The 57,671-nt window shown below is 36.6% G+C and carries 47 protein-coding genes (2 of these 47 cut by a window edge); 32 read left to right on the forward strand and 15 right to left on the reverse strand.

What is annotated here, in order from left to right; genetic code table 11:
• On the reverse strand, positions 1 to 231 hold the start of the coding sequence (locus AC4IF5_RS03605; protein WP_490731752.1) for an RCC1 domain-containing protein. Its footprint begins 1,302 nt before the window's first position; only the first 231 of its 1,533 coding nucleotides appear in the window; its start codon is at positions 229 to 231; its stop codon lies beyond the left edge, outside the window.
• 651 nt (positions 232 to 882) lie between these two features.
• On the opposite strand from AC4IF5_RS03605, the gene AC4IF5_RS03610 reads away from it, so the two are divergent.
• The 4 genes from AC4IF5_RS03610 to AC4IF5_RS03625 all read left to right on the forward strand — a co-directional run bounded on the left by AC4IF5_RS03610 (position 883) and on the right by AC4IF5_RS03625 (position 5,008).
• Positions 883 to 1,815, forward strand: coding sequence for a helix-turn-helix domain-containing protein (locus AC4IF5_RS03610; RefSeq protein ID WP_490731754.1), 933 nt, complete (start codon positions 883 to 885; stop codon positions 1,813 to 1,815).
• Positions 1,816 to 2,225: 410 nt separating this feature from the next.
• Entirely contained in the window at positions 2,226 to 3,041 is an 816-nt protein-coding gene (locus tag AC4IF5_RS03615) for a sterol desaturase family protein (protein ID WP_490731755.1), read from the forward strand.
• Between the two features lie 405 nt (positions 3,042 to 3,446).
• The gene (locus tag AC4IF5_RS03620) at positions 3,447 to 3,902 is read left to right on the forward strand and encodes a hypothetical protein (RefSeq protein ID WP_490731756.1); all 456 of its coding nucleotides are present in this window, start codon (positions 3,447 to 3,449) and stop codon (positions 3,900 to 3,902) included.
• A gap of 686 nt (positions 3,903 to 4,588) precedes the next feature.
• A complete protein-coding gene (locus tag AC4IF5_RS03625) occupies positions 4,589 to 5,008 on the forward strand; it encodes a transposase (RefSeq protein WP_490731758.1) in 420 nt (139 codons plus the stop codon).
• A 19-nt stretch (positions 5,009 to 5,027) separates the two neighbouring features.
• Here the strand turns inward: AC4IF5_RS03625 and AC4IF5_RS03630 are convergent, their stop codons facing one another.
• The 4 genes from AC4IF5_RS03630 to AC4IF5_RS03645 all read right to left on the reverse strand — a co-directional run bounded on the left by AC4IF5_RS03630 (position 5,028) and on the right by AC4IF5_RS03645 (position 7,424).
• A complete protein-coding gene (locus AC4IF5_RS03630) occupies positions 5,028 to 5,489 on the reverse strand; it encodes an Lrp/AsnC family transcriptional regulator (protein ID WP_490731760.1) in 462 nt (153 codons plus the stop codon).
• Positions 5,490 to 5,690: 201 nt separating this feature from the next.
• The gene (locus tag AC4IF5_RS03635) at positions 5,691 to 6,185 is read right to left on the reverse strand and encodes a CinA family protein (RefSeq protein ID WP_490731762.1); all 495 of its coding nucleotides are present in this window, start codon (positions 6,183 to 6,185) and stop codon (positions 5,691 to 5,693) included.
• Positions 6,186 to 6,254: 69 nt separating this feature from the next.
• Positions 6,255 to 6,524 carry a heme oxygenase gene (locus AC4IF5_RS03640; RefSeq protein WP_490731764.1) on the reverse strand — a complete coding sequence of 90 codons (270 nt, stop codon included), beginning with the start codon at positions 6,522 to 6,524 and terminating at the stop codon, positions 6,255 to 6,257.
• Positions 6,525 to 6,863: 339 nt separating this feature from the next.
• The gene (locus tag AC4IF5_RS03645) at positions 6,864 to 7,424 is read right to left on the reverse strand and encodes a helix-turn-helix domain-containing protein (protein ID WP_490731765.1); all 561 of its coding nucleotides are present in this window, start codon (positions 7,422 to 7,424) and stop codon (positions 6,864 to 6,866) included.
• A gap of 164 nt (positions 7,425 to 7,588) precedes the next feature.
• Here AC4IF5_RS03645 and AC4IF5_RS03650 point away from each other — a divergent pair, with 164 nt between their 5' ends.
• Genes AC4IF5_RS03650 through AC4IF5_RS03660 form a run of 3 tightly spaced genes read left to right on the forward strand, consistent with a single transcriptional unit; the run spans position 7,589 to position 11,062 of the window.
• On the forward strand, positions 7,589 to 7,720 hold the full coding sequence (locus tag AC4IF5_RS03650) for a hypothetical protein (protein WP_490731767.1): 132 nt from the start codon (positions 7,589 to 7,591) through the stop codon (positions 7,718 to 7,720).
• A gap of 1 nt (position 7,721) precedes the next feature.
• A complete protein-coding gene (locus tag AC4IF5_RS03655; protein ID WP_490731769.1) occupies positions 7,722 to 8,750 on the forward strand; it encodes a glycoside hydrolase family 130 protein in 1,029 nt (342 codons plus the stop codon).
• Positions 8,751 to 8,794: 44 nt separating this feature from the next.
• Positions 8,795 to 11,062 (forward strand): glycosyltransferase, encoded by a 2,268-nt coding sequence (locus AC4IF5_RS03660; protein ID WP_490731772.1) that lies wholly within the window; start codon positions 8,795 to 8,797, stop codon positions 11,060 to 11,062.
• Between the two features lie 84 nt (positions 11,063 to 11,146).
• On the opposite strand, the gene AC4IF5_RS03665 is transcribed toward AC4IF5_RS03660, so the two are convergent.
• The gene (locus AC4IF5_RS03665; RefSeq protein ID WP_490731773.1) at positions 11,147 to 12,244 is read right to left on the reverse strand and encodes a calcium:cation antiporter; all 1,098 of its coding nucleotides are present in this window, start codon (positions 12,242 to 12,244) and stop codon (positions 11,147 to 11,149) included.
• Positions 12,245 to 12,751: 507 nt separating this feature from the next.
• On the opposite strand from AC4IF5_RS03665, the gene AC4IF5_RS03670 reads away from it, so the two are divergent.
• The 5 genes from AC4IF5_RS03670 to AC4IF5_RS03690 all read left to right on the forward strand — a co-directional run bounded on the left by AC4IF5_RS03670 (position 12,752) and on the right by AC4IF5_RS03690 (position 14,779).
• Positions 12,752 to 12,970, forward strand: a complete 219-nt coding sequence (locus AC4IF5_RS03670) for a hypothetical protein (protein ID WP_490731775.1) — start codon at positions 12,752 to 12,754, stop codon at positions 12,968 to 12,970.
• Positions 12,971 to 13,107: 137 nt separating this feature from the next.
• The gene (locus AC4IF5_RS03675) at positions 13,108 to 13,446 is read left to right on the forward strand and encodes a cupin domain-containing protein (protein WP_490731777.1); all 339 of its coding nucleotides are present in this window, start codon (positions 13,108 to 13,110) and stop codon (positions 13,444 to 13,446) included.
• The gene (locus AC4IF5_RS03680) at positions 13,439 to 13,669 is read left to right on the forward strand and encodes a hypothetical protein (protein ID WP_490731778.1); all 231 of its coding nucleotides are present in this window, start codon (positions 13,439 to 13,441) and stop codon (positions 13,667 to 13,669) included. Before AC4IF5_RS03675 ends, AC4IF5_RS03680 begins: the two co-directional genes overlap by 8 nt.
• Entirely contained in the window at positions 13,656 to 14,504 is an 849-nt protein-coding gene (locus AC4IF5_RS03685; protein ID WP_490731780.1) for a hypothetical protein, read from the forward strand. The genes AC4IF5_RS03680 and AC4IF5_RS03685 overlap by 14 nt, the downstream gene beginning before the upstream one ends.
• A gap of 11 nt (positions 14,505 to 14,515) precedes the next feature.
• Positions 14,516 to 14,779: a heme oxygenase gene (locus tag AC4IF5_RS03690; protein ID WP_490731782.1), complete on the forward strand. Its 264-nt coding sequence runs from the start codon at positions 14,516 to 14,518 to the stop codon at positions 14,777 to 14,779.
• A 117-nt stretch (positions 14,780 to 14,896) separates the two neighbouring features.
• On the opposite strand, the gene AC4IF5_RS03695 is transcribed toward AC4IF5_RS03690, so the two are convergent.
• The 3 genes from AC4IF5_RS03695 to AC4IF5_RS03705 form a co-directional block, all read right to left on the reverse strand.
• Complete coding sequence (locus tag AC4IF5_RS03695; RefSeq protein WP_490731784.1) at positions 14,897 to 15,355, reverse strand: MaoC family dehydratase; 459 nt, start codon at positions 15,353 to 15,355, stop codon at positions 14,897 to 14,899.
• A gap of 368 nt (positions 15,356 to 15,723) precedes the next feature.
• Entirely contained in the window at positions 15,724 to 15,918 is a 195-nt protein-coding gene (locus AC4IF5_RS03700) for a cold-shock protein (protein WP_490731786.1), read from the reverse strand.
• 50 nt (positions 15,919 to 15,968) lie between these two features.
• A complete protein-coding gene (locus tag AC4IF5_RS03705) occupies positions 15,969 to 17,087 on the reverse strand; it encodes a DEAD/DEAH box helicase (RefSeq protein ID WP_490731788.1) in 1,119 nt (372 codons plus the stop codon).
• Between the two features lie 444 nt (positions 17,088 to 17,531).
• On the opposite strand from AC4IF5_RS03705, the gene AC4IF5_RS03710 reads away from it, so the two are divergent.
• Positions 17,532 to 18,476 carry a beta-1,6-N-acetylglucosaminyltransferase gene (locus AC4IF5_RS03710; protein WP_490731790.1) on the forward strand — a complete coding sequence of 315 codons (945 nt, stop codon included), beginning with the start codon at positions 17,532 to 17,534 and terminating at the stop codon, positions 18,474 to 18,476.
• Positions 18,477 to 18,491: 15 nt separating this feature from the next.
• On the opposite strand, the gene AC4IF5_RS03715 is transcribed toward AC4IF5_RS03710, so the two are convergent.
• Positions 18,492 to 19,553 carry a 3-oxoacyl-ACP synthase III family protein gene (locus AC4IF5_RS03715; RefSeq protein ID WP_490731792.1) on the reverse strand — a complete coding sequence of 354 codons (1,062 nt, stop codon included), beginning with the start codon at positions 19,551 to 19,553 and terminating at the stop codon, positions 18,492 to 18,494.
• Positions 19,554 to 20,032: 479 nt separating this feature from the next.
• Here AC4IF5_RS03715 and AC4IF5_RS03720 point away from each other — a divergent pair, with 479 nt between their 5' ends.
• Entirely contained in the window at positions 20,033 to 20,617 is a 585-nt protein-coding gene (locus tag AC4IF5_RS03720; RefSeq protein WP_490731794.1) for a YciE/YciF ferroxidase family protein, read from the forward strand.
• A gap of 102 nt (positions 20,618 to 20,719) precedes the next feature.
• On the opposite strand, the gene AC4IF5_RS03725 is transcribed toward AC4IF5_RS03720, so the two are convergent.
• On the reverse strand, positions 20,720 to 21,319 hold the full coding sequence (locus tag AC4IF5_RS03725; protein ID WP_490731796.1) for a Crp/Fnr family transcriptional regulator: 600 nt from the start codon (positions 21,317 to 21,319) through the stop codon (positions 20,720 to 20,722).
• A 212-nt stretch (positions 21,320 to 21,531) separates the two neighbouring features.
• Entirely contained in the window at positions 21,532 to 22,230 is a 699-nt protein-coding gene (locus tag AC4IF5_RS03730; protein ID WP_490731798.1) for a DUF1826 domain-containing protein, read from the reverse strand.
• Between the two features lie 293 nt (positions 22,231 to 22,523).
• On the opposite strand from AC4IF5_RS03730, the gene AC4IF5_RS03735 reads away from it, so the two are divergent.
• From AC4IF5_RS03735 to AC4IF5_RS03810, 16 genes are all read left to right on the forward strand, one after another.
• Positions 22,524 to 25,397: a glycosyl hydrolase gene (locus AC4IF5_RS03735; RefSeq protein ID WP_490731800.1), complete on the forward strand. Its 2,874-nt coding sequence runs from the start codon at positions 22,524 to 22,526 to the stop codon at positions 25,395 to 25,397.
• A gap of 174 nt (positions 25,398 to 25,571) precedes the next feature.
• Positions 25,572 to 26,585 (forward strand): glutaminase A, encoded by a 1,014-nt coding sequence (glsA, locus tag AC4IF5_RS03740; RefSeq protein WP_490731802.1) that lies wholly within the window; start codon positions 25,572 to 25,574, stop codon positions 26,583 to 26,585.
• A 76-nt stretch (positions 26,586 to 26,661) separates the two neighbouring features.
• The gene (locus AC4IF5_RS03745; protein ID WP_490731804.1) at positions 26,662 to 27,249 is read left to right on the forward strand and encodes a Crp/Fnr family transcriptional regulator; all 588 of its coding nucleotides are present in this window, start codon (positions 26,662 to 26,664) and stop codon (positions 27,247 to 27,249) included.
• A gap of 94 nt (positions 27,250 to 27,343) precedes the next feature.
• The gene (locus AC4IF5_RS03750) at positions 27,344 to 27,799 is read left to right on the forward strand and encodes a DoxX family protein (RefSeq protein ID WP_490731806.1); all 456 of its coding nucleotides are present in this window, start codon (positions 27,344 to 27,346) and stop codon (positions 27,797 to 27,799) included.
• An 847-nt stretch (positions 27,800 to 28,646) separates the two neighbouring features.
• A complete protein-coding gene (locus tag AC4IF5_RS03755; protein ID WP_490731808.1) occupies positions 28,647 to 35,690 on the forward strand; it encodes an SDR family NAD(P)-dependent oxidoreductase in 7,044 nt (2,347 codons plus the stop codon).
• Between the two features lie 19 nt (positions 35,691 to 35,709).
• A complete protein-coding gene (locus AC4IF5_RS03760; RefSeq protein WP_490731810.1) occupies positions 35,710 to 39,975 on the forward strand; it encodes a type I polyketide synthase in 4,266 nt (1,421 codons plus the stop codon).
• Positions 39,963 to 40,262 carry an acyl carrier protein gene (locus AC4IF5_RS03765; RefSeq protein ID WP_002977699.1) on the forward strand — a complete coding sequence of 100 codons (300 nt, stop codon included), beginning with the start codon at positions 39,963 to 39,965 and terminating at the stop codon, positions 40,260 to 40,262. Before AC4IF5_RS03760 ends, AC4IF5_RS03765 begins: the two co-directional genes overlap by 13 nt.
• A complete protein-coding gene (locus tag AC4IF5_RS03770) occupies positions 40,253 to 41,035 on the forward strand; it encodes an alpha/beta fold hydrolase (RefSeq protein WP_490731813.1) in 783 nt (260 codons plus the stop codon). Before AC4IF5_RS03765 ends, AC4IF5_RS03770 begins: the two co-directional genes overlap by 10 nt.
• Entirely contained in the window at positions 41,028 to 43,430 is a 2,403-nt protein-coding gene (locus AC4IF5_RS03775) for a glycosyltransferase (RefSeq protein ID WP_490731815.1), read from the forward strand. The genes AC4IF5_RS03770 and AC4IF5_RS03775 overlap by 8 nt, the downstream gene beginning before the upstream one ends.
• A gap of 7 nt (positions 43,431 to 43,437) precedes the next feature.
• Positions 43,438 to 44,709, forward strand: a complete 1,272-nt coding sequence (locus tag AC4IF5_RS03780) for a condensation domain-containing protein (protein ID WP_490731817.1) — start codon at positions 43,438 to 43,440, stop codon at positions 44,707 to 44,709.
• Positions 44,706 to 45,956, forward strand: coding sequence for a condensation domain-containing protein (locus tag AC4IF5_RS03785; RefSeq protein WP_490731819.1), 1,251 nt, complete (start codon positions 44,706 to 44,708; stop codon positions 45,954 to 45,956). The genes AC4IF5_RS03780 and AC4IF5_RS03785 overlap by 4 nt, the downstream gene beginning before the upstream one ends.
• The gene (locus AC4IF5_RS03790) at positions 45,953 to 46,489 is read left to right on the forward strand and encodes a hypothetical protein (RefSeq protein WP_490731821.1); all 537 of its coding nucleotides are present in this window, start codon (positions 45,953 to 45,955) and stop codon (positions 46,487 to 46,489) included. Before AC4IF5_RS03785 ends, AC4IF5_RS03790 begins: the two co-directional genes overlap by 4 nt.
• 309 nt (positions 46,490 to 46,798) lie before the next feature.
• On the forward strand, positions 46,799 to 48,163 hold the full coding sequence (gene dndC, locus AC4IF5_RS03795; protein ID WP_490731823.1) for a DNA phosphorothioation system sulfurtransferase DndC: 1,365 nt from the start codon (positions 46,799 to 46,801) through the stop codon (positions 48,161 to 48,163).
• Positions 48,164 to 48,166: 3 nt separating this feature from the next.
• Positions 48,167 to 50,257, forward strand: coding sequence for an AAA family ATPase (locus tag AC4IF5_RS03800; RefSeq protein ID WP_490731825.1), 2,091 nt, complete (start codon positions 48,167 to 48,169; stop codon positions 50,255 to 50,257).
• Positions 50,241 to 50,636: a DndE family protein gene (locus tag AC4IF5_RS03805; RefSeq protein ID WP_490731827.1), complete on the forward strand. Its 396-nt coding sequence runs from the start codon at positions 50,241 to 50,243 to the stop codon at positions 50,634 to 50,636. The genes AC4IF5_RS03800 and AC4IF5_RS03805 overlap by 17 nt, the downstream gene beginning before the upstream one ends.
• A gap of 73 nt (positions 50,637 to 50,709) precedes the next feature.
• A complete protein-coding gene (locus AC4IF5_RS03810) occupies positions 50,710 to 51,492 on the forward strand; it encodes a restriction endonuclease (RefSeq protein WP_490731829.1) in 783 nt (260 codons plus the stop codon).
• Positions 51,493 to 51,751: 259 nt separating this feature from the next.
• Here the strand turns inward: AC4IF5_RS03810 and AC4IF5_RS03815 are convergent, their stop codons facing one another.
• The 3 genes from AC4IF5_RS03815 to AC4IF5_RS03825 are packed head-to-tail and all read right to left on the reverse strand — an operon-like array spanning position 51,752 to position 54,780.
• Positions 51,752 to 53,770, reverse strand: a complete 2,019-nt coding sequence (locus AC4IF5_RS03815; RefSeq protein ID WP_490731831.1) for a ParB N-terminal domain-containing protein — start codon at positions 53,768 to 53,770, stop codon at positions 51,752 to 51,754.
• 2 nt (positions 53,771 to 53,772) lie between these two features.
• Entirely contained in the window at positions 53,773 to 54,438 is a 666-nt protein-coding gene (locus AC4IF5_RS03820; protein ID WP_490731833.1) for a hypothetical protein, read from the reverse strand.
• Positions 54,439 to 54,456: 18 nt separating this feature from the next.
• Positions 54,457 to 54,780 (reverse strand): helix-turn-helix domain-containing protein, encoded by a 324-nt coding sequence (locus AC4IF5_RS03825; RefSeq protein ID WP_490731835.1) that lies wholly within the window; start codon positions 54,778 to 54,780, stop codon positions 54,457 to 54,459.
• A 353-nt stretch (positions 54,781 to 55,133) separates the two neighbouring features.
• On the opposite strand from AC4IF5_RS03825, the gene AC4IF5_RS03830 reads away from it, so the two are divergent.
• Positions 55,134 to 56,276 carry a 1-acyl-sn-glycerol-3-phosphate acyltransferase gene (locus AC4IF5_RS03830; protein WP_490731837.1) on the forward strand — a complete coding sequence of 381 codons (1,143 nt, stop codon included), beginning with the start codon at positions 55,134 to 55,136 and terminating at the stop codon, positions 56,274 to 56,276.
• Positions 56,277 to 56,803: 527 nt separating this feature from the next.
• A protein-coding gene (gene egtD / locus AC4IF5_RS03835; RefSeq protein WP_490731839.1) for an L-histidine N(alpha)-methyltransferase crosses the window boundary here: on the forward strand, positions 56,804 to 57,671 show its 5' portion. 116 nt of this gene lie beyond the right edge of the window; the window shows 868 of its 984 coding nt (coding positions 1–868); its start codon is at positions 56,804 to 56,806; the stop codon falls past the right edge of the window.

Here is a 57,671-nt window from a genome sequence, read left to right on the forward strand (position 1 = left end):
ACATTGCTGTAAGGAATCATATACAACTGTGGCTTCTATAGGAGCACTTCCGTCAGGCGTAGTGGTAGCATCCGCGGCGTCAACTACAGGCACTACCAGACCTAGTTTTTTGTCTGTGTTTTTCAAATGCAACAGTCCTTCGGGATTTCCTGTATTTATTCCCACCTGGCTGAATAGCTGATAAGGAACAATAATCATAAGTACAAAGATGAATGATATAATTTTTTTCATTATTTGTTTTGTTTTTGTTTTGTTGTTTTTTTGTGAATTTTAATTTAAGCTCTTGTATTGATTGATTAAAGGGAGGTGGTCGTGATAGCTCTCCTTTTTCTTCTGCAAACCATTTTTGTACTGTCTGCCCAGTACCATTATCTGTAATTTTCATCATTTCGTTTTTTCACACTACTTCTTTGTATAAAAAATTATAGTTTTTTTCAGAAGCGCAAACGGTTTATTATTCAATTTCCCTAGTAGGTATGGGAACACAAAAAGAATTAACAATAATTCATTTTTCACAATATTTTAACATATTATTCACACGATAAAATCATTTTTAATTAAAGAATTAAAGTAAATAATTCATTTTAAAGAAATGTTTATATATTTGCATCATCAAATAAAAATAAGTTAATGCTTTACCAGGGTTAATTAAACTATTTATTTTTCAGTTGCAAATGTATATGGAATAGTAAATCAATAAAATAATCCATAAATGAAATTCACAAAATAATTTAAATACATTATTCCATTGAAATTCAACATATTAAATAAACCAATTGCTTTAAAATAACTTATTTGAGAAATAAAATGACTACACAAAACTTAACAACTAATAATATAGAAAGGCTGAAACGGAAATTAGTAGACAGATATATATTACTTATGGTTTTTTTATTAGTTGTTTATACCTTAATCTTTAACTTCTTTATATATGACAGAATATTGGTCATTTATTTATTGGGGGGAATAATTTTCCTGTCTTACACTTATCTGATTGTCCGAAAGAAATATTCTGTCAATTTTATTGTACACGCCTATTTAACGTTAGCTCCACTCTATAGCATATATACCATACTTTATTTTTGGGAAAGTTCCGTAGTAAGTTTATGCTGGCTGATCCCAATACCTTTAGGAGCGAATATTTTCTTTTCAAAAAAAGAAGTTTTATTTTATACAGGATATTTGCTGCTTCTGATTTTTGCCGTTTATCTTATTGCCAATACCTTTTCATTTAATGCTCAGAAACACACCCAATCACAAATTATATTTTGCGATGTAGTATTAATTACCTCGAACATTCTGATCGTGTGCTTATTGGTATACTATAAAGACTTGATCAGAAAGAAAGAAATATTATTACATCTGGAAGAAAATAATATGGATATCACCAAACAAAAAGAACAGAGAAATGATGCTAATGTAGTCTCCGGTAATACTCTTGACCTGGAATTTTTTGAAAGCCTTTTCAGCCGGATTGATGAAAGTATGGAGCAGAATTTATTTTTCAAGGATAGTAAATTCAATCTTTCTTCTTTAAGTGCGGCACTACATGTGAATCACTACTATATTTCCAAGGCAATTCATCACAAGGGATATCCTAATTTCAATACATATATTAATACTTACAGAGTAAACTATGTGAAAAAACTATTAGATGAGGCAGATCTTCAGAAAACAACATTAATGTATATCTATACCAATGCCGGCTTTTCGAATCAGTCCACATTCAATCGTGTTTTTAAGCAGATAGAAGGCATTACCCCCTCTGAATATATCCAGAAAAAACGGGATACAGCTTCTTTAGATGAGCTGTAATAAAAATAACCATCAATACGCCGTCCTTATCCTTACTTTTCGAAGTAAGGATTTTTTGTTCCTGAACAAAATTCTATGAATAGTTCCATACCGGATATCCGGAAATTTTATGGATGTTTGGTTTGTCGATTTCCATACAAGTCAACATGCGAGCCAATATTTAAATGTTTTTTTTAAAATGATTTATTTAACACGCTCTATATGAATGAATAAGAATATTACAACCTGTTTTAATCATTTCATTTAAGAACAAATTCTTTGATTTAACAAACCGCATAAATTTGCAGATAAGAAACACACACTCATAATGGGCTTTATAACAGTCTGATAAGATTAGATAAATTTTTTAAGACCGGAGAACTTTTTTCCTGATCATATGGCTCATGCCTGTTCACTTAAAAACTTTTAAAATGATGAACGCAATAGAAGAATTATTACACATGTATATATATGGTGTTTTAGAGTACTTAATTATTTCAGCTACTTTTTATTTGATATGCTATATATTGTATAAAAAAGCTTTAAACGAAGCTAAGATTCAAAAGCGGGAAGTAAAGAATAAGGAAATAAAGAGAGAAATAGCAAATTCCCTCCTGTCTACCTTTGTAATGTCTGCTCTTATTTTTCTTATCATCCATACGGACCTGGTAAAATATACAAAATGGTATGTTGATATCAATCAGTACCCGCTTTGGTGGTTGCCTGCCGGATTTCTTTTAGGGGTGCTGCTGCATGATACCTACTTTTACTGGCTGCATAGACTTCTTCATATTAAAAGCATTTTTAAATATGCGCATGTTGTGCATCACCGTTCAACCAACCCTACTCCTTTCACTTCGTATTCTTTTCATTTTTTTGAAGCTTTAGGCGAAGGATTTATCATACCCATTTTGTTGTTTCTTATCCCCTTTCATCCCATCAGCCTTTTTTTCTTTATTGTCTTATCATTAACTATTAATGTTTATGGGCATTTAGGCTATGAAATTGCACCCAAGTGGTTTAGAAATACGCCTCTATTTCAAATCATGGCTTCATCTACCTATCATAATTTACATCATAGCAGATTTAAAGGTAATTATGGACTTTATTTCAGGTTTTGGGATAAAATATTAGGAACTGAAAACAGGAATTATGAGTCTATTTATGATGAAATACAAAAAAAGAGATTTAGTAAAAATAAAGAAAATCATAATAATGGAATTCTTGATAAGTATACACATTCATAAGCCAATAATATATTTTTTACAGACAATGTTTTGCCTATAGCAACTCATTCTTTATGATTTTTTGATAAAATCTACTTTAACTTTACATTCATTCTATTTTACTCCGGTGCAGATTTATACGATTATTCGGGTATGGCATCGGAGGTTTTTTTTGGACATGGATTTTCAAATTTATTCCAATCTCTTTTTAATACCTCTGAAAGATTCCGGTCTGGCCCTGAAGCAGGATCCGGACTTATAGCGAACAAAGATAAAAAAGTTAAATCTTTTCAAATTGAGCAGGACGAATGAGGAGAATATAGTATGAAACCGTGCTACGAGTAATAATTTCCCCTTTCCTATTTATTTTAACCCAATTGCAGAATGAAAAGATTTTACAAATATGTATAATGAAAAAAAAACTTTATGAAAATTAATAACAGAAATTTTATAAAAAAATGGAGCCTGGGAATAATTATGTTTGTATTCGCTTGCTTTTTGTTCACTTCTTTTTATATAATTCTGAATATCCCCTATCGTAAGACAATAATTTTGATACTTGGTTTGATCGCTTTTGTTGGTTTGCTTATGATGAAGGAAATGAAGTTCAGTGAAATTGAAAATTCCGGAGAAGTACTGTCTATAAATACACAGCATTTTTTTAAAATTTTGAAATTTTACCCTCCAATTGAAATACCCGTAATGTGTATAAAGAAAATTGATATATTTAAGTTTGGATTAAAATACATTATAGTGATCAGCCTTATTACCGATAAGAATAAAACAAAAGTTATAAACTATTCACTGGTAGGAATACATCGAAGTCAATTCGAAAAGCTAAAATCAACTTTCAAAGAAAATAAAATGTTTGAAATATTCTGATATACTGTTTATCCATTACCAATGCTTTAAATTGGTAATTCTTCTATACCTTTTATAATCCGATTTTTATACCTTTTTTATATGTATTTATCCTGTATAGGCCATCTCTTTTTTGAATGTTTCCATCACTCTACAACTTATTTTTTAATATCAACAAACCTTTCTGATTACTGATAAAGGGCTAACCGCATATTAATATAAATGATTTTCAAAAAAACAGCTCTTATAAGCTATTGTTTTACAAGCATTAAGCCAATTTAAAACATTTTATTGATTCTCATTCATAGATAATTTTATTGATTTATTAAATCGCATACTTTTGTCCCATCTTTAAAATACTAAAGCCAGTTAACCAATAAAACAGGAATTATCTTAACAAAGCCAAGACTTAAATTAAATAATTGATGATATTATTTCAAATGAATTCACAGGCTGTTAAGATACATACGATTCTATAAACACAAGTTTCGTTGATGTAAAGAAAATAAGAGTTAAGTTATTTTTCTTTATTAAATCCTTCGATGCAGCATTCCCTCTTAAATATTTTTTTAAAGTCTGCATCGAGGTCTTTTTTTACCGGCTCAAAATTTATCTGAAAGAAATGAAGAGCTAAAGATTAAAAAAAATTTATTTGCGATGTCTTTATAGAACAAAAATAAGGTGTATAATTTAGTAATAGCCTGAATATGGATTTTAAGAATATAAATATAGGTAGACTTATACAAAAAAGGGTAGATGATCTTGGAATCAGCAGCACACGCGTATGCGCATTCATGAAATGTAATGAAAAGGATATTGATACTATTTATGGCAGTAATACTATTGATGCTGAATCACTCCTCAGATGGAGTAAATTATTAGAATATGATTTTTTCAGAATATATAGCCAGCATTTGATTCTTTACGCTCCCTCATCTCTGAAAACAGAGGTAACTAAAAATAGCAGTCTCCCACAGTTTCGTAAAAATATTTATACTAAGGAATTAATCGATTTTATCTTGGAACTCATTAATACCGGACAAAAAACAAAAAATCAGGTGATACACGAGTATCGCATTCCAAAAACAACTTTATACAAATGGATCAGCAAGAATAATGTAACCTAGATTCGCTGCATTTTTCATGTTACAGGGTCAGCCCATGATTATTTTTTACTTCAGCCATTACGAAAGTACTGTGTGTGCTGCCAATAGAGTCCACTGAGCCTAATTTATTAAACACGAAATCCTGATAGTGCTTCATATCCCGGACCTGAACCTTCAGCAGAAAATCAAAATCACCTGAAATATTGTAGCATTCCGCAACTTCTTCAATCTCCATAATTTCTTTTACGAAATCATAGCCTACAGACCTGTCATGGATCTTTAATCTGATCTGGCAAAAGACTGTAAATCCACGGTTCAGCTTTTCAGCATCAAGCACAGCGGAATATCTTTTAATATATCCTTCCTGCTCAAGGTTTTTTACCCTTTCAAAAACGGGTGAAGGTGAAAGATTAACTTCTTTTGCCAGTTCCTTTACCGTTAATTTTGCATTTTTTTGAAGCAGCCTGAGCAACTGTATATCTTTATCGTCGAGATGTTCCACAGAATATTAATTTTTTAATTTTTAAAATCTATCAAATTTACAGAATTATATTCTTTCAAATACAATTATAAAAGTTTAAATATCCGAAATAATCAGCCTAAATCATCAGTATATTCTGTCTGATTAATTGTACACAAAATTATTTTTTGTCAACGGTAATGGCATTGATAAAGCATATGGTTTTCTCTTATCCGTATCCTGTCAGATGAGTATTTGATTAAGCACACTTTTAAAGCATCCTAAAATAAACTCCGTATAGTATAACTGCGCATCTAAAGCCTGGGTTTTCTGATGAAGCTCGATGCGTTTGGAAAGCACAATCTCTCCTTTATAGCTAAATGAGCAAAATGAAAAAACTTTAAATCCTGAGTTCCTTACAGAGGTAGCATACCCGGTAGAGGCAATTCCCCAATCCGTTTCGAATGATGCGGCCACCTTTACAGCCATCGTATCTGCCATATGTTGCGTTTCAAAACCATTTTCCATAACTTCAATCCGGTTAATATCTAAAAATTTAATTTTTTCCGGAACTGTAAAGGTGGTTATACCTCCTTTGTAAAATAAGCCTGCATTAGGCATTTGAGAAAAAGCCAGCTGTATCAATCCTGAAGTTACGCTTTCTGATATAGAGACCGTTTCGTTCACTGTAATGAGTGAAGTGCTGATATATTCAAGTAAATTTTGCTGGAATTGCATGATATCTGTTTTTTGAGGTTATCTGAAAAACGTTATAAAATCCTTCTTCTACGTTATTGAAATCAGCTTTCAGATAACGTCATAATCGCCCAATGCCGTTGCAAAATAATGTTCAATCGTGTCTTTGGCATTTTTGCACATCTGTAAGAGGTCTTCCCTGGCCGTATCTTCAAAAATGAAATCATCCTGAACCTCAATAATAAACTCGGTCACCTTTTCGGTGTTCATTAGATCGTAGGTCATCAGATCATTCAGATTATCCAGCCTGCATTCTTCATTAAAAAATGGAATCTTACGGGAAATGGAATCTTTAAACTGAAAAAGATGTATTGTTTTCATAAATTGGGTATTTTGTGTTCAGTAAATCCGCTTTTGCTTTAAAAAGCCCTATCGCGTCATATTATGTAAAAATTATCTTTCTTTAAAAAAAAGAAATGCAAATCAAATGATCAGCTCAGATACAGAATGGCTAAAAAAGGACAGAGACCATTGGTTTCTATCCCTCTAATTGAGTATTCTTAAAGGTTAATTACCTTTTCATGGTTGGTGCCTGTATGATGTATCTGTATTTTTTTATTATCTGATCTGCATCTTTACACGTATTTCAATACAAAGATGATTGTTTCCGTAGACAATAAGGTATATATATTGATAATAATCTTACATATATCACACCTTTTATAAATCTTCTAGATTTCCAAGGCGTTTTTGCTTCAGCTGCTTATAGAATGAAGGCGAAAGTCCGGTGATTTTTTTAAACTGGTTAGAGAGATGGGCAACACTGCTGTAGTTCAGTTTATAAGAGATCTCCGTAAGATTAAGCTCATCATACAGTAATAATTCTTTTACCTTCTCCACTTTATTGATAATGATAAAATGCTGCAGGGTCATCCCTTTAACTTCAGAAAAGGTATTGGCCAGATAAGTATAGTCATAGCCCAGTTTCTCACTTACGTAATCTGAAAAATTCTCCTTAGGCAGAGCATCTGAATAATGGATCATTTCTATGACTACATTCTTTATTTTTTCGATCAGGATGCTTTTTTTATCATCTAATATTTCAAGTCCCGTTTTAAGTAAATTTTCTTTCAGGGTTTGTCTTTGTCCGGTACTGATATCATCCAATAATTCTACGGTACCCAGGTCTACAACAGCATTTTTAATGCCCAGCCTTTCCAGTTCCTGGTGGACAACCATTTTGCAACGCAAACTTACCATATATTTTATATACAACTTCATCCCCCTTACTTTATATCCCTGTTAATTATTTCATTAACAGTTATTTATTCAAAGTTACTCTATTAAATGGAAATATCTATGATTTATACAACAAATTAAAAGACTATTACAAAACTTTCCTTTTTTAATGACCGAGATTTACAGTTAATAAAAAATATTTTACAATGTCAAAAGAAAAAGACGGAAAAAAGAAGTCGGATAAAACTCCACCTGCAAAATCTGCAAAAGAGAAACGGGAAGATAAAATAAACAAACGAAGAGACAGGGAAAGTGAGGCCCGAAATACCAGTAACTAAAATGGTATCCATAAAAAAAGAAGGAATTATACTCAGGAAAACTGCTTTAGACTTTGAAAGTGAAGGTGTTTTAAATCCTGCTGTCATTCTTGATAACGGAAAGATACATTTGTTTTACAGAGCTCTGGCAAAGAATAATTTCTCCAGTATCGGACATTGTATATTATCAGATTACCGGACTATAGAAATCCGGTCTGAAAGTCCGGTTCTCATTCCGGAGTTTGAATACGAAAAGCATGGGGTGGAAGACCCGAGGATCGTGAAAATCGACCACTTATTCTACCTTACCTACACCAGCTATGACGGCATCAATGCATTGGGTACATTAGCGATATCAGAAGATCTGAAATCATGGAAAAAACTAGGTATTATTGTCCCGAGAATTCCTTATAAAAAATTTAAGCTTTTAGCAGAATCTCAGGGTACAATAGCAGAAAAATACAGACGGTTCAATAAGCTGCCGGCCCCCCACCCAAAAGATAAAGATGTCTTTCTATGGGATAAAAATGTGATTTTTTTCCCCAGAAAAATCAAAGGAAAGTTCTATTTCCTCCATCGTATAAGACCTGATATTCAAATTGCCTGTATAGAAAATATTGAGGACCTGAATCCTGATTTTTGGAAAGATTATTTTCTGCATTTTAAAGATCACATTCTGCTATCCCCCAAATATGACCATGAATTGAGCTATATCGGAGGCGGATGCCCTCCTGTAGAAACTGAGCATGGATGGCTCATGATATATCATGGCGTTCATGATACCGTTGAGGGATATGTATACAGCGCATGTGCAGCCTTACTGGAACTTGATCATCCGGAAAATGAAATCTCAAGATTGCCTTATCCCCTTTTCAAGCCTGAGGAAAAATGGGAGCTGAAGGGAGAGGTTGACAATGTGTGCTTCCCGACAGGAACTGTCGTAGAGAACGACACACTCCATATTTATTACGGAGCTGCAGACAAAAGAATTGCTGTTGCCTCTTTAAGCATCCCGGAATTATTGAAAGAATTACTGCATTACACATCATAGCTGATCATTCAGTTAGAAGTGCCAGGCTTCAAAATAAAATCAACATGAATAAAAATATAAATTCAGACGTGGAGGAAAAGCCCAAAAGACGATCTGCCCAGAATAAAAAAAACACAACTTATTATAGACCTGAAATTGTCTTTATCAGTACTTTTCCTCCTAAAGTGTGCGGTATTGCAACGTATTGCCAGGACCTGATAAGATCCCTTCAGCTAAAGTTCAGAGAATCATTTAAGATCATCATTTGCCCGATGGAAACTGAAGACGAACATTATCAATATACAGAAAAGATTGAATATAGCTTAAATACATCTGACGCAATTTCTTATCTGGAACTGGCTGACAAGATCAATAAAAATGATAATATCCAACTTGTTATGCTCCAGCACGAGTTCGGTTTTTTCAACGAAGCCAAAAACGGATTGTCACTTTTTCTCAGAAATTTAAAGAAAGATATAATTGTTACTTTCCATACAGTTCTGCCCCAACCGGATCCGGAATTAAAAGAAAAGGTAAAAGAAATCAGCAGCTTCTCTCAATCTATTATTGTGATGACCGGTATTTCTGCGGATATCCTGTCCAATGATTATGATATTCCATCTGAGAAAATTAAAGTGATACCCCATGGTACCCATTTATTGCCATTTATCGACAAAATTTCACTGAAAACAAAATACGGATTGAAAGATAAAAAGGTACTTTCAACATTCGGTTTATTAGGTTCCGGGAAAAATATTGAAACAACCTTAGAAGCATTGCCTGAAATTATTGCCCAGAATCCGGACGTGATGTTTCTGATCATTGGAAAAACACATCCCGGCATCATAAAGCATGAAGGTGAAAAATACCGGGATCATTTGGAGAAAACCATTGAAAGGCTTCATTTGGAGGAACATACCTGTTTCATCAACCAGTATTTGCCTTTAGATGAGTTATTGGATTATCTGCAGCTTACGAATATCTATCTTTTTACTTCAAAAGACAGGAATCAGGCTGTAAGCGGTACCTTTTCCTATGCCATCAGCTGTGGGTGTCCTATTGTTTCTACTCCTATCCCGCATGCCCTAGAAGTACTGAAAGAAGATATGGGAATTATTATTGATTTTGAAGCGCCGGAACAGCTTGCAGCAGCAGTGAACAGGCTACTGAAAAATGAAAGTGTCCAGGAGCAGTTACGGTCGAAAAACTTAGAAAAAATGGCACCGACAGCGTGGGAAAATTCTTCTATTTTACACGCTTTGTTATTTCAGCAATACACCAAAAATAAAACAGAATTGAAATATACCTTACCTACAGTCAATCTTAGTCATATCAAAAACATGACGACAGATTTTGGAATGATCCAGTTTTCTAAAATCAACAGACCTGATATAGATTCAGGGTATACTCTGGATGATAATGCCCGTGCTATGATTGTGGCCTGCAGACATTATGAGCTAAGCAGAGATGAATCGGACCTTGAGCTGATCTCAACGTACCTGAATGTAATTAAATTTTGCCAGCAATCAGACGGAAGCTTTCTTAATTATGTGGATCAGCAAAAGAAATTTGCCCAGCAGAATTATGAAACCAACCTTGAGGATTCCAACGGGAGGGCCATCTGGGCGTTAGGCTATTTGCTTTCAATAAAAGAGATCTTACCTCAACCATTTTATGATGAAGCAGACTCAATCATTGGGAAAAGCCTTTCATCTATAGAGAAAATTCACTCTACCAGGGCGATGGCTTTTATCATAAAGGGATTACATTATCAGGACTCTGAAAGCAATATTCCTTTATTAAAGAAACTGGCCAACCGGCTGGTAAAAATGTATCAGCATGAAAAGCATAATGACTGGCATTGGTTTGAAAGTTACCTGACCTATGGCAACAGCTTACTGCCGGAAGCTTTATTATGTGCATGGATCACCACTAAGGACGATGTATATAAACAAATCGCTGATGAATCTTTCCGGTTTCTGCTTTCTAAAATATTTGCGGAAGGAAGTATCAAGGTAATATCCAACAAAGGATGGCTGCAAAAAGAAATCATTAAAGATCCTGAAACGATTGGCGGAGAGCAGCCCATTGATGTTGCCTACACGATCCTGGCATTATCCGCATTCTACAAAGTTTTTAAGGATGAAAAATACCTGGAGATGATGAAAGATTCCTTTAATTGGTTTTTGGGAAAGAATCATTTACATCAGATAATATACAACCCGGCAACAGGCGGCTGCTATGACGGGCTTGAGGAAAAAGATGTTAATCTCAATCAGGGGGCGGAATCCACCGTCAGCTATCTGATGGCAAGACTTTGCTTTCCTGAATAACAATTTTTACTGTTTTTCATCCCTCAATAACATCCAGCTTCCCTACCCAATTTAAAAAAACATCGTATCCCAAACTCAGGTTATTTATGGTACTATCGTAATAAAAAGATAAATTAAAAATATGGCGATAAGTACAATCCCCTGCATGATATTGGTTCTGCCGGTTGCCAGCGAAACGGTAATGATAAAAAGCGATAGTCCAAGAAGTATGGTTGATTTGATATCTATTCCTAATGTCATTCTTATGCCGGTCATTACAGATATGATGGCAATAGCGGGAATGCTCAGCCCAATACTTGCCAGAGCAGAACCGAAAGCCAGGTTTAATGAGGTCTGGATCTGATCACTTTTTGCAGCCCTGAATGCTGCCAATCCTTCCGGAAGGAGGACGATCCCGGCAATAATGATACCTACCAGGGACCTTGGAGCCCCTACTGAAACCACCACATGCTCCACATCCTTTGAAAGAAGCTTTGCCAATAAAACGACCACTCCCAGACATAAGATCAACAGGACACAGCTGATATACAGTTCTTTTTTTGAAGATTTTTCATGATCATCCTGTGCAGACTGGTTTCCGGGCAGCTTGTTTTGCGGAGAAATAAAAAAGTTCCGGTGCCTGATCGTCTGAATCATTGTAAAGCCCAGGTAAAGCCCCAAAGAAATCAATGCGATAAAAAGCAGCTGAAAGGAAGTATATTCACCGCCGAGATTACTTACCGTATAATTGGGCAGGATCAGCACAAAAATAACGACAGAGGTAAGCGTGATCAATGCAGTGCTCACTCCCTGCAGTGTAAAGCTTTGTTCCCGGTACCTTAAAGAGCCTATCACAATACAGCTTCCGATGATTCCGTTAAGGATAATCATCACTGCTGCAAAAACCGTATCTCTGGCAAGGGTAATCGTTTCCAGACCTTTGGCTCCCATCATGATGGAAATGATCAGCCCAACTTCTATTACCGTGATGGCAAATGCAAGGAGTAACGTTCCGAAAGGCTCACCCAGGCGATGGGCAATAACCTCGGAATGGTAAACTGCTGCAAGAACGCTTCCCATCAGGAATAAAGCAAGGAGCACAGAATAATAGCCTGAAGCAAAAACAGGGTATCCAAAGTAAGAGAGCCATGCCAGAATAGGAACCAGAAATGTCCACATCCATAAATATTTTTTTGTATTCATAAAAACAGTAATAATTTTTTGTACGGTTGAATTATCCTTTAGAGAAAGTCAACAGGTTTATATTTCCTTTTTTTAAACAACTCCGGTTACCGGTTTTAAGCTGTTCAGAGATACTATATTGGAAATATCAGATCATGAAAAGAAGTAATACGCCAGAACCCGGAGCCTCCAATTGGCAGTTCAAAGCAGTAATGTAGCAAGATACGATTTATCAATCACTTATTTAGAATTATATCCTATTATTTAACATGAATTCAGATTAGAAAATTAATAAAAACGGGATAAAACGGGAAAAGAGAATGATCAACATTTTTCCTCTTCTGCTGTTTCATTAAACCACAGAACTTTTCCCTCTCTTTATCTACAGCCTGATATCAGAAACAAAATAACCCTGAAGATCTGCAAAAGTGTGATATGTGCAACATTAAAATACTAATCTGTAATACAATAGATAATAAAATAACCAACTTTGTATAGTAGCAATTAAGTTACACCAAAATCCACATTATGGACACAAACCACAACAAAGATGACAAATCTTTCAAGATTCCGGGAAACTGGAATGTACAGTCAAAGCAGCTGAAAGAAAAATTCTCAACATTAACGGATTACGACCTGAAGCTTGAAGAAGGTAAGGAAAAGGAAATGCTTGAAAGAATTGGCAACAGACTAAGAAAAAACCGTGAAGAGGTTCTCAGTATTATAAAAGAAATTAATCTTTCATAAACTTTGCAGATATACAGCTACAATCTCTGAAAAATATATTGATCAAAGGTTTAGCTGAAAAAAAGGGATAGAAAATCAGACAGTTCTGTCCCTTTTGTTTACAATACCCCACTCTTTTTACCCTTAAACAGACTGTGATGAACCATAAAGAACTTGAGAAATCAAAAGTATATGTTATCAGCCGGATTGTGGAATATATTTCAAATTCTGTTGTCAGCAGAACAATACTGGGAAAGTTGACGGGTAACATCAATGCCTTATCGTTTGATGATGAAGAAGGACTGCCGGAAAAAATCTCTCCTTTTGATACTGTTGTACAGATTATCGAGGGTAAAGCAGAAATCATTATAGACGGAGCCTCCTATTTTGTGGAAGAAGGCGAATGTATCATCATTCCGGCTCATAAGCCCAACTCCATAAAAGGAAATAAACGCTTTAAAATGATATTAACAATAATAAAAAGCGGCTATGAATAAAGCAGACACAATATCAATTCTGACAAAAAAGATATTTAAAAAAACAGTTGAAATTCAGAAGGAATTTCCCGAACTGTATGAGCTTTTAGATGAAACTCCACTATTTTTTTCTTTTGCAGAGAAAAATATCACGATCAGAGACTTAAGACAATATCTTATTTCACTGATCATGCAGCAAAAATCCTTTGAAAAAAGGGCAATCAAAAAATATGATATACAATAAAATTCCAATGAAAAAGCTGAATAAACATCCAAAGAAAAGATGGGAACTCAGAAATAAAAAAAACAGTTCAGGCAGAACCTATTATTCTCAGTTTGTTGCTTTGTTCTATATCAGGAATACCACTATCACCTTGGAAAGAGATGCAAAAGAAATTCTTCGGATGCTAAAAGAATTACAGCATCTTAATAACAGATCAAGATTGGTATTCAGTACCCATTGCAGCTTAAGCAAGCATAATCTGTGGCAGTCTGTTTTAGTGGATCTGAGTGACAACATAAACAATATCAGACTTCAGTTTGAATATATACTGGCCCATATTATTAAAAAAAATAAAATCAATTCATCTGTATTCTGGCAACAGAACCAAAACTATATTAACGACTTGGAAAAGAACCATGAAAAACTGATCCGGCTGGCTGATCAACTTTTACCGGAAGAAGAAAAGCTATCCTGGAAAACCTCCATATGTAACTTTTATGATGAAATTTTTTCTTTACTCATTCCGCTTACGAACATATGCAGGCTTGAATCAGATTTTATAGAAAAGTACACCCCGAAAATCTTTAACAGGATCACGATGGATATTATCAAAAATATACCGAAAGATTATACTTTAAAGGAGGCAAGGGTATACGAGCAGGAGTATCTGAAAATATTAACAGACTACAGTCATGAATTCAGTAAAAAAAATAACCTTTGGGACAGCTTATTAAATATACTTTCAGGAGGTATATATCAATTGCCGTCAGAACGTGTCATGCTTAAAAAATGGATCAACGGAAAAATGAAAGATAAATTTCCCAATGATCCCCAATCCAACCCCACACCTTATTAAACATTTGTACCGTGAAAACAATACATCTTTTTCAGTTTAAAAATTCCATCTTCCGCAAAATCCCGTTTTTTAAAGAAGAGCATAGGTTGAAAACTGATTTGGCAGAGTTCGATTCAATAGATATTGAAATAGTAACCGAATATATCGTTAAAACCCATGACGACTTTATCTTTGAAAACACCTCCAAAGATCATCTCTTATCAATGTGTAAAAAAGCTCAAAAAACAATCGAACATTACTTTGTATTGGGATTAAACGATTATGATGTCATCTGAAAGGAATTTTACAAAATCCATTTTTATACAGGATCATCACCAGACCATTTCAGCAAAAGGGATCTGGTATTTTCCAGTAACAATCACATATTAAAGAAGAGATGAATAAGGTATTTTTTAAAAGAAATGATAAAGAAAAACCACATCGCCCGTATAGGCAGGCTTTAATTGATCTCTAATTAATAGCCTGGCTTCCACCGTCACTTTTATAGTCCCTTTGAGATTGACTACAGATTTTACCGTAGCCTGTAATTGCACATCGCTATTTACAGGAACCGCCTGCCCAAACTTAAAGTTTTCTATTCCGTAATTGATTTCCATTTTTACATTTCTCACCTCTGCAATTTGTTTCCAGAGGTAAGGAATCAGTGATAATGTTAAATAACCATGAGCTATGGTTGATTTAAAGGGCCCTTCTCTTTCTGCTTTTTCCTTATCAGTATGAATCCACTGATAATCTAAGGTTGCTTCTGCAAACCTGTCAATCTGAGCCTGATGTATGGTATGCCAGGCAGAAGCTCCGATCATCTTGCCTTCAAGAGCTTTATACTCATTAAAATTATTGATAATAATCATATTATTTTCTTATGCCCTATAAGGGCTGTATATTTGGTGTGTAGTTATCTTGCTGTACAATGGCTAACCGACTAACCGCTTGCCTCATTATATTTATTATTCAAATATCAGTCCGATTTATACATACACCAGATCAAGACCATAAATTTTCCCTTCCCCTAAAATAAAACCATAAAACCTCTTACGTCAAGTAAGAGGTTAATGAACATAATGGAAAATAAAAAGTAATTTAACTTACATCAATGTCCTTTCAAACAATATATCCAGATACTTACAGTGTATGGATTATTTTGAATCTGTAAAAAATATAAAAATATGAGTATTGCAGGGAATATGATTTTCACATATATCTGCATACAAAGTTTAAATTAAGCCAACTTTACGTTGATCGCATTTAAACCTTTTTCTCCTTTTTGTACATCAAAAACGACTTTATCATTTTCACGGATCGCTCTTGTGCTCAATCCTGAAGAATGTACAAATATGTCCTTACTCCCATCTGAAGGAGAAATAAATCCGAAGCCTTTTGCTTCATTGAAAAATTTTACTGTGCCTTGTTGCATTGTAATTATTATTAAAAATTGTATATTATTTTCTGTAAACTCTACAGACTTTATTTATAAAATGGACTGACCGGCATGGTAAACCCTATCAGTTTTTGAATATTCTTGAGATCCAAACGCTCGTCTGTATCGCAAAATGAAATTGCAGTACCTTCTGCTCCCGCTCTTCCGGTTCTTCCGATCCGGTGAACATAGGTTTCAGGGACATTAGGAAGCTCATAGTTCACAACATAAGGAAGATCATCTATATCAATTCCTCTCGCTGCAATATCTGTAGCTACCAGGACGTTAATTCTGCTGCTTTTAAAATCATCCAGTGCATTTTGCCGTGCCGCCTGTGATTTGTTTCCATGAATAGCTGCTGCAAAAATTCCTACGTTCTCTAACTGCTGAACAAGTTTATTGGCCACATGCTTAGTACGGGTAAAAACCAACGACCTTACGGTATTTTTTTCCTGTAATATATCGATCAGCAGGTCTGTTTTGTCCTTTTTCTCTACAAAATATACGGATTGCTTAACCGTTTGTGCAGTTGAAGACACAGGAGTCACAGTAACTTCTACAGGATTATTCAGAATCGTTTCGGCAAATTTTCTTATGTTTACCGGCATGGTTGCTGAAAAAAACAGTGTTTGTCTTTTCTGGGGAATTAATTTTAAAACCTTTTTTACATCATTTACAAACCCCATATCAAGCATCCTGTCTGCTTCATCCAAAACCAGTATTTCAATCTTAGAGAGATCAATATGTCTTTGATTCACCAGATCCAGAAGTCTTCCGGGGGTTGCTACAAGAATATCCACTCTCTTTCTCAAAGCCGCAAGCTGACCGCCTGCTGAAACTCCTCCAAAAATAGAAAGTTGGGATAACGGCAGATATTTACTGTAAACTCTAAAGTTTTCTTCTATCTGTATCGCCAGTTCACGGGTTGGAGTGAGAATTAAAGTACGTATTTCTTTATGTTCAGGGGTATGTCTTTTCAGTAACTGCAGTATAGGCATAGCAAATGCAGCCGTTTTTCCGGTCCCGGTTTGCGCACATCCTATGATGTCTCTTCCTTCCAGGATATGTGGGATTGCAGTATACTGTATTTCAGTAGGTTTGGAATATCCGGCTTCTGTGACAGCACGAATAATTGGATTGATTAAATTTAAATTTTTAAAACTCATTATAAATTCCGGTCTTCCGGTAGTTTGTAAGCAAATCTGTTTATCAGAATTTGAGTTGGTGTATTAAGGATAAACAAATAAAGAGTACTTTTCCGGTTTATCATTTTGCTTGCTGTATCTGTAACAATAACATTAAAATATTGTTGATTGACCTGCAATAACGTATCGCTCCTATGATGATAGGACTTTTATAATCTGTGATTTTCACTAATGAAATCAGGATTATAAATTGGTAGCTGAAAAAGCAAAACTGAAAAAGAAAATTGTGATGTTAAACTATGACAGAATAGCAAAGGCAGAGACCTGTTTTATAAATGTGTTGCAAACCTACAATAAAAAAAACAAACAAAGCATTATTTAATTAATTGATTATCAAAAAATTATTCGTAGCTTACGCACGTTAACTGAATTGTTTGCTATGCGGATGATTTTAAGCTCCCAAGTATGCAAACAGCCTTCCCCATAACAGCTCCTCAGACTCAGACTCTGGAATCATATGCTACACCACATGTAAAGATTGCTTATTTTATTATGGTACACCATAAGCCTGATGTATTTAAAGCAATGTTTGAGAAAATTTATACAAAAGATCAGTTCTATCTTATTCATATTGACAGAAAGGCCAAGCCAACAGTCACAGAAGAGATACAGCTATATATAGTACAATTTCCCAATGTATTTATTTTAGATAGCCTGAATATTGTTTCAGGAGGCTTCAGTATGATTCAGGCTGAGCTTAACGCAATGGAATTTCTCTTAAATGCAAGCCGGGAATGGGATTATTTCATTAACCTCAGCGGTGAAGATTATCCACTCAAATCCCAGCAAATCATACGTAAATTCCTTACGGTAAATAACGGCCGGAACTATCTGTTTTATTACGACCAGAAGTTTTACAGACCGGACACGCTGAAAAGAATACAAAATCATTTTACCGAACTGGCCTACATGATTTCCTCCCTGGTTTATAAGAGAGAATTTATGAAAGGAGTAATACCTTATATTGGCGGAAAATGGTTTATTTTTACAAGAGAAACCTGTGCGTTCCTGACCAATAATAAAAAAGTAATGGATTTTGAGGATTATTATCTTCATACTTTTTTACCTGCCGAATCATTTTTTCAGACCGTGCTCATGAATACATCATTTAATGATATTATCGTCAATGATGATAAAAGAGCGGTATTTGAAAAATCAATTTTCCAGAATAAACAGGATACGCTGAATTATATACAGTCTCTGAAATCCAGCAATCAGCTTTTTATCAGAAAAATAAGTAAAACGGACGAAAATATCAGGAGCTACATTGAAAACAGCTATCTGCTTCCTTTAACAGAGATTGATGAAGTTGAAAGAGAATTAAAAAGGAATGACCGGCAAGACAATTGATTTTTTTGATGTAGTTTAAAATTTGTAAACAAATGCATTGATATTCATCCCTGCCCCTACAGAAGCAAAAAGAACGATATCATCTTTTTCCAGGACATGCTGTTCCAATTCTCCCTTTACAATCATGGTAAGCAGGGACGGAATGGTGGCAACACTGCTATTACCAAGCTTATGTATTACCATTGGCATAATATCATCAGGTACCGGTAAATTATACAGCTGAAAAAACCTGCTCACAATGGCCTCATCCATTTTTTCATTCGCCTGATGAATAATAATTTTGCTTAATTCATCAATGCTGTATCCACTATGATCCAAACACTTTTTCATAGCATCAGGAACATTTGAAAGGGCAAACTCATATATTTTCCTTCCATCCATTTTTATATACTTGGTATCCGGACAGCCGGCGGTATCATACGACTTTCCAAAGTACAGGAAATCTTTTTCCTTATAAGTATGAGATGAGGACAAATGTGATTTTATACCGGAATCATCTGCCTCATTGGCCTCAAGAATTACAGCACCGGCACCATCCGCATAAATCATACTATCCCTGTCGTGAATATCCACCACACGGGAAAGTGTTTCTGCTCCTATTACCAAACACCGCTTGGCAATACCTGATTTTATGAAAGCATTTGCGTGTATGACCCCCTCAATCCAGCCGGGACATCCAAACAGCAAGTCATAAGCTGTACAAAAGTTATTCCTGATTTTTAATGAATGCTTAACTCTTGCCGCAAGACTGGGAACCATGTCAGACTGAACGGTACCAAACCTTACATCACCAAAATTGTGTGCAAAAATTATGTAATCCAGAGTTTCCGGATCTATTCCTGAATCTTCTATTGCAGCCTGAGCAGCAATTAACCCGAGGTCAGAGGTTACCTGGTTACGACTGGCATATCTCCTTTCCTCTATGCCTGTTATTTTCTTTAATTTCTCAGTTAGAGAAAAGTTGTCATCTTTCAATACATCTCCTTTTTCATCCAGGAAAATATGCTTGTCAAAAAATAAATTGGTTATAGTTTCTGCTGGGATACAGTTACCAACACCTATGATCTTGCTTATCATGTGAAATACTTGCTTTTACTATTTTTTCCGTTTAAGAATCAATATATCAATTTGGATTAACCATTAATAAAACCTCCTGTTGTTTAACAAGAGGTTTATGAACATATAACCAGCTCTAACTTTAAATGCTCGTTGAATAGATAATTAAGACATTGGAATATTAATACTATTATTATTTTGAAAACAGAATCTATGGTTAAATTGATATATATAAAAGATATGTTTATTTCTTTATAAATTTCATTTTCGCCGTTAAAGGTAGTCGATTAAAAATGAATACTACCATAAAAAAATTTTATTTTCAATTGCTGCTCCTGATCAGTCAACTCATTTTCCAGAAAACGAAAACCAATCTAATGCAATCGTATACCTTATTGATGAGCGAAATTAGAGGCTCCGGTTTCAGGCTGCCAATCAATGATGCGGATAAATGGTCTTAGAATTGCAGTTATTAAAATAATCACACTAAATCTAATATTATGGCAACGAAAACCTTAACAAGGAAAACAACAGCAAAAAAATCACCTTCCAAATCGGCCCCGGCAAAAAAAACAGCGAAAACCCCGGCAAAGAAAAATGCAGCAAAAGGGCTGAAAGACCTGTTTGAAGATGGACTGAAAGACATCTACTGGGCAGAAAAAGCACTGGTAAAGGCATTACCTAAAATGCAAAAAAATGCAACAGACAAAAAGCTTAAACTGGCCATTGAAAACCATCTTATGGAAACGGAAGTCCATGTAAAAAGACTTGAGGAGTGCTTTAAATCCCTGAAGAAAAAAGCACAGGCCAAAAAATGTGATGCAATGCAGGGGCTTCTTGACGAAGGGAAAAGCATAATGGAAGAGACAGAACCCGGATCTGTAAGAGATACAGGCATCATAGCAGCTGCACAAAAGGTGGAACACTATGAGATCGCAACCTATGGAACACTTGCTGCATATGCAAAGGTCCTTAAAGAGAATGTTTGCCTCAAAAACCTTCTGGCGACACTGGGGGAGGAAAAAAAATGCGATAAGACGCTTACAAAGGTTGCTGATATAGGATTGAATACAAAAGCATTATAATCGCTAAAATAGATACTGAATATCCTCCGCAGATGACGGAGGATATTGTATATAATCAGTTATGTGCTGTATGTAAATCATGTTAAAGTTTTCAGTACAGCACTAATAATATATTTTCCTGTTCGTAATTCTGACGATATTCAGTTTTTCCATTTTTTTTATTGATCTTATAACAGTTTCCACACACAAACCTGTCAAATTCGCGATTTGCTGCCGGGTAAAAGGGACATGATACGAGAGCTTTTCTTTCTCACCGCTAAAACCTTTAAAATAATCCAGCAAGCTTCCAATCTTTGCCAGGGGATCTGCCGATGAATTGTTAAATAACATAATATACTTATAATATAACCGATCTGAAAGACAGCGGAACAAACTCAGTGTAACATCCTGATTCCTGAGAATAAGATCAAAAAAAATACTTCTAGGCAGCTTTAGGATTTTACAGGTTGTTTTAACCACCGCATTCATTGGATAACTGTTATCGCTAAAGAGCAGGGATTCCCCAATGCTCTGGCCTGCGGAAAGAATATTGAGGGTAAACTCTTTACCATCTTCATGATAATTATTCAGCTCCACAGTTCCGCTTATGATCTGAAAATAGTAATGAGGATAGCCCCCTCTCTGAAACAGGATAGTTTTAGGCTCATAATCTTCGCATATCGCGCCATTTTCCAGTAGCAAATCTTCATCGATTATCATCATATTATTATGTTTAATGGTTAACAATGAATCTCTGTCGTAAAAGTAAAATCGGAACTTGTCAAAGTACAAATTCCAGACCAAATACGCCTGCTACAAAGGATTTACATACCACATTAAGAAGCGATTACAATATGATGAAAGAAAGAGAAACCCGTATATAAATCCCGTAACTTTTAAAGCTGTACATTCAGGCATATTTAAGCCATAATCATTCAACAAATCAGCAGCAGCCTATATTCACCGTCGCTTTCAACAGGAGCTCTGTGGACACAGGGCAAAACTTTCTGTCCGGGATGATCTACTGCCAGGCGCCAGAGATGCCCCAACCCTAAGTTGATGGGCTCCGCATTGGGCTTGGGCTGATAATGCAGATCAAAGAAACAGTCTTTCAGAAAGGTTTCAAACTCCGCTTCCGGCCCGTCATATAATTCTTTAAGCTTTTCCCGGATTTCCGGAATCAGGATTTTTTGTTCAGCCTGGCTATTGGGCAGAATATCACTTGCTGCACCATGATAGGTACATAAAAAAGTATCAGTACTAACAGGTGAACGATCAACATGATATGAATATACGTCTGTTGAAATAAAACTGAACTCCTCATCCCGTTCGTAACTTTTGAGTAAATTGAGAGAAGGTGATGCCCCGAATTCAGTTAATAACCGTATATCACTTAAGATAATTTCCCTTGCCATATTACCTTTTTCTGACAGCGACAGCGCCAAAAGATCTTCAGTAAAAACTTCTGTAATATTCTCTTTTAGCTGAAGTTGAGAAACAATTTCTTTGAAATCACCAGCTAAATTTCTGGACCAGCAAATTGCATTCATAGCTCCTTGAAAGTCGGTACTTACAAGTTCAGAAAAAGCAGAAACCACTCCAATTTGGTGGTTGTCCGAAAATGTATCGTCCATATATTTGAAAATTGTTATTCCTACGATTCTATGCAAAAATAAGGAACATACAGGAGACCACCCTATAATCTGACCAGATAATGATTAATATATAAAAGAACAGATATACCTATAAATTTTAGCTTTCTGATCCATAAAAATATACAGGGCAAGATTGAAACCCCTGAAAAAAATAATAGATTTTCTTCAAATTTTCCGGATTCAACAGCTTTCGGGTCCAGTTATTTTTTCTGCTGATGCTGTATTATTATAACAAATCCATTACATTTGTTTTATCACCATACCAGCCATTCATGAAAAGAAGAGACTTTTTAAAACAATGTTCAGCTGCCACGTCCGGTTTAGTTTTAATGAATGTGTTTCCGTCCTGGATTCAGGCAGCAATAAAAGAAGAAAATTCACGGACATCTCAGTCCCTTTTTAAAATTTTTACCAATCCGGAAAATCAATATCGTCCATTTGTCCGCTGGTGGTGGAATGGAGATAAGATAGAAAAAGCAGAACTCGCCCGTGAGCTCAGGATTTTAAAAAAAGCAGGAATAGGAGGAGTAGAGATCAACCCGATATCATTTCCTTTGCGTACCGATGATATGGGAAAGCTAAGTGTAGACTGGTTAAGTGATGAGTGGATTGAATTGCTGAAATTCACCCTTGAAGAAGCTAAATCATTGGATATAACATGCGATTTGCTTGTCGGGACCGGATTTCCCATGGGTGGTGATTTTCTGGAAAAGGAAGAATGTTCCCAGATTGTGGTTATAGCCGTGAAAAAAATAAAAGGTCCGTTAAAAACAGAATTCTCTCTTTTTGATCTCTACAAAGAAGCTGATCCTGCGATCACCAATCCCTATAGCGGAAGAACAATGGAAATGCTGGAAGTGAAACTCGTACCGGACCCGCTCAATCATATGGATGAAGTCATTAATCTTTCTGACCAGATTGAAAGCGGAATCATCAAGGTTTCCATCCCTAAAGGTGATTATGCTGTTTACGGACTGGTAAAAATAGACCGTTTTATGAACGTCATCCAGGGCGCTCCGGGCGGAATGGGACCTGTTCTGAATCATTACAATACTGCTGCGGTGAAGAAATATTTCAACAGAATGAGCGACACTATTCAGCAAAAGACAGGACCGCTGTCACCCAATATCAGATCTTTCTTCATCGACAGCCTGGAAACTGAAGGAGCCAACTGGAACCGGGATATGATGAGTGAATTTGAAAAAAGAAGAGGCTACAACCTGTATCCCTATCTGCCCTTTGTTTTATTTAAAATAGGGAGTATGGGAAATACAACCGGGATCAATATCCAGTATCCGGTAAAAATGGATAAGGAATTCAAAAAAATGACAGACCGCATGCGCTATGATTTTGAGCTCACCAAAGCCGAAATATTTGAGGAAAGGTTTGTACATACCTTCACACAATGGTGCAGGGATAATAAAATAAAATCAAGAGCACAGGCCTATGGACGGGGATATTTTCCGCTGGAAGGCAGTTTCGAAATGGATATTCCTGAATGTGAGACCTGGCTGAAATACGGGATAGGAGAAGATATCAGTGAAGAAAAATTCACACAGTATCCATGGCATCTGGGCCGTGGAAATACCATGATCAATAAGCTGGTTTCCTCAGCTGCCCACTTAAAAGATAAAAAGCTGATCAGCTCTGAAGAACTCACCAATACTGATATGGTTTTCAATGAAACCCTGGAAATTTTCAAAATAGCAGGAGACCAGAGCACCATATCCGGGGTTACCCATCCTGTTTTTCACGGGTTCAATTATTCTCCTCCGGAAGCCACCTTTCCCGGCTGGATCACCTATGGCGGATACCTTAACGAAAAAAATACGATGTGGCCGTATTTTAAACATTATGCAGATTACCGGGCAAGGCTGTCTGCCGTATTGCAGCACTCCACAATGTTTGCAGATATAGCCCTTTTAGCACCTTTCGCAGACCAATGGTCGGAGTATGGGGCACAAAATGAGCCGTTTCCAACACTGGTTTCCCCGGCTTACCAGGCACTGATATGGGAATCTGTTCATCAGAACGGAAATGCCTGTGATTATGTATCCGAACGTGTGATTAACGGCTCAGAGATCAAGAAAGGTTTTCTCACTTACGGGAACAGAAAGTACCATACCTTGTTTTTGATAGAAGTGTACAGCCTGGACCCGGCTACAGCACGTAAGCTGCACGAATTCGTAAGCGGCGGCGGGAGGATCTTTTGTATTGAAGCTGTCCCGGACCGCTCTACAGGCTGGAAAGATTATCTGAAAAGGGATCAGGAAGTACAACACTGGATCACAAAAATGCTGCCCATTTTGGATCGGTTTATTCTTCTGAAGAAGCCGGCAGCTGATTTTATGGGTTGGTACAAAACCATTCAGGAAAAGTATAATATAATACCCTATGTAAAAATTCAGGAACCCAAAACATTTGTCACGCAGGTACGTTACCAGACTGATGAAACCGAACTTTTTCTGTTTAATAATTCCAGCAGCAAACACAGCACAGTATTGGATGTTACCTTTGACAAAAGTATAATCAAGCACAAGCAGGCATGGCTGTGGGATGCCGTTACGGGCAAACGCTTCAGGCTGGAACCGATAATGGGGAGGCTGAAGATCAATTTAGGTCCGGCAGATTTAAAACTCATTGTTTTTGATCGTCATAAAAAAGGAGATATCTGGAAAGAAAATCCTTTGTCAGGAAATGATGTTAAAGAGCTCTCCGGTAAATGGGATCTTGAATTCAGGCATTATGACGGAACGGTTAAACATGAGGAACTGAGCAGGCTGTCTGACCTTAAAGAACTTCCCGGATACACTCATTTTGCCGGAACTGTCATGTACCGGAATACATTTCAGATAACGGACATACATAAGACGGGTTATTTGAATCTTGGAATCGTTTTTGGAATTTGTGAAGTCCGCATCAACGGAATTGAAGCCGGATCGCAGTGGTTTGGCCGGAGAATTTATCCGCTATCCGGTATGATCCGTGAAGGAATAAATGAAATTGAAATTAAGGTCGTTACCGTGATGGGAAATTATATGAAAACCCTTAAAGACAATGTGGTTGCCCAATACTGGACAAATCAGAAAAGGAAAGATCAGCCGCTACAGTCTATGGGGCTGGTGGGTCCTGTGACTGTTTATTAGCATTTAAAGACTTACTATTTTTGAAGCCCTCTCAGGCAGGACATTTTATACATAAAAATAAATATTCAAGACCATTACCGGGTATATTTGCCCGAAGATTTGCTGTCAGGCAGTGAAATACTTTATCTTTGTTTTTTAAGGTTTATTATCAATATGTATTCGAAGATCTTCACTATGAGAAAAAATAGTTTTTTATTTTCTGCAAAAGGGATTGGCGTGGCCGCTCTTCTTTCTTTAAGCACTGTAGTTTACGCTCAAAAAACTGCCGATATTTCAACTCTGTCAGAAAAGACTTTAAGCAGCATTCTGGAAAAGAACAGAGCCTATTACGCACAAGGGAAAGTTGCAGATTACATTCCTGAACTGGGAAAAATGGATGCCAGGGCTATCGCTTTTTCAGTGGTGGACAAGAACGGTAAAATTTTCAATACCGGTGATGTACACAAGAAATTCACCATGCAGAGCATCTCCAAGATCATCGCTTTAATGGTTGCAGTAAGCGAAAAAGGGGAAGCCCATGTTTTTGATAAGATGGGCTATTTCGGATCTGATAAACCTTTCAATCACTTTTCCAACCTTGAAACCACCGGTAAGCCTCTTAATCCGATGATGAATGCCGGAGCCATTCTTACCACATCTCTAATCTCAGGTGAAGGTGAAAAGCCATTCCTTAAAGTATTGGATATGGTTCGATACATTACCAAGAATCCTGGCATTGATTACAACAAATCTGTATACGAATCTGAAAAATCTACAGGCCATCGTAACCGTGGTATGTTCTACATCATGAAAAACAGCGGATTGATTTCAGGAAATGAAGATCAGCTGGATAATTATTTCAAACAGTGTTCTATTGAGCTTACCGCTGAAGATCTGGCGAAAATCGGATATTTCTTTGCTAACCAATGTGTTCGTTTTGATGGAGACACTCAGTATAAAAACGCTGACACTGCCAAACTGATAGAATCTCAAATGCTGACTGCCGGAATGTACGAATTCAGCGGTGAATACTCCCGAATGGTAGGACTACCAAGCAAATCCGGAGTAGGCGGCGGAATCACCGTAAGCGTTCCCGGAAAAATGGGGATCGGAGTATTCAGCCCTGCTTTGGATCAACATGGAAATTCATTGGCAGGATACCACATCATTCTGGATCTGGCAAAACAATATGGATTAAGCATCTTTTAAACTCAGCAATTTTAACTGAAATCAAAACAGATCCGGTAAGATTGATTATATTTGGATAATTCACATATCCAAATCAATGTCAGCGCCTTACGAAAGCATCTTAAATCATATCAGCCAATATGTAACTTTATCAGAATCTGAAAAAGAAAGACTGTGCTCTTCATTGGAGTATAAAAAGTTCAGACGCAGGCAATATCTTTTACAGGAAGGACAACTATGCACTCATGATTATTTTGTAATAAGCGGCTGTATGCGTCAATACGAAGTGAGTGCTAGCGCTCGGGAAAATACCGTGCAGTTTGCATTTGAAAACTGGTGGATATCAGATTGGAGCAGCATGCTTTACTCCCAACCATCCGTATACAATATTGAAGCGATGGAAAATTCAGAGGTTTTTATGATAGAAAAGAACGAACTGGAAAAACTATATATAGAAATACCACAAGTGGAAAGTTATTTCCGTAAAATACTTCTGAATGCTTTCATCTCGCTTCAAAAAAGAATACTATTCCAGCAAAAAACAGCTGAGGAAAGATATCTGGAATTCATCAAATCCTATGGCTGGTTTGAACAGCGGCTTTCTCAGCAGCATATTGCTTCTTTTTTAGGAATTACACGGGAGACTTTAAACCGTCTCAAAAGACAACAATATAAAGATCATTAAACAAACCTGTGATAAATAGCACAGGTTTTTTGTATTAAAAATCACACAATCATCAGCCCACATCGTACTAAATTTGTTCATCAATACTAAAAAAATGGACAAAAAACTCAAACATTGGCTCTCATCCACCCAAGGAGGATGGGGCCCTCTAATCCTTCGTCTTACCTTAGGAATTATATTATTCCCACATGCCGCCCAAAAACTATTCGGATGGTTTAATGGGCCTGGATTACAGGGTGAAATGCAGTATATGACAACCCATGTAGGGCTTCCATCATTCATAGCGGTTATAGCGATTGCTGTAGAATGTTTAGGAACTTTTTTTATACTATTGGGAATTTGGACGAAAATTACATCCATCGCAATATTCTTTTTATTTATAGGAATGATTGTGGTGGATCATGCTTCTCATGGATTCTTCATGAACTGGTTCGGAAAAATGCCAGCCGGAGCAGAAGGCTTTGAATACCATTTATTAGTATTAGGAATCTGTCTCACTCTCATCATACAAGGAGGAGGTAAATACTCGATGGAAAAACAGTCCATATAAATCTCATTAAACATATATTTTAATCTTTCTCATCCATTTAAGCAGTATTTTACTGCTTTTTTTCATTTATATTTCATATTACCTTAATATGTTTACTCTATTACATGAAGCCATCTTTCTTTTCAAAATTTTCAAATGGGTAAAATAAGTCACAAAATGCAATTCTCCAATATGCCAATAATATGATATAAATCAATTCTATACAAAATCAACTCAAAAATTCACACTTTTTAAATCATCAATTTTGTCGATTTTATGCGGTAAATATTTATGTTATCTTTTTGTAATATATAAAAAAACAAATCTCTTCTTTTTGAAATATTTTATTTTTTATTCCTATATTTGCTTAACATTTCTTTAACTATAATTATTTATTTTTATGGTTACATAGATTGTGCCGGCTTGTTTATAACGAATAATAAAATAAACCGTATACTTTAATAACATTTGAATAATTAACATTTGTTTGTTAAAAAATTATTATCGAATTAAATTTATGAATGAGAATTTACCATAAATTTATTATTTTTTATTCATGCACCACAAACAATTAGTCTTTATACCCATTAGATTGATGTTTCAATGCAAAATCGCATATTATTATTTTAATACTAAATGCAATGAAAAACTTGACCATTATGAGGCTAATGCCTTTTAAAAAGCCGGACATCATTCTTACCCCTAATCGCTTTAGGGCACACTATACGTCGTTGAAAAATATTCAACAAAAAAGCCTTACAATTGAAAATATAATAAAAACCAATTTTATGATTTTGTAACAAAGCCATTCTTCTTTATCTCAAAGAGTTATGTGTTTTTCGCAAAATCCTTACTAACATATCACGCCATGAAAAACTTAACCATTATTGGACTAACGCCTTTTGAAAAGCCGGATGTCAACCTTATGCCTAAATTGCATCAGGCGGGTGTATTTCCTGTCCTCAGCTTAGGCCAAGAGTTAACGACCGCCCAGGCAGCATTACGTCAACTTGAACAGACAGATCTTCCATCCTACGGTATTTGTCTTGCCAGTGACACATTTACATCCCTTCAGATTCCTGAAAAAGTAAGAATTGCCATTCTTCCGTTCGGGATATCCATCCCCTTAGCATCTACCCTGGATGTTATTTACCAGGTTACCAGTCTGGAGGAAGCCCGACAGGCCAAACAATCAGGAGCGAAAGGAATCATTATCAAAGGAAATGAAGCAGGAGGCCAAATTGGCTATGAATCCACTTTTGTACTGTTCCAGCGTATTATCAATGAGATCAAAAATATTCCTGTATGGGTACAGGGAGGGATAGGACTCCATACCGCTGCAGCCGTAAAAGCTTTAGGAGCAACAGGAGTGATATTAGACAGCCAACTGGCTCTATTTCCTGAAAGCTCTGTTCCCCAAGACGTAAAGGATCTGTGTTCAAAACTGAACGGAACTGAAACCCGGATCATTGCCAATCACCGCGTATTGGTAAGACCCAATTCACCTTCATTACCAGAAGAAATCAGTGCCGAAGACCTTAAGCAATATTTTACCAGTCTTGATGTAAGCAAGAGCTATATCCCAATGGGACAAGACATCTCGCTAGCCACAGACTTATATGAAGAGTTCAGAACACTTAAAAAGCTGGCTTTCGGATTGAAAGAAGCCATGTACGGTCATCTGAAACAGGCAAAAGCACTTCAGATTATCAATAAAAACAATTCATTAGCTCAGGAACTTGGCCTTACTTATCCAATCGCACAGGGGCCAATGACCCGAGTAAGTGATGTTCCTGCATTTGCCAATGCAGTAGCAGAAGCAGGAGCTTTACCATTTGTTGCCTTATCCTTATTGAAAGGGAATTCTGCGAAGTCCCTGGTGACGGAAACAAAAGAGCTTGCCGGTAATAAAACATGGGGAGTAGGGATTTTAGGATTTGCTCCTCAGGAATTAAGAGATGAACAAACCTCTTATATCCTTGAAGCCCAGCCTCCCGTGGTTCTAATTGCCGGAGGAAGACCGGCACAGGCTAAAGTATTTGAAAAAGCGGGAATAAAGACATTCCTGCATGTTCCTTCCCCTGCCCTGTTAGATATTTTCCTTAAAGAAGGAGCTAAGAGCTTTATTTTCGAAGGCCGTGAATGTGGTGGCCACGTAGGTCCATTATCCAGCATGGTTCTTTGGGAAAAACAGATTGAACGTATATTAAAAGAAGATCATCCGGAAAATATCAGTGTATTTTTCGCAGGAGGTATCCATAATGATTTCTCAACAGCATTCGTTTCCATTATGGCTGCTCCATTAGCTGCCAGAGGAGTAAAAGTGGGTGTTTTAATGGGAACGGCTTATCTCTATACTCAGGAAGCCGTACAAACCGGAGCCATTCAGGAGGAATTCCAGTTGCAGGCGATGCAGGCTAAGGACACAGTCTTATTAGAAACAGCTCCCGGACACGAAACCCGTTGTTTAAATACAGCATTTGCCAACCACTTCAATGCCGAGAAAACCAAACTTCTGGCGGCTGGAACAGATAAAAAAGAAGTATGGGAAAAGCTGGAAAAACTTAACGTAGGCCGTTTAAGAATTGCAGCGAAAGGAATCGAACGTCAGGGAGATCAATTAGTCAACATTCCTAAAGACGATCAGCTGGATCTTGGAATGTACATGATCGGACAGGTTGCAACGATGCACAACAAAGTGCTTACTCTTGAAGAGCTTCACCAAAACGTTAGTATAAGCAACTACGAGTACATCCAGAACGCTGAATTGCCGGAACAACCGTCATCCAGCGAAAAACCATTGGATATCGCTATTGTAGGAATGGAATGTATTTTCCCCGGTGCTAAAAATCTGAATGAATTCTGGAGAAACATCATTTTAGGAAAAGACAGTGTTACCGAAGTTCCGGATGAAAGATGGAATAAAGAGCTTTATTATAAGCCGGATTCAGACGAAGCAGATGTATCGCATTCAAAATGGGGTGGTTTCATTCCAAAAATTGATTTTGATCCATTGGCATTCGGTATTCCGCCACAATCTCTTGCCGCTATTGAGCCTACCCAATTGCTAACTTTATTGGTAGCCAAACGTGCCATGGAGGATGCAGGATATGGTGAAAAACATATCAATAGAGAAAATATCTCTGTTATTATCGGAGCTGAAGGGGGTAACGACCTTGCCAACAGCTATAGTTTCAGAGGATATTATAAACAGGTTTTCGGAGAACTTCATGAAGAAGTAAAAGAAGCTTTCCCCCATACCACAGAGGATTCTTTCCCGGGTATTCTGGCCAATGTGATCGCAGGTAGGATTACGAACCGCCTGGATCTTGGCGGAAGAAACTTCACGGTAGATGCAGCATGTGCTTCTTCATTAGCAGCCATAGATTTAGCTTGTCAGGAGCTTGTATTAGGCAAATCCGATATGGTTCTTGCCGGAGGTGCAGATTTACATAACGGGATCAATGATTACCTGATGTTCTCCAGCACTCACGCTCTTTCCAGAAAAGGAAGATGTGCCACATTTGACAGTGAAGCGGATGGGATTGCCCTTGGAGAGGGAATCGCTATCCTTGTTTTAAAACGATATGAAGACGCTATCAACGATGGTGATCGTATCTACTCAGTAATCAAAGGAGTAGGCGGATCAAGCGATGGTAAAGCCCTTGGATTAACAGCTCCTAGAAAAGTAGGTCAGGTAAGAGCATTAGAACGTGCTTATACTCAGGCAGGAATCAGTGCTGCATCTGTAGGATTGATAGAAGCCCACGGTACCGGAACCGTTGTGGGTGATAAAACAGAATTGAGCGCTTTGACGAATCTATTCAGCCGTTCAGGAGCATTACCGGGGCAGACCCATTTAGGTTCTGTGAAGACACAAATCGGACATACCAAGTGTGCTGCAGGATTAGCAGGCTTAATCAAAGCTTCTCTTGCCGTTTATCATGGTGTGAAACCTCCTACCCTTCACCTTAAGCAGCCTAACGCTTATTACAACGCACAAACAAGCCCATTCTCTTTCCATTCTGAAACAGGATTATGGACTGAGAAAAACCGTTATGCGGGAATCAGTGCTTTCGGATTCGGAGGAACTAATTTCCATACGGTCATTGCCAACCATCCGAAAAAGGATGATTCTATTGCCATGCAGTCATGGCCTTCAGAATTATTTGTATTCCGTGGGGATACTTATGAAGAAGCAAAAGGGCAATCAAGCCAGATCAAAACGTTATTGGAAATCAATGATGAAATTCCATTAAAAGATATTGCATATAGTTTAAGTATTGCTTCAGAAAAGCCTATTCAGTTCAGCATTGTTGCCGACAACGCAGTTGACTTGATGATGAAGCTTGAACTGGTATTATTAGGAATTGAAACCAAAGATACTTTCACCGTTAATAAAAAAGAGGGTAAGGTAGCATTCACATTTCCTGGACAAGGAAGCCAGAGAATCAATATGGCCCGTGACCTATTCGTAGTCTTCCCGGCTATGCGTAAGATTATCGATCACTATCCCGAACTTGAAAAAGTAGTTTTCCCTTCTACAACATTCAATGAAGCGGATTTAAAACAGCAAAAAGAAACCATTAAAGATACCCGTCTGGCGCAACCTCTTTTAGGAATTGTTGATCTCGCATTAGCAAAATTCTTAGAATCATTGGGAATCTTTCCCGATATGCTGGCTGGTCATAGCTATGGTGAATTACCGGCGTTATGTTTCTCAGGTGTATTTGCAGAAGATCAATTGGTTGATTTAAGTATCCGGAGAGCTCAGTCTATCCTAAACTCAGTAGAAGGCGGAGATCCGGGTTCAATGTTAGCGGCAAGTGCCACTCACGAACGTTTACAGCCGATCATTGCTAAAGTGGAAGGATGTTATCCGGTTAACTTCAACGCTCCTACTCAATGTGTGATTGCAGGAAGTACACCGGCGATCAATAAACTATTGGAAGTCCTGAAACAGGAAGGTATTTCTGCTAAGAAATTAGAAGTTGCGTGTGCATTCCACAGCCCATTATTGGCAAAATCAAAAGAGTTGTATGCTGATGTATTAAAAGACGTTCCTTTCCAGGAAATGCAGATCCCTGTATGGTCTAATACAACAGCAGAAGTATATCCATCGAATCCTTCAGACATCAAGGAAAGACTGACCGAGCATTTGGTACAGCCTGTAAGATTCGTAGAACAGATACAAGCAATGTATAACGACGGAGCAAGGATCTTCATCGAGGTAGGGCCAGGAAAAGTCCTTACAGGATTGGCAAAATCATGTCTTGAGAAAGATCAGCTGACCTTGTATGTTGAAGACAGCAGCCGTAATAAATTCACTCATTTACTTTGCATGTTGGCGCAGTATTTAGGAACAGGGCGCAGCTTCAATATTGAGAAACTTTTCGATGGCCGTTTCGTTCAGCTTGTTGATATCAATCAGCCTGAACTTTATAAGAAAAGCCCTGCCATCTGGCGTGTTAACGGACAAGCTGCACATCCGACAACAGGTTCATTGCCTGCTAATGGTGCACTCCCTATCATAAACCCTATTCCCATGAACAATTTTACTACTCATAATCCGCAAGCTCCTGCACCGGAAAGCTTATCTACAGCTGAACGTATGTTGCAGGAATATTTGAACAGCATGAAACTAATGATACAGGCACAACGTGATGTGATGCTTTCCTTTATGGGACAGAATCCTCAGGTAAATCCAATGCCTGTTTACAATACTCCAATGCCGGCCCCTGCTCCTGAACGTACAATCCCTGTACAACCGGTTCAACAGGAAAGAACGGCTGCGGTTGCTGCTTCTGCGGTTGCTGTAAGAACAGCTCCAACAAGAGATATCAAAGCATTATTATTACAGGTAGTAAGCGATAAAACAGGATATCCGCAGGAAATGCTGGGTATGGAAATGGACCTTGAAGCCGATTTAAGTATCGACTCTATCAAAAGAGTAGAAATCATCGGAACGCTTCGTAGTGAATTAGGAACATTAGCCAATGGTAACACCAATGAAGATATGGTGATGGAGCAATTGGCTGCCATCAAAACTCTAAGCGGATTAGTTTCCTGGCTTACTGAATTCTCTGGAGCAGATGCAACACAAGCAACCCCTGAAAAAAACGGAACAACTGCTGGGGCTACTCCAAAAACACAGGCAAAATCTGCTTTATCATTAGAAGATCTTCAAAATGCTATTCTCAATATCGTAAGCGAGAAAACAGGATATCCAAAAGAAATGCTAGGGCTTGACCTGGATTTAGAAGCAGACCTTAGCATCGATTCCATCAAGCGTATGGAGATCATTGCTGATCTTAAAAACAAGATCGGTTTCGGAGAAAATCTTGAGCAGGCCGATGATGTGATGGAAAAACTAGCAGCTATTAAAACCCTTCGCGGATTGGCAAGCTGGATCAGTGAAATGAGCGGTGACACCTCTGAAACAAAAAACGAAGTAAAAGAAGTTAACACTTCTGAAACTACGAATAATGTATTATCACGTCTTCGTTTTGACATCACCCCTACAGATGCTTCATCCGTACAAAATACAGAAGTTCTACAGGGAAAACGTTTCGCCATCACTCAGGATGACACTCAACAAACCTCAGCCATTAAAACTGAGTTGGAAAAACATGGAGCTATCGTAGAATTGGTAGACGCAGACAAAGATCTTTCACATGTTGACGGATTAATCATGCTAGACCTGTTCTCAGCTGTTGATAAACCAAGCATTATCGATCACGTTGATCTGATTAAAAAACTGGATTTCGACAAAGCAAAATGGGTATATCTGATCTCTGATATTCCGGCTCATCTTCAGGATATTTCCAATGCAAGTATTTTACGTCATCATCAGGGATATCCGGGACTTTTCAAAAGTTTGGCCAGAGAATTTGATCATACTACTTGCAGATTAATCAGCCTGAGCACTCCTCAGGAAGTAGATCAGATCGCTGACATTACTTTAAAGGAAATACTGACCAACGATAAACCTGCTGAAGTTATTTATAAAAACGAACAAAGACATAAGGTAGATATTATCCCTTCCCCATTGTCAACAAGTTTACATGAAGCACACATTCAGCTGGATCAGAAATCAGTCGTATTGGTATTGGGAGGTGCGCAGGGAATCACTGCAGAATTGGTAAAACACATGTCTCAGGCTTATCCATGTACTTATATTTTGGTAGGAAGATCAGCAGATCCAAGAAATGAGGCTTCTGCAAAAGAGTTCGAAGGAATGAAGACTAAGGAAGAAATCAGAGCTTATTTGATTAAATCCGGAAAATTCACTTCTCCTGCTGAGATTGAAAAAGAAACCACAAAAGTTTATAAAAACAATCAAATCCTACGCACGATCCGTGATATGGAAGCACTTGGAAATACCATCATTTATCAATCATTAGACCTTTGTGACGAAGAAGGATTAAGCAATCTGATCAGCAGTATTTATGAAAAATACAACCGTTTAGATGGGGTGATCCACGGTGCTGGTCTTTTAGAAGATAAATTATTCAAACAAAAGACAACCTCTTCTTTCGGACGTGTATTCGATACCAAAGTAAAACCCCTTCGTGTATTAGCTGAACAGCTTCGTACAGATTACCAGTTCGTCGTTTTATTCTCAAGTATCGCATCCGTATACGGTAACAAAGGACAGACCGATTATGCTGCTGCCAACAGTGTACTGGATGATTACGCTAACGCTCTGAATAAAAGATTAAAAGGAAAAGTAATCTCCATCAACTGGGGACCCTGGAAAGGAGCAGGAATGGTTTCTTCCACTCTTGAATCTGAATACGAACGTAGAGGAATTTCCATGATCCCATTGGATGAAGGAAAAGAAATCTTCCTTAACGAGATAAAATACGGAACTGAGAGCCAGGTGCTTATCATGTCAGGAAATAATTGGTAACCCTCTGTATACACTAAGCATGAAAAAAACAGATGTTGCTGTAGTTGGACTATCCTGCGTCTTTCCCGGGGCGCAGGATGCTCAAACTTTTTGGCAGAATATTGTCAATAAAGTAGATTCTACCCAATCCGCTCCGGCAGATAGGATAGATCCGGTGCATTTTAGCGATGCCACCAACCCTGTCGATCGTTTCTATTGCCAACGAGGCGGGTTTATTCCTGATTATGAGTTCAATCCTACCACTTTTGGGATTTTACCCCTTGCCGTGGAAGGAACAGAACCTGATCATTTACTGACCCTTGATTTAGTTCAGAAAGCTTTAGAGGATGCCGGAGTATTTCAAAAGAATACTTCCCTTGAAAAGACCGGAATTATCATCGGGAAAGGAAACTATACCGGGCCGGGAGCTACCCGTGCCATTGAAATTGTAAGAACCGGAGAACAGATTTCCTCATTATTGCAGGAACTGTTACCTCAGGTATCTTCTGCTGATATCGAAAAAGTAAAGCATGCTTTTCAGGAGCGCAAAGGACGTTTCGCTGCCGATACCGCCATGGGATTAATTCCTAATCTGGTAGCTTCATTGGTAGCCAACCGTTTTGATCTTGGAGGCGTTGCTTTTACCGTTGACGCCGCTTGCGCCAGTGCATTAATCGCTGTAGATCATGCCGTACAGGAACTTCAAAGAGGACGTTCCGATATGATGATCGCCGGCGGAGTACACACCGGACAAAATGCTGCTTTCTGGAGTATTTTTGCTCAATTGGGCGCCATGTCCCGCCAGGAAAAGATCAAGCCGTTCAGTAGGGATGCTGATGGATTGCTGATTGGGGAAGGTTGTGGTTTCGTCGTGTTAAAACGATTGGAAGACGCCGTTCGCGATCAGGATAAAATCTATGCAGTGATTAAAGGTGTAGGCGTAAGCAGTGACGGTAACGGAACCAGCGTTATGAGTCCGTCCGTAAAAGGTCAGCTGAAAGCTTTAGAACAAGCCTGGATCAATGCTGATCTGGATAAAAATAAAGTAGGTTACCTTGAAGCCCATGGTACCGGAACTCCGCTTGGAGATAAAACAGAACTTCAGACCTTAGCACAGTTCTTTGGGAAAGAAGAAGCTACTCCGGTAGCAGGAATCGGGTCTGTAAAGTCCAATATCGGACATGCGATGCCGGCTGCAGGAATTGCAGGATTGATTAAAACCTGTCTGGCTTTACACCATGATACTTTACCACCAACATTGTATTGTGAGAATCCTACTGCTGACATGCAGAATACAAGATTTGAACCCGTACAGGAAGCTAAAAACTGGTCAAAAACCGGACTGCCAAAAGTAGCAGCGGTAAACGCTTTCGGATTTGGAGGAATCAATGCTCACGTTGTTCTTGAAGGCTATGATATGCCGAAAAAAGACAAAGTATTGCTATTGGCAAGACCGACTCATGCCGAATTATTGTCTGCATTACAAAATAATGATGCCACTTTAGGAGAAGGAGATTTCAGAGTAGCCATATTCGATCCTACGCCTGCAAGAGTAGAAAAAGCGATTAAAATCGTTTCTAAAAACCTGATCTGGAAAAATAAACAGGACATTTGGTACACTTCTACCCCGTTATTAAAAGATGGCGGTAAAGTAGCCTTTGTATTCCCTGGTTTAGATGGTCTGGCAAAAGGTGAAGTAGACAGCGTTAGCCGTTATTTCGGATTAACAGCGCCTATAGAAACTGAAGGTGAAGGGCTTTTAACTGATGCTTTAAACATCTTTAACAACTGTAGTATCCTTGACAATTCATTGAAAAAACTGGGCATCATCCCGGATATGAATGCAGGGCACAGCTTAGGAGAATGGCTGGCAGGGTATTCATCAGAGCTTGCAGAAGCCAATTCCGTAAAAGCCTTAATCGATGTATTGAATCCGGAAACTTTTGAACTAAAAGATTCCAAATTCATTGCCATCGGAGCCGGAATTGAGGTAGTACAGCCTTTTATTTCTGAAATTTCAGACCTGTATATTTCTAACGACAACTGTCCTAATCAGGTGATTCTTTGTGGTAGCAATGCTGCATTGGATGAATTGGTTTCGCAATTAAAATCAAAACAGATCTTCCATCAGGTACTGCCGTTCCAATCTGGGTTCCACTCTCCTTTTATCGCTGATAAACTGGATGTAATCCTTGCCGGAATGGAAAAAGCACAGTTCCAGAAAACGAAGATCCCGCTATGGTCTGCAACTACTTTAGAACCTTATCCTGCAGATCAGGCGGCGATCAGAAAGCTAAGTGCAGAGCATTTGGTTGAACCTGTTCGTTTCCGTGAGCTGACAGATAAACTATATGAAGAAGGAGCCAGAGTGTTCATTCAGGTGGGTACTGGTGGTCTAATTGGATTTATTGATGATACCTTGAAAGGAAAAGCATTCAGTACCATTCCTTCCAGCGTTCCTACCCGTTCTGCATTGGCGCAGTTACAACGTGTTGTGGCTTCGTTATTTGTAGAAGGGAAAACCATTGCTCTTGACTTTTTAGAGCTTCAACAGCAATCAAAAAAATCATCAGGAAAAGGCATTAAACTGGAATTAGGATCACCTATTATCCGAAATTTTAAAGAAGTAAAAGCCTTAGCTCAAGCCTTTGAAACACCAAAACAATACACTGCCTCAGCTTCAGCCATGACTGCCAAAAGTGGTCATCCGCTAGTACAGGCATTCCAGGACAATGTTAATGATATGATCCGGATGCAGGAAGAAGTTCTTACTTTATTCCAAAACCGCCCGGAGATTACAATTCCACGTCCTGCTCAGGTTGCTCCTGTAGCACAATATGATGCTCCACAAGCACCGAGAAGTACAACCTTCTCAAAAAATCTGTACGTAACACTGGAAAGTCACCCGTACTTGATCGATCACAGCTTATTGAGACAGCCTAAAGGATGGGCTCATGTAGCGGATATGGAACCGGTCATTCCGATGACCATGATCTTTGAACAGCTGGCAGAAATTGCAGAAGCAGAAATCCCGGGAACATTGGTTCATAAAATTATGAACGTAAGTGTATTCCAATGGATGAACGTAGCGCAGCCTTTTGAGAAAACTGTGAAAGGACAATGGCGTGGAGAAAACCATGCCTATCTGGATATTGAGAACTTTGCTAATGCAGAAGTCACTCTAAAATCAGGTCCTGTTCCTACTCCAACCTTCAATCTTTCCATTGGTGATCTTTTACCGATTGAAAGAACCCCTGAAGAAATCTATGACGCCCACATGTTCCATGGGGAAAAATACCAGGGAATTACTGAAGTTTCAGCGATTGGAACCAAAGGAATCATAGGAAAAATTAAAGGAAACGGCGGAAAAGGATCTCTATTGGATAATGCCGGACAGTTATTCGGGCTTTGGTTACAGCTTACCTTGGTGAAAGACCGTATCGCCTTCCCGGTGAAGATCAGAGATATTGAATTCTTCGGAGACATGCACGATCAGGAAGGTATTTTTGAATGCACCTGTATGCTTACCGAGCTTAATAATGAATTTGCCATTGCAGACATCATCCTGAAAAGAGACGGTAAAGTATGGTGTGCCATCACAGGCTGGCAGAACAGAAGACTGGAAATTGATGCCGCGCTATGGAATGTTTCCATGTCGCCATTGCATAACCGTCTTTCTGAAGAGATTGCTCCTGAAGTATTCTTCTTCCACCAGGCCTATACCAGAGTAGCTTCATGGGATTTTATCCTGAAAAGATATTTCAACCAAACGGAAAAACAGCATCATCAGCAATTATTACCGAACAAGAAGAAAAACTGGATGGTAAGCCGTGTTGCCGTGAAAGATGCCGTAAGAAACCTTCTTCGTCAGGAAAAGAATCATGCCTGCTTCCCGATCACGTTTGAGATCCGTTCCGATGAAGTGGGGAAGCCTTACCTCATCAGTGATTTTACAGAAGACATTCATATTTCACTCGCTCACAAAGGGAAAGAAGCTGTGGGGATTGCGAGATATGGAAAATCTGTAGGAATCGATATGGAACTCATGGAAGAACGCAGCGAAGGATTCTATGATCTGGTATTTACAGACAATGAATTAGCCTTATTAAAAGGAAAAGATCAGGCAGAATGGACCACCCGTTTCTGGGTAGCGAAGGAAGCCTACGGAAAATTCTTAGGAACCGGATTGAAAGGAAATCCAAAAGCCTTCGAAGTCGAACAAATAAAAGACGATCACTTGTGGATCAACAATACTGAAATCAAAACTATTAAACATAAAAATTATATTATCGGATGGACACTGTAAACGCAACATTAAAAATGAACCACGAGGAACTTTTTACTTTATTAAAAGGTTTTATTACTGAAGTGATAGGTGCTGAATTTGTAGAGGAGATGGACATTACTCCGGAAAGTTCATTCACCAAAGATCTTGAAATGGACAGCATTGAGATTGTCTCTTTCTCAGAAAAGATCAAGGCGCATTTTGGCGATCAGATCGACTTTACAGGCTGGTTATCTTCTATGGATCTTGACCAGCTTATTAATCTTGACCTTAGTATGATCATCAATTATATCTACGAATGCCAATAATCACTGTCAATAACAGACAAGTTCATATACAGGAACTCAATAAGGGAGCCGAACAAACCGTGGTCTTAATCCACGGTATGTTCAGTAACCTGTCCATTTATTATTTTAATATTGCCCCTATTCTGGCAAAACATTTCCATGTGGTGATGTACGATCTGAAAAGTCACGGTATGAGTGAACGCTTTTTGGATGGGTACGACCTTGAAAACATGTCATCCGATCTGATGGGTTTAATAGATCACCTTCAACAGGAAAAAGTACATCTTGTAGGCTATAGCTTCGGAGGTCTTATTGCTTTAAAAACAGCATTAAAATATCCTAATCGTATCAATCAGCTGGTGGTGATGGAAGCTCCGGATCCTCAGGACGAAAAAGCCCGTAATATCATTGATGAATACAGCAAAGAATTCCTTGAGCATTATGTAGCCAATTTTACAGATACTACCAAAGTGCAGATGGGCAAAAGACAAATGGAAAAGAACCATCGTATGTATGAGTTTCTGTTTAATCAAACCAGCATCAAAGCAGATATGATTAAGGAAAAACATTTCCTTGGCGAAGCCGATTTCAATGGATTGACTGCTTCCACTTTATTGCTTTATGGTGCTGATTCCAACTGCAGACCTACAGGAGAGTGGCTGCAGGCTCAAATCGGTTCATCCGAACTTGAATTAATCTCCGGCGATCACAATATTCCGATTCAGGAACCTCAGCTTATCGCAGAGACGATCGCTCAGTTTTTATCTAATATTTTAACGAAGAACCATGGCTAAATTTGCATTTATAGTTCCACCCTTGACAGGACATGTCAATCCTACCCTAAGCATCGGTACTACGCTGTTGGAAAGAGGGCACGAAGTAGCATGGATCAGCCTTGACCCTACTTTAGAGGCTAAACTTCCCGATGGCGGAAAATTATTACTGATCCAGTATGATCAGACCGACGCAGAAAAGAAAGAAAGCGAACAGTATCTAGATATTATCTCCAAAAAAGTAGTCTACGGAATCGACAGTGTGAAGTTCCTTTACGAAGAAGTTCTTATTCCACTGAACAGACATTGCTATAATGGAATTGTTGCTTTATTAAAAACATACCAACCCGATTTAATCATCGGTGATCATCAGTTATTTGCGGCTCCGGTAGCTGCCAAAGCATTAGGAATTCCTTGTGCGACTTCCGTTACGGCTCCGGCTGCCATTAAAATCATGAATGAGCTGCCAAAAGTTCACGAATGGGAAGTGAATCAGATCATTGATCTGCAGAAAGAACTAGGCTTTAATGGAGAGCGCTCTCTGGCCACTTCAGATCTTTTAACCCTTGTTTTAACCTCGAATTATTTCTTTGGGGAAATGGAAGATCTGGAACCTCAGTATAAATTCACGGGACCCGTTCTGACCGAGCGTCGTATCTCTTGTGAGTTTGATTGGGACAGATTGAAAAATGCCACCAACAAAAAGATTTTAGTAAGCATCGGAACTACTTTCGATCACGATCATAAAAAAGCATTCTTCCAAAAGGTTATTGATGCTTTTAAAGATGAAGATTTAACCGTTGTTGTAGTTTCTGATCCACAGCTTTTCGAGCAATGGCCGGATAATTTTATGGTCTATCAGCAGGTTCCTCAATTGGATCTATTGCCTCATCTTGATGGGGTGGTTTGCCATGGCGGTCATAATACCGTTTCTGAAACCTTATCCAACGGGATTCCTTTGGTGGTCATTCCTATTGCGTATGACCAGTCGCATGTTGCAGGACGTGTAGTGCGTACAGAAGCAGGTGAAAGACTTAATTTCAACAGATTTAAAGCCAATCATCTGAGAGAGGCAGTACAACAAATTTTAAATAACCCGGGCTATCGTGAGGCAGCTCAAAAAGTAGGACAATCTTTTGTGGAAGCAGGAGGTGCATCTACAGCCGCTAATTTATTGGAAGAAGCCATCACAAAGACTTCAAAACCGGAAAAACCATCTAAATTTTTATTCGTTGTTCCGCCGTTTTTCGGACATGTGAGCCCTACATTAAGTGTGGGCGCCAGTCTGATTGCCCGTGGCCATGAAGTAAAATGGTTCGGAATTACGCCTTTAGACAGCAAACATATTCCGGAAGGAGGTTCTTACTTCTATCCTGAAGAAGATCTTATTCCGTATCAGGAAGAAATCGCCCGTATTTTAAAAAGACAGGATGACGGACCGGCTTGTTCAGGTCCTGAAGTGATGAAATTAGCACTGGAAGAAACATATATTCCTTTCGCTAAAATGATGATGCCGGGATTAACCCGATTAACAGAAAGCTGGATGCCTGATGTGATCGTGAATGACTGTATCACTTTCGGAGGTGCGCTTTTCGCTCACAAACACAATATTCCTTGCGTAACTACTACCCCTGTTCCACCGGACGTGATGGGAGATACTGAAAAAAGTGCTCCTAAAATCTGGGAATGGCAGCAAAACCTCATCAAAGACCTGCAAAAAGAAGTAGGCATTCATGAGGAAGGTATTTACATCCATTCGCATAAACTGAATATGGTATTTACGTCACAAGCCTTTGCCGGTTTTGATACTGTACCATCCCATATGAAATTTGTAGGCCCTGTAAAAGGTCGTCCCAACGATGCTCCTTTTGACTGGGATAAATTAAATGCTTCTACCACTCCAAAGATCTTCGTATCACTAGGAACTTTGTTGGTAGACATCAGAAAAGCTTTCTTTGAAAAGATCATTGCTGCATTTAAAGATCAGCCAGTAACGGTAATTGCCGCTACTCCACCGGAAATCTTTGAAGAATGGCCGGAGAACTTTATCGTGAACAGCTTTGTGCCTCAATCTGCAGTGATGCAAAGAATGGATATGGTCATTTGCCACGGAGGTTTCAATACCGTAAACGATACTTTCCGTAACGGATTACCGATGTTGATCACGCCTATTGCTTATGACCACTTCCATATTGCGAAATTAATTGAGCAGGCAGGCTGCGGAATCAGCATCCGATACAAGAGACTGCGTGTAGAGGCGCTTCGTGAAACTGTTTTTGAATTACTGGAAAATCCTAAATACAGAGCTGCCGCTCAGGAGGTTCGAAATACCTTCAATCTTGCCGGAGGTAATGATAAAGCGGTAGAATTGCTGGAAAACTTTGTACAGGAACATTCCACATTAGCTTCAGTATAATAAGCCTATGAAAAGAAGATTGTTATTTGGTGAGCGAATGTTACTGGGAGACGGAACAGAACCGTTCAATGCGGTGATCCCTTTCAGGCTCAGAGGCACCTTTACATTGAAGGATATCCAGCAGGCTTTGGCTCAGATCCAGCAAAAACATCCGTGGTTAAGAGCCCTTATTGCTCACGATGATAAAAATATCCCATGGTTTGATGTTCCTGAAAACCCGATCTCCATTCCGGTACGAATTATTGCCAGAAAAGGAAAAGATCAATGGCAGGAAGAATCCAAAAGGGAATGGAATACTTTATTCGATCCTAAAAAATTGCCTCTTATCCGGTTTGTCTGGATCAAGGGGGAAGATGTTTCTGACATGCTATTTGCGTTCCACCATTGTTTATGTGATGGTGGTTCTGCAATGGCCTTTCTGTATGAGTTTTTAAAAGTATTGGATAATCCAAAAGCTGATATTGGAATAGAAAGTCCTATTTTAGGTATTCAGGATGTGGTTCCTGCGAATATTTTAAACAGCCGAAAGCAAAAATTAAAAGCCAAATTCATCGGAAGATTAGCGGCTACAGCCATTAAGGTGATTCCTACGGGTAAAAAATCAATTGATCGTAAGGATGACTATCTGCTTCATTGGAAAGTGGATGAAACGGTAAGCCAACAACTGATTTCCTACTGCAAATCCAATGGTGTTACGGTGAACACCTTCTTAAGTGCTGCTTTGCTTCAGGCTTTCAAAAAAGTAAAAGGAACCGGAGCTTTCAACAAGGTTTCTTGTCCTGTAGACATCAGACGTTTTGCTACCCAGGTGAAGAACGATCATATTTTTGCTTTTGGGCTGATGATCGTAGTTTCTGCTAATGAAAAACTGAGCTTTATAGAGAATTTACATACGATGCAGGCTTCTGTAGAGCGTAAAACCTCTAAACTTGACCCTTATATTACCATGATGGTGATGGAATCCGGACATGATGCGCTGAATAATTTCACCAAACTTTTAAAGAACGGAAAATCGTCTAACGACTGTATGTTTTCCAATCTGGGACGCATTCAGATTCCTCATGAGTATAAAGAATTTAGTGTTGATACTATTTTCAGTCCTTCGGTCATTGGTCCGTTGGGGAATACAACAACAATGGTAGTTTCAACGTACCGTGGGAAAATGGATTTTTCATTTGTAGGAAGTGAAGGATATTTACCCTATACCGATGCCCTAGCCATTCGTGATGAAGTTATGAAGATCATTAAAACTCAACTGGAATATATCGCTGTATCATGATCAAAAGAAAACTAATGATGGTGGAAAGGATCATGTATGTAGATCCCGAAACGCCCGTAAACTGTATATTTGCAGCCAAAATAAAAGGAGAACTTCCGGAGCAGAATTTTAAAACTGCTCTGGAAAAAATCCAGCAGAAACATGCATTATTAAGAGTGGTTATAGACTCTAAAAGTGAGAAATATCCTTTCTTTATAGAAGAAAAAGAGATTGCTCCTATCCCACTCCGCATCGTAGAAAGAAAAACAGACCAGGACTGGTTGACAGAATCTCAAAAAGAATGGAAAATCTTATTTGAGGAAGAAAAAACACCGCTAGCCCGTGTAGTCTGGGTAAGAGGACAGGATGTTTCTGAAGTATTTTGGACTATTCCCCATTGTATTTCAGACGGAACCACAGGAGTGACTTTAATGAAGGAACTGCTTCAACTTTTGGACAACCCTGCTTTAGAATTAGAGCCTTATGAGCCTTTCACTTCTGTAGATGAATTTTTACCTTCTAACTTTAATGTAAAAAGTAAAAAATTCAAAGCTAAATTATATCTGACCTTTGCCAGATTCTTCTTTCTGCTACAGCAAAAAAGCAAAAAGAGAAATCTTGGACACAACTATGTGCTTCACCAAAAACTGGATCCGGCCACCACAGCTCACATCACTGAAAGATGTAAAACCAATGGCGTTTCCGTACATGCTTTGCTTTGTTCTGCGTTTATGCAGGCATTCCAGGAAGTAAAAGGGAAAGATGCCAAAGGGAAAGTCATTAGTCCGGTAGATGTGCGTCATTTTATTCCGGAGATCAAAGAAGATCATTTATTTGCCTTTGCACCAACGGTTGATCTTGCGATTAAAAAAGGAAGCTCAGATCTGTTGAACAATGCCAAGCACATCAAGGAAAACCTTGTTCAGAAAATAGGAAAAATGGAAGCCCGCGAACTGCTGTGGATGGGTGAACAGATGCACCCGATTGTGGACCGTATGATCTCCATGCTTAAATCAAGCAATGGCGGCCATGATGTGACCTTATCCAATATGGGCAGGATCAACATCCCGAACGATTACAAAAACTTCAGCATTGAAACCATTTTCAGCCCAACGGTAGCCTTCCCATGGCTGAACTCAAACACTTTGGTAGCGAGTACGTACAATCATCAGATGGATTTTATATTTTTGTCCAACGAAGACTTCCTTCCCAAAGCGGAAGCCGCCAAAATAAAAGAGAAAGCCATAGCGCTAATGACCACCTCATGAAATTGAAATTTAAGCCGAAGCCACCTAAAAAGCTCAAAAAAACCACCCTTAAACGCTTTCTCATCAAGCGTACGATTTATTATGTCCTTCCGAATGTATTTTTCAATTTCATCATCGCCTATGCCAGCTTCAAAGAATTAGGCTACACCCATTTTTTTTCCGGCGAACAGAATCTGGCCCGCCTTACCCTACCCATGGCCCTATTTCTCCCCATTGTCCTCACCATAGACATCATCAAAAGAGTAACCGATGCCGCCGGACAAGGCGCCATTGAGTTTACCGTGGATGAACAGTTAAATATTAAAAAGTTAATGACCAAGCTGAGTATTCTGCATGGCGTGATTACCTGTTCTTTGGTCTTAGCGATGCTTTTTTTAGGGCAGTATAATTTTTCTAAGGATTATAAGCTGGATGCTACGGCAATGGCTGTTGTTGTGGGAACACTGGCTGGGATTTTGTCTGTGGTGTTTGTGTATTTGCCGGTGTGGAGGTTGAGGAGGTGGATGTGTAGGAGAATTGAGATAATAGCTTAACAACAATTTACAATATAAATCCTCTTTTTTCGTAAGGAGAATATTTTTTTAGTACAGAATAAATTTGTTCAAAAAATTATTTACAGTTTTTTATCATAATTAACATCTTAATATTTTTCATTTAAATAATTTCTTAAATCTTTCCTCTGCTATCTAATCAGATAATTATACTCTTTTCAATTAATTAAAACACAAATACTTTACACTTAATAGATTATGTTTATTATAGATTTTGTTTACCAATAATTCAATGTTATTTTGCTAAATTTGACAAGAATTTTACGTGGATAAATATTGTCGAAACTAAAAATGCAACATATAAAAAGCAAAAAAATAGAAGGGATTATTGATCAAATTATAGATCAATATGTCTATGCAGATAGAACTGAAAGACCTTGGGTGATTGGGTTTAGTGGCGGTAAAGATTCAACGGTATTATTAACCTTAGTATGGATTGCTTTACAAAGGATCAGAGAGCAATTACCACATCCTTTTCAGTTAAAAAGAAAGGTACATGTTGTGTGTAATGATACAATGGTTGAAAATCCAATTCTTGCGGATTATGTACAGGATGTGCTAAAAAGAATAGATGAAGAAGCTAGAAATCAGGATTTGCCAATTTTTGTAAAAAGAACAACTCCTAAGCTAGAAGAAACTTTTTGGATTAATGTCATTGGAAAAGGATATCCTGTTCCAAATAATTCATTCAGATGGTGTACAGATAAATTGAAAATACGCCCAACTTCAAGTTTTCTTTTAGATCAAGTGGATGAAATGGGTGAAGCGATTGTACTATTAGGAACGCGCTATGATGAAAGTGCAACGAGAGAACGCTCAATAAGAAAACATGAGGTTACAGGAAGAAGATTATCTAAACATAAAACATCACCAAACACTTACACCTATGCTCCTATCAAAGAAATGATGATGGAAGAAGTGTGGTATGTCATTAATGCTGTTCCTTCACCTTGGGGATTTGATAATTCTATTTTATTTCAAATCTATGCAGATGCAAGCGCGGATGATTATGAATGTCCTACTGTAGTTACAGATAAAAAACATACCTCATGTGGACAAAGTAGATTTGGGTGTTGGACTTGTACTGTTGTAAAGAATGATAAATCAATGAGTGGTTTGGTTAGCAATGGTAGGAATTGGATGCAGCCATTATTAGATTTCAGAAATAGATTAGTAGAAAATCGTAATCTTCCTGAAAACAGGATGGATACCAGAAGAAATGGACAAATTGCAATAAATGAAGATGGGGAAAATAACGGTACTTACAATATTATGTATCGAAAAGAAATTTTAAGAGATCTATTAACCATTCAAAAAGAAATCCAAAAAGAAAGACCAGATATTACTCTTATCAATAATCAAGAACTAATTGCTATTCAGGTTATTTGGAATAGAGACATGTTTTTTGATCATACTGTTGGTGGAATTTATAAAGAAATATATGGTAAGGATATAAGCACTAATAACATTAAAGCATTAGACCATACTGAAAAAAGAATCATCCGTGAGGTTTGTGAAAATGATATGGGTTATTATAATCTTATTGATAATTTAATTTCCCTACAGGAAACTAAAACGTTATTGATCTCTAAATATGGTCTGCATAATGACATCGAAAGAAGAATTGAGAAATTTGCAATGCCTGAAAAGAAATAAAGTATGAAGATTAGAAAAATAAAATTTAATAATTTTAGAATATATAAGGGGGAAAATGAAATTAATTTTTCTTCTGCTAATTCTTCAAAAAACATCAATATTGTAGCAGGTAAAAATGGTTTTGGAAAAACAACCTTTTTAACTTCACTTATCTGGTGTTTTTATGGCAAAATGATGGTTGAAGTTGAAGAAAAATACAAACGTGATGTTCGTAATTCTGGAGGGTATGAAAATTTCTTGTTAACCCTTCTCAATAGAGATATTAAAACTGAGTTTGAAGAAAATAAAAATATCAATCCTATTCTATCTATGGAGATCGAATTAGAAGATTTAAATATACCTTCTATGCCTAGTGAATCAGTTCTAATAAAAAGATCTTTTAATCTTAAAAATGATATAGAAGAAGTTAATATTCTAATTGATGGAGTTGAAAACGAATTAACAAAAGAAGTTGGTTATGAAGTATTTATCAACGACTTCATTCTTCCTCGTGAAATCGCTAAATTCTTTTTCTTTGATGCTGAAAAGATCGTTACCCTTGCAGAAGCCAAAACAAAATCAGAATTAAAAAATCTTAGTAAAGCCTATTCAGAAGTATTAGGAATAAAAAAGTATGAGGATTTAAAAAAGAATCTAGAAACATTACTTATTAAACTTCGAAGAAACGGTGCAAAACCACACCAACAAGAAAGGCTACAGAAATTATTGGATAAAGAGACTGAGATTCAAGAGCTCATTACAATTAGTCAAAGTAAAAGGGATGAAATTGAAAAAGAAATTTTATTAAATACTCAACAAAGTGAAGCTTTACAGGAAAAATTAATCCGAGAAGGAAATGGTATTACTGTAGAAGAATTGAAAGAACTTAAAGACGAATACCATAACTTAAAAGTCAAATCTGATGAAATTAAAGGGAGGCTAAAAAAAATGTTGGATATTGTTCCCATTGTATTAGCTGGTAAAAAGCTCATTGAATTAGAAAATCAGATTGACATTGAAGAAGCGTCGAATAATCCATTAAATATTGATCTTATTTCAAACTTAAAGCTTTATCAATCAATTATTGAAAAGTTGAAAGAATTAGGTATTGAAAACAACAAAAGTAAACAAGTAGTTCAAACCATTCAAGATACTCTTGGCTCATTTAACACTTCTAAAGAAAATGAGACAAAGGTTCTACTGGATTTTTCTTCAGAACAGAGAAGAGAAATTAAGGCTGTTATTGACAATATTAAAGGAGGCTTTAGTGTACAATTTCAAGATATTGTTAAAGAGGAAAAAAATAATCGTTTAGCTATTTCTAGGGTATTTCACAAGATCAAACAAGCAGAAGCCAGAAAAGACAATGCAGTAGCAGAAAAACTGAGAGAAGAGAAATCTAAATCGGATAAAAAAATCATTGCCTTATCAGAAGAAAAAGGTGCTCTTAATGAAGAAATTGCTACTTTAGAAACTCAATTAACCAGTAATCATAAAATACTTTCTGAATTTGAAAAGAATTTTAAATTAATTGAGGCCGATTTAGCAAAAAGTGAGGTTACTCAGAATCTTTTAGACAAAATCAATGTTATTATAAAGAGAATAAAAGAAGATAAAAAGTACTCTTTACAGAAGTCCATCTTATTAGGATTGAAAAAATTAATGCATAAGAACAACTTTATCAGAAATGTTAAAGTAAATGTGCAAGATGACATTATGGATATTGATTTATTAGATGTCAATAATAATATCATAGACAAAGAGTCCCTATCAAAAGGTGAACAGCAATTGTATGCCACAGCTTTATTAAAAGCACTAGTAGATGAATCAGGAATTAAATTCCCTGTATTTATTGATAGTCCTTTACAAAAGTTTGATAAGTTTCACTCACAAAACATTATTAAAGAGTTCTACCCTTCTATTTCTGAACAAGTGGTTTTATTCCCATTATTGGAAAAGGAGCTTTCAGAAATAGAATATGAATATCTTAAACCTTATTTGAATAAAGTGTATATGATCGATAATGTTGAAGGAGCATCGTCATTGAAGTCATTTAAGACAGATCAGTTATTTAACGAATTTAAAAAAGACAGCAACTATGTTCACTCAAATTAAAACTAATAAAGCCAATAAAGATATAGTTGCCCAACTTACAAGAAGATTGAATTTAGGTACTGAAAATATCATAGCACGTATGGCTTTATCTTATTCCTTATCACTAAATTATAAGCTAGATTTAAATACCCTTTCTGACTCTGGTGGTAAAGAATACTCTCGATCTGTTTTATTTGGGGATTATGATGATATATATGTTGGATTAGTTTGTACTCATTATGGTATTTATAAGACAGACAAGGACCTTGGGAAGTATATTAAATTGCATATAGACAATGGATTGCAATTGATTAATGAAGAATTACAGAAAGCTAATAATATTGATGGTTTTGATTTTTTAGTGGAACTAATTTCTGAAAAAATTCAAATATTACATTAAGTAAAACTTTATTATTCAATAAATTGGTTATATTATCTCGTTTTTCTAAATTTGGAAAAACGATAAACCATAAATGAAAATTAAAGATGCAATTTTCGAAGTTCTCGAAAAAGAAAATAAGCCTCTTAGTGTAAAAGAAATTTACCTTCAGATTATAGAAAATCAACTATATAATTTCAAATCTGATAACCCTGAACACATCGTTCGCACACTTCTTAGACGTCAAAGTGAAAATATAAATTTTCCATCCTCTCGTAAAGTAAAGTATTTTATATTTCTTGAGGATGGAACTTTTTGGTTTAAAGATAAACCTTATATATCTAAGCATAAGAATAAAAATTTACCTAAAGAAAGACTACCCTACGACGAAATAGTAGAACTTCAAAAGAAATATAATCACACATTAAAAAAATTAATATTAAGCCAACTTTCTAATATTGAACCTGAAGATTTTGAGGAATTTTGCAGAAAACTACTATCTGTCTACGGGTTTAAAAATGTTAAAATAACTCAAAAAACCAAAGATGGAGGTATTGATGGGTATGGTGAGCTTAAAATAGGTATTGCAACAATGCTAGTCGCTTTTGAATGCAAACGTTGGATAAATACTGTGGGTCGGCCAAAGGTTAGCCAATTTCGAGGAGATATACAAGGTAAATATCAACAAGGCATTTTCTTCACAACCTCTAAGTTTTCTAAAGAAGCAAAGGATTCATCATTGCAATCAGGAGCTGTTCCCATTATTTTAATTGATGGAAATAGTATTGTTGATTTAATGATGGAAAAAGAATTTGGTGTAGAAAAAATTGAACTTCCTATATATTCAAATGCTTTAGACCTAATTTTGCAAAAATGATAATTATAAATAATATAATTGAAGGAAATTCCACAATATTAAGCCTGTATTAAAGAATCTGATTACAAAAAAACATCCGAGAATCTCCTGGTATAGAGCCCAGCTGGATGTCATCAAAGTTACAAAATTGCAAGCTTTTAGATATACGGAAAAGGAGACCAAAAAGGTCTCCTTACTTACTTATATTCTGGTGTCTCCTATTAAGAAAAAACTCTATCTTATTTTATTTTTATAGCGAATCTTATATTAGATTAGAAGTTTATTCACTTATATTTATAAGGCTCTTAAGCTTCGCCTTAAGTGGCTTAGCATTTTCATCAACATAAGTTAATTTACTTGTAGTATATTCTGCTTCCAACACCTCTATAGTTGTCTTTTCAATCCCTGACTCTTTTTTACTTTTTATATCTAATGTTCTTTGTTTATTTTCAGTAAGAGAATCAAACTCCCTTTTTAAAGAATCATTGATCCGTTCAGATAAAATATCAATTTCACGTTGCGATAAACTTTCAATTTGTTTTTTATTCGTTTCGTTTTCAGTTATAAACTTATTATTTTCCTTTCCGAATTTCAAAAATATAAGAATTAATAAAGATTTAATATATTTAGATCCTTCAGGACTAGCTTTTGATCCTATAATATTTTTATATAATGGGGTACTATTATCAAAAAATGAATTTTGAGGATAAGTTATTATAAAATAATTAAATTGATTTATAACATTTTCTAATTCAGTTTCATTTAGGAAGTGGTCATTTTCAAAAAAATTATTTTGTATAAGCTCTGACAATGCTTCAAAAAAACCTTTTTGGAACATTAATGTATAAAAAGTACTAAAATTGGAAACATTATCCTTAATATTTTTTTCAAATTCTTTTAATATTTTCAGAGATAACTTACTTGATGTCTGTGTTGGATTTTTAGCAAGATTTTCGAGAATAAATCTATCTTCACTTCCTCCAAATAAAACTTTGTATGCTTCAAATTCATTAGAAGTAAGATTTGAATTTTGTGATTTTTCCTGAAATATCTGATATGATTCCTCGACCAATTTAATCATCAATTGAAATGGTTCTAAACTTGTATAAAATTTTCGGAAAGGATTCAACCATTTTTGCTCGAATAATACTTCGCATGCCTTTCTCTGTTCGAGAGAGAACTCATTTGCTTTTAAATTTTCGATTGGAAATTCTTCAGAAGAAAAGATACCTGGTGTTTCATCAATCCCCAAGCGAGTCCTTAAATTAGAGCCTGTATCAGTTTGTGAATCTTTAAAAAGAAATTCACAAATATTATTCACAATCCCTATTGTTGTAATTATGGATCTATTTTTCTCTATTTGAGTTTCTTTCCCATTTGCAGAATTATACTCTAAAACAGCTGTATAAACATTAGGTAGGTCACTTTTTATAGACGAAAATATCTTTCGAGTGAACACAGAAGTAAGATCTTTTTCGTCTAATAATATTGTTCGTGACCTGCTCGGTTGTCTTGCTGTTTTATTAACATCTACAAAAATGTTTCTTAGTATCTGTTTTACATCTGTTCTGTGTTCTAAATTCCATTCAATATTTGGAAAGTATTTTCCTAAATTAGCTAAATCATTTTCGCCTATTTGTTCAACAGAATTAGGAAAAAACAATATAGTTACAGGAACTGTAAGATTATCTAATTTAGTTTTAAAATTGGAAGTATCACCATAAAAATTTTTCAGTCTATCATTTGTTAATAACCCACGAATAGCTTGTAGAGCGACCAATCTATGTTGGCCATCAACTGCCATTAAATGTGTGTGCTCATTCTTCCATTTTAATTCAGTTGGTAAAGACATTAATTCACTATTACCGTTTAAAAACCATCTTATGCAAAAAGAGTCATCAAATTCTATTTCAAATTTTGAATACCCTCCTTCATCATAAACACGAGTTTTTAATGAAGGATAATATTTTTTAATTGCTTTCTTATCCTCGGCAGGTTGAGTCAAAGCAACAACTATTGGTGGAAAAAATTTATAACCCATTCCATCTGTTAAATAGTTTGCAATATCTCTCCTTATCCTAAAATCATCTAAATCTCGTTGAACAAGCTCTTCAAAATCAACTTCTGTAACATCTAAAATTTCTCTTACTGGCTTTAACTTTCCAATATCGTTAATATTAAAAGATGAATTAATATAAAATACAGGAGCCTTATTATCTGTATAAAATTGACCAAAATCTCCAGCTATAGAAAGTTGGAATTTTTCAGCTTGATATGGTTGTGCAAAATTTGTACTCATAGTTATCTACGGCCGAATAAAGGGTTATAAAATCTGTTAATTAAATATTCTGTTTCATTGATAAGATTCCTTTCAATATCTTTCTCAACACAAGCAAATATAAGATATTCCCAATTAAAACCTTTTAATGCAACTCGGCCACCAAAACTTTTAAATGCCAAATCAGTGATTATATTAATATCTTCTTTATCTTCCTGAAGTTGTTTAATTTTTAAAAAAGCTTTTCTATGCTGATTCCAGCGTTCTTTAAGCGAAGAGGATATACCAACATAAAGAGGATTCACAAGAATACTGAAGTTTGACAGTAATCCCATTATTTTGTGACAATCTTCAATCTTTAACTTTTTTATTTTTTCTCCCCAAAAAACTTCTTCTTCACTATCGTCAATAATATATTTATCTAAAAAAATTCTATTTTCACATAAATTAACATTATAATTTTTAAAAAAAGATTTTACTGAGCCATTTAATTCATCGACTGATATTAACCTATCAATTAATTCTAATTTTTTAGAAAACTCTTCAACAGAATTAAAATTTTTGAATTTAGAAAAATCTAAATACCAAGCATATATACCTTTTTTATTTGGAATATTATCAGATCGTCCCATAGTCCTCTCATGTGGAAACAAATTAAAATCTTCAATTTCCAAAAACTTATTTATCATACTGATTTATTAAGAGTATTATTTTTTAGAAGAGCTTTCATTACTGAATTTTTCTATTTCAGGTTCTTCTATTGCATCATATATTAATGCAAAGTCACTTAAAGTATAGCCCATAGCTTCAATTATTGAAAATAATGTTAAAGTGCTTGTATTTGTTTTTGCATTGAATATATCAGAGACAGTTGCTTTCCTTATATCCGCATTTAAAGCAATTTTATTATAACTATTAATACGATAATCTGCAACATCCTTACTATAAGAACATTGCTTATTTCTACTTAAAAGCTTATTTAAGCTAATTGCAATCTTAAATTTGATATTTTCTTGAATATCATTTTTCACAAATGCAATTAAGCATATATTAAATTATTTTTCGGTACGTTAAATAGTACCGAAAAATTTTAACAAATGAATATTCCAATTGTATTAAACAAAAAAGCGGCTGTCTCAAAAGTGATATAGCCGCTGCTTATGTGAACTTATTATACAGGATTCTTCTCAACTTACTTAGGTGAGCTAAAGTGTTTTAAATAAAAACTTTTGTGAATTTTGTGGTTAAAAATTATAGCATTTACTCAAGTTCACCAGATAATTTCTCCAACTCCTACGCCCCTCATAATACTTTAACACTCATCATACCCCATCCCCAGATAAATTTTCGTTCTTTTGCAAAAAGTTTTAATTTTTACCATAACATGTCGAAGTTTGATGAAATCCGGTATTTTCATGATCAGGAAGTAAATGAAAGATTACAGAGCATAGCCCGTGATCCGATGATGAAAGCACTGATGACCTTTACTTTTCCCGGTGTGGATGAGCAGGTTTGGCTGGAACAGTTTAAAGAAGTTCATTCCATAAGTGATTTTCAGCATCAGTTTGTGGCGTATGCCGTTCGTCAGATTCTTGCCAAGAGTTCTGAAGGATTAACGACTTCAGGTTTCGATAAGCTTGATAAGAACACTTCTTACCTTTATATTTCGAACCACAGAGATATTGTACTGGATACTTCACTACTTAACCTAGTTCTGCTGGAAAGTGGCCATATTATGACCGCTTCAGCCATTGGTGACAATCTTGTGAAAAGAAACTTTTTGAATGTGCTGGCCAAACTGAACCGTAACTTTTTAGTTCAGAGAGGACTATCCCTTCGTGATCAGCTTAAAAGTTCGCAAACCATGTCTGAGTATATTGATATGCTATTACACGAAGAAAACCGCTCCGTATGGATTGCCCAGCGTGAAGGTCGTGCTAAAGACGGGAATGACGCTACTCAGCAAGGGGTTTTAAAAATGCTGGCCATGGCAGCCGGAGAGCAGTCTCTAATAGATTATTTTAAAACATTAAAGATTGTTCCTATCTCCATCTCTTATGAATATGATCCTACAGATTCCCTAAAAATGCCTCAATTGCTGGCACAGCACAGGGATGAGGAATACATTAAAGGAAAAAACGAAGATTTTACTACGATACTCAGCGGAATTTTAGGGCAAAAGAAAAGAATTCATCTGCATGCCGGGGATGTTATTGATACAGAACTGGATGATATTGCCGCTACGATTGAGAATAAGAACAAGCAATTGCAGGCTATTGCACAGATAATTGATAATTCAATCATTAAAAATTACAAGCTCTGGCCTACAAAATATATAGCCTACGATCTGATCAACAATACAGACACCTACTCTTCTCAATATACAGAGCAGGAGAAACAATTGTTTATCCGAAGGCTGGAAATGCGTATTGATCCATCTGATCCTGTTTCCAAAGAATATTTCCTGGCGATGTATGCCAATCCTCTGGTGAATAAATTGAAATCTGAAGAAAGCTTTCAGGGATAATTGTTATGATAAAATAAAATGAAACCATTGCTCAATAGCAGTGGTTTTTTACTTTTTCCCGCAGATCCGGGGGATTCCGTAGATTTTATTTATGAATCTGTTTAAACTTTTTATCTTATAAGAATCATAGCTATTTTTTGACTTGAAAAAGCTTTTATTCTAAACACTTCAGTCCACTTAAGTTAGTTTAAAATGATACTGGATAAAAAGTTCACATAAGAAGAAAATCAAAGCTTTTCATAAAGCTCAAGTGTACTTATTGTGCAGCAAGCTTGTGACTTAAAAGCAACTTAAGTGTTTAATCTTTTTTTGGCTTTTTTGGTTTTCATTGGAAAAGTTTAAACAGCTTTAATTATATAATCAATTTCCACATTTTCTTTGAAAAACAATTTCCCTAAAAAACAATTTGAAATTAGTGCATTAAAGAGTAAAATTTTTTATATTTAAATAGATAAACCAGCATAGGAATTCAATGCTATGAAAGGCAAGATAATTGCAGTTATCTAAAAAAATACAAAATAAGACATATGAATTTACAGTTAGATCCACATTCTAAGGCTGAAAGTAATCCTGTTGATCGCTTCCGTTCAGATATTATCAATGGGCTTCAAAGTACTCCGAAAAAGTTACCCTCAAAATACTTCTACGATAAAATTGGAGATCATCTTTTCCAGAAAATCATGGCAATGCCCGAATATTACCTTACCCGATGTGAGCTGGATATTTTTAAGAATAAGACCCATGAACTTGCAGAGCTGCTCATTCCTGAAAATGAAGCTTTTGACCTGATTGAATTAGGGGCCGGAGATGCCATGAAATCTACTTATTTACTCGAACATTTAATTGAGAAAGGGGTTGACTTCACTTACATGCCTATTGACATTTCCGGAAATATTCTTTCCATTCTCAATAACAAGCTAAGCAATCAGTTCCCGTCAATGAAAATCACCTGTCTGGAAGGTGATTATTTCAAAATGCTTCAAAAAGCGGCTTCATTATCCAACCGAAGAAAAGTAGTCCTTTTTTTAGGGAGTAATATCGGGAATATGACTTTGGAAGAAGCAGAAAGCTTCTGTCTGCATCTGAATAGAAATCTGTCTTCAAAAGACTCTGTACTGATCGGTTTTGATCTTAAAAAAAATCCCCATACTATTTTGAATGCCTATAACGATAAAGAAGGAATTACAGCGGCCTTTAATCTCAATCTTCTGACACGTATCAACAATGAACTGGAGGCTAATTTTGATCTTGAACAGTTTCAGCATTATCAGACCTATGATCCTGTAAGCGGAGCCTGCAAAAGTTTTTTGGTAAGTACTGTAAAACAAGATGTAACCATTGGTAATGAAAACATTTCTTTTGACGAAAATGAACTTATCGATATGGAAATTTCAC

The sequence above is a fragment of the Chryseobacterium sp. UF-290 genome (genome assembly GCF_058245615.1).

Excerpts from the sequence above, each read along its gene's own strand:
- AC4IF5_RS03670 (WP_490731775.1), top strand. The coding sequence starts at position 12,752 with ATGGACACAAACCACAACAAAGATGACAAATCTTTCAAGATTCCGGGA.
- AC4IF5_RS03635 (WP_490731762.1), bottom strand. The coding sequence starts at position 6,185 with ATGCAATTCCAGCAAAATTTACTTGAATATATCAGCACTTCACTCATT.
- AC4IF5_RS03695 (WP_490731784.1), bottom strand. The coding sequence starts at position 15,355 with ATGATTATTATCAATAATTTTAATGAGTATAAAGCTCTTGAAGGCAAG.
- AC4IF5_RS03645 (WP_490731765.1), bottom strand. The coding sequence starts at position 7,424 with ATGAAGTTGTATATAAAATATATGGTAAGTTTGCGTTGCAAAATGGTT.
- AC4IF5_RS03700 (WP_490731786.1), bottom strand. The coding sequence starts at position 15,918 with ATGCAACAAGGCACAGTAAAATTTTTCAATGAAGCAAAAGGCTTCGGA.
- AC4IF5_RS03735 (WP_490731800.1), top strand. The coding sequence starts at position 22,524 with ATGAAAAGAAGAGACTTTTTAAAACAATGTTCAGCTGCCACGTCCGGT.
- AC4IF5_RS03780 (WP_490731817.1), top strand. The coding sequence starts at position 43,438 with ATGAAAAGAAGATTGTTATTTGGTGAGCGAATGTTACTGGGAGACGGA.
- AC4IF5_RS03610 (WP_490731754.1), top strand. The coding sequence starts at position 883 with ATGGTTTTTTTATTAGTTGTTTATACCTTAATCTTTAACTTCTTTATA.
- AC4IF5_RS03725 (WP_490731796.1), bottom strand. The coding sequence starts at position 21,319 with ATGATGATAATCGATGAAGATTTGCTACTGGAAAATGGCGCGATATGC.
- AC4IF5_RS03705 (WP_490731788.1), bottom strand. The coding sequence starts at position 17,087 with ATGAGTTTTAAAAATTTAAATTTAATCAATCCAATTATTCGTGCTGTC.
- AC4IF5_RS03625 (WP_490731758.1), top strand. The coding sequence starts at position 4,589 with ATGGATTTTAAGAATATAAATATAGGTAGACTTATACAAAAAAGGGTA.
- AC4IF5_RS03710 (WP_490731790.1), top strand. The coding sequence starts at position 17,532 with ATGCAAACAGCCTTCCCCATAACAGCTCCTCAGACTCAGACTCTGGAA.
- AC4IF5_RS03755 (WP_490731808.1), top strand. The coding sequence starts at position 28,647 with ATGAAAAACTTAACCATTATTGGACTAACGCCTTTTGAAAAGCCGGAT.
- AC4IF5_RS03620 (WP_490731756.1), top strand. The coding sequence starts at position 3,447 with ATGAAAATTAATAACAGAAATTTTATAAAAAAATGGAGCCTGGGAATA.
- AC4IF5_RS03640 (WP_490731764.1), bottom strand. The coding sequence starts at position 6,524 with ATGAAAACAATACATCTTTTTCAGTTTAAAGATTCCATTTCCCGTAAG.
- AC4IF5_RS03665 (WP_490731773.1), bottom strand. The coding sequence starts at position 12,244 with ATGAATACAAAAAAATATTTATGGATGTGGACATTTCTGGTTCCTATT.
- AC4IF5_RS03655 (WP_490731769.1), top strand. The coding sequence starts at position 7,722 with ATGGTATCCATAAAAAAAGAAGGAATTATACTCAGGAAAACTGCTTTA.
- AC4IF5_RS03805 (WP_490731827.1), top strand. The coding sequence starts at position 50,241 with ATGTTCACTCAAATTAAAACTAATAAAGCCAATAAAGATATAGTTGCC.
- AC4IF5_RS03790 (WP_490731821.1), top strand. The coding sequence starts at position 45,953 with ATGAAATTGAAATTTAAGCCGAAGCCACCTAAAAAGCTCAAAAAAACC.
- dndC (WP_490731823.1), top strand. The coding sequence starts at position 46,799 with ATGCAACATATAAAAAGCAAAAAAATAGAAGGGATTATTGATCAAATT.
- AC4IF5_RS03775 (WP_490731815.1), top strand. The coding sequence starts at position 41,028 with ATGGCTAAATTTGCATTTATAGTTCCACCCTTGACAGGACATGTCAAT.
- AC4IF5_RS03675 (WP_490731777.1), top strand. The coding sequence starts at position 13,108 with ATGAACCATAAAGAACTTGAGAAATCAAAAGTATATGTTATCAGCCGG.
- AC4IF5_RS03615 (WP_490731755.1), top strand. The coding sequence starts at position 2,226 with ATGATGAACGCAATAGAAGAATTATTACACATGTATATATATGGTGTT.
- AC4IF5_RS03685 (WP_490731780.1), top strand. The coding sequence starts at position 13,656 with ATGATATACAATAAAATTCCAATGAAAAAGCTGAATAAACATCCAAAG.
- AC4IF5_RS03715 (WP_490731792.1), bottom strand. The coding sequence starts at position 19,553 with ATGATAAGCAAGATCATAGGTGTTGGTAACTGTATCCCAGCAGAAACT.
- AC4IF5_RS03750 (WP_490731806.1), top strand. The coding sequence starts at position 27,344 with ATGGACAAAAAACTCAAACATTGGCTCTCATCCACCCAAGGAGGATGG.
- glsA (WP_490731802.1), top strand. The coding sequence starts at position 25,572 with ATGAGAAAAAATAGTTTTTTATTTTCTGCAAAAGGGATTGGCGTGGCC.
- AC4IF5_RS03820 (WP_490731833.1), bottom strand. The coding sequence starts at position 54,438 with ATGATAAATAAGTTTTTGGAAATTGAAGATTTTAATTTGTTTCCACAT.
- AC4IF5_RS03785 (WP_490731819.1), top strand. The coding sequence starts at position 44,706 with ATGATCAAAAGAAAACTAATGATGGTGGAAAGGATCATGTATGTAGAT.
- AC4IF5_RS03765 (WP_002977699.1), top strand. The coding sequence starts at position 39,963 with ATGGACACTGTAAACGCAACATTAAAAATGAACCACGAGGAACTTTTT.
- AC4IF5_RS03800 (WP_490731825.1), top strand. The coding sequence starts at position 48,167 with ATGAAGATTAGAAAAATAAAATTTAATAATTTTAGAATATATAAGGGG.
- AC4IF5_RS03680 (WP_490731778.1), top strand. The coding sequence starts at position 13,439 with ATGAATAAAGCAGACACAATATCAATTCTGACAAAAAAGATATTTAAA.
- AC4IF5_RS03730 (WP_490731798.1), bottom strand. The coding sequence starts at position 22,230 with ATGGACGATACATTTTCGGACAACCACCAAATTGGAGTGGTTTCTGCT.
- AC4IF5_RS03660 (WP_490731772.1), top strand. The coding sequence starts at position 8,795 with ATGAATAAAAATATAAATTCAGACGTGGAGGAAAAGCCCAAAAGACGA.
- AC4IF5_RS03810 (WP_490731829.1), top strand. The coding sequence starts at position 50,710 with ATGAAAATTAAAGATGCAATTTTCGAAGTTCTCGAAAAAGAAAATAAG.
- AC4IF5_RS03720 (WP_490731794.1), top strand. The coding sequence starts at position 20,033 with ATGGCAACGAAAACCTTAACAAGGAAAACAACAGCAAAAAAATCACCT.
- AC4IF5_RS03760 (WP_490731810.1), top strand. The coding sequence starts at position 35,710 with ATGAAAAAAACAGATGTTGCTGTAGTTGGACTATCCTGCGTCTTTCCC.
- AC4IF5_RS03650 (WP_490731767.1), top strand. The coding sequence starts at position 7,589 with ATGTCAAAAGAAAAAGACGGAAAAAAGAAGTCGGATAAAACTCCACCT.
- AC4IF5_RS03815 (WP_490731831.1), bottom strand. The coding sequence starts at position 53,770 with ATGAGTACAAATTTTGCACAACCATATCAAGCTGAAAAATTCCAACTT.
- AC4IF5_RS03830 (WP_490731837.1), top strand. The coding sequence starts at position 55,134 with ATGTCGAAGTTTGATGAAATCCGGTATTTTCATGATCAGGAAGTAAAT.
- AC4IF5_RS03770 (WP_490731813.1), top strand. The coding sequence starts at position 40,253 with ATGCCAATAATCACTGTCAATAACAGACAAGTTCATATACAGGAACTC.
- AC4IF5_RS03745 (WP_490731804.1), top strand. The coding sequence starts at position 26,662 with ATGTCAGCGCCTTACGAAAGCATCTTAAATCATATCAGCCAATATGTA.